We start from the raw sequence: 55,656 nt of genomic DNA, 5'->3' as shown, positions 1-55,656 counted from the left end.
GGTCAGCCGGTCCTTGCCAGCGCCACCTGTGATCCGATCGGCGCCACGCGCGCCGTCGATCGTATCGGCCCCGGCCCACCCCTCCAGCGAGTTTTTTCCTGCATCCCCCCGGATGTGATCGGCCCGGCCAGAACCGATGACATTCTCGATTTCAGCCCACAGATCGGTCGCGGCGGCACCATCGGCTTCAAAACTGTAATCAAGTGCAATCGCAACAGCAGATGTTCCCCGGAATACGAGCGAGTCCGTGCCGTCACCTCCCAGAAACACCTCGTCGGCGGCACCCGGGAAGAAAGAGTCATCCCCGGCCTCGCCGTCGATCTGCCCCAGAACGCGCCCGCCACTCCGGCCATCATACCAATCGTTTCCGCCACCCAGTCTCACAGTGCCGTGGATGGCCCCGCTATTGATGACTTGATCGTCAGCATCGGCATTCTCGTTCAGATAAACTGCAAAGCTGCCTGTCGTGACCGTGATTTCGCCGCTGTTCGTGATCGTCACCCCCCAATCCCGCGCTTCGGCACTTTCAATCGTATTGACAGCTGCCGAAATGGTGCCGGCGTTTACAATCTCTGCGCCACCAGACAGTAACTGAACAGCACGATTGGCACCGTCAATCACGCCGTGGTTGACCAGATCAAGCTGGCCGCCATAGCTGATCAGCGGGGTATTCGCTGCAATGATCCCGCTTTGCGTAATCTGTACCGCCAGGGTGCCCGGAGTTGCCGCAGCACCTGACAGAATGGCTGTGCCACTCGCGGCGATTGTCCCCGCGACGGTGAAGCGGGCAGTGTCGGAGGCCCGGAACAGATCCGCACCATTGGTGTTGTAGACATAGCCCAAGGCTCCCACCACAACGATGGACGAAGGGCCGAGCGCAATGGTCTGAGCGGAATTTACGCTGGAATTATAGGCAATCAATGGCATGGCTGAACCTGCTTGAAATAAACAGGATCAGCCTATCGCAAATCGACCGAGTCGCACCGATAATTTTATCGGCGCGCAGGGGTTCAGCGGGTCAGCCTGCGGATCAGGCTCGACGTATCATGACGCCCGCCGCCCATGTTCTGCACTTCCTTGTAGAATTGATCCACCAGTGCGGTGACAGGCAGCGAGGCGCCGATCTGGTCGGCGGTTTCCAGACAGATTTTCAGGTCCTTGCGCATCCAGTCCACCGCGAAGCCGAAATCGAACTGATCGGCCAGCATGGTCTTGTGGCGGTTCGCCATCTGCCAGCTTCCGGCTGCGCCCTGACTGATCACCTCGACCACCGCCTCGCCATCCAGCCCGGCCTTCTGCCCGAAGGCCAGCGCCTCGGCCAGCCCCTGCACCAGCCCCGCAATGCAGATCTGGTTCATCATCTTGGCAATCTGCCCGGCGCCACTGTCGCCCAGACGGCGGCAGATGCGGGCGTAGGCGGCAATCACCGGCTCGGCACGGTCATATTCGGCCTGTGCGCCGCCGCACATCACCGACAGCACGCCGTTCTGCGCCCCGGCCTGCCCGCCCGACACAGGCGCATCGACAAATCCCTTGCCTTCCCCTGTGGCTGCCGCCGAAAGCTCGCGCGTCACCTGTGCCGAAACCGTGGTGTGATCGACGAAGATCGCACCGCGATCCATCCCGGCAAAGGCGCCATCCGCCCCAAGGCAAACCGCACGCAAGTCGTCGTCATTGCCGACACAGGCCATCACGAATTCCGCCCCCTGCGCCGCCGCGCGCGGCGTGGCGCCCCAGCGGCCGCCAAATTCCGCAACCCAGGTCTTCGCCTTTGCCTCGGTCCGGTTGTAAACTGTCACCTCATGGCCTTTCGCCACCAGATGACCCGCCATCGGATAGCCCATGACCCCAAGGCCGAGAAATGCCACCTTCGCCATCGTGAACCCTCCTGCAATTGCCCCCGGACGCAGGATCGACTAGGAACGCATCTCGGGTTCAAGGTCAAGGACGCGCCCCATGCTTATGGTTTTCCGCTGGATGCTGCGCATTTTCACGGGGCTGGTCGTTCTGGCCAGTCTGGCGCTGGCCGGGGGCTATTATTTCCTGTCGCGCTCCCTGCCCGATTACAGCGAGGATTTCACGCTTCAGGGGCTGCATGCCCCGGTCGAGATCGTGCGCAACAATGACAATGTGCCGCATATCTTCGGCTCGGATGACCGCGATGTCTATTTTGCGCTGGGCTTCACCCATGCGCAGGACCGGCTCTGGCAGATGACCATGCTGCGCCGCACCGCACAGGGCCGGCTGTCGGAAGTGTTTGGCAACCGCACGCTGAAGATTGACGAGTTGATGCGGCGCTATGACCTTTACCGCTACGCGACCGAGGCGGTGGCGGTGCAGGATGAACAGACGCGCGCCGCGCTCGACGCCTATGCGGCAGGCGTGAATGCTTGGATCGCCGAGGTGAACCGGGGCGCGCGCGGACGCGGGGCACCCGAATTCTTCTTCTTTTCGAACGAAATTGCGGCCTGGCAACCGGCGGACAGCCTTGTCATCCTGAAGCTGATGGCACTGCAACTGACCGGCCAGCTGGAAGATGAGGTGATCCGCGCCCGCCTGTCGCTTGCCCTGCCCGAAAACCGCCTGCGGGACATCCTGCCCGATGATCCGGGACAGGCCATCGCCGCCCTGCCCGATTATGCGCAGATCGTGCCCGGCCCCTTCCCGCAGGGGACGCCGCGCCGCTATGCCGAGGATCCGCTGTCCCCCTTCCCGCGCCGGGGCTTTTCCGGTGCCTCGAACGCTTGGGCAGCGGCGCCGGCGCGGGCGGCTGCCGGTGGCACATTGCTGGCCAATGACCCGCATCTGGGCTTCACCGCGCCGACGCTGTGGTATCTGGCGCGGCTGGAATTGCGCGCGGGCGGGGTCATCGGCGCCACCATCCCCGGCGTGCCGGTCGTGATGGCGGGCCGGTCCGAAGCGCTGGGCTGGGGGGTGACGACGGCCTATGTCGATGATCAGGACCTGCATATCGAGGAAGTGAACCCCGACAACCCCGAAGAATACCGCACGCCCGACGGCTGGAAGAGGTTCGAAACCCGCCGCACCATCATTCAGGTCAAGGATGCGGCCCCGGTCACCATCACGCTGCGCTGGACAGACAATGGCCCGGTGCTGCCCGGCTCGCATTACGACCTTGCCACCATCACCCCGCCCGGCCATGTCATGTCTCTGAGCTGGACCGCGCTGACCGCGCAGGACACCTCGATGACTGCCGCGATTCATCTGATGGGTGCCAAAAGCACCGCCGAGGCAATGGAAGCGGGCCGCCTGTTTGTCGCGCCCGCGCAGAATCTGATGCTTGCCGACCGCGAAGGCATCGCCATGCAGATCATCGGCGCAGTGCCGCAACGCGATGCACGCAACCAGACGCGCGGCCGCATGCCCTCGCCCGGCTGGCTGGCCGAAAACCGTTGGCTCGGCAGCTTCCCCTACGCGGAAAATCCGCGCTTCGTGAAACCCGCGACCGGCATTCTGGGCAATACCAACAACAAGACGGTGGATCAGCCCTTCCCCCGGCACCTGTCCTATAACTGGGGCGATACGCAGCGCGTGCAGCGCTGGCTGACGCTGATGAAGACGCGCGAGGTGCATACCCGCGAAAGCTTCATCGAGGCGCAGCTTGATACTGTCAGCCCGACGGCTCGCGCCATCCTGCCCTTGATCGGGGCAGATCTGTGGTTCACCGGCGAGGCAGCCCCCGAGGGCACGCCCGAACGGCTGCGCCAGCGTGCGCTGGAATTGATGGCCAAGTGGAATGGCGAGATGAATGAACATCTGCCTGAACCGCTGATCTATCAAGCATGGATGCGGGCGCTGCAAGACCGGCTGATCCGCGATGAAATCGGCCCGCTTGCGGACGAGTTCACCAAGATCGAGCCGGTATTTCTGGAGCGCGTCTACCGTAACATCGACGGCGCAAGCGCATGGTGCGATGTGATCCAGTCGGCGCAGGTGGAAACCTGCACCGACATGGCCCGTATCGCGCTGGATCAGGCGCTGCTGGATCTGTCCGAGAAATACGGCCGCAATCTGGAAAGCTGGCGCTGGGGCGACGTGCATCAGGCGGCGCATGACCATCCGGTGCTGGGGAACGTTCCGATCCTGCGTTACTTCGTGAACATCCGCCAAAGCACCAGTGGCGACGACAATACGCTGATGCGTGGCAGTCCCAAGGGCACCGGCCCCGATCCCTGGCTGAACGTCCATGGCGCGGGCTATCGCGGGGTCTATGATTTCGCCGACCCCGACAGTTCGGTGTTCATCATCGCCACCGGCCAGTCGGGCCATCCGCTCAGCCGTCACTATGACAATCTGGGCGAGCGTTGGCGGCGCGGGGAATATATTCCGATGTCACTGGACCCTGCACTGGCCCGCGCGGCCTCGGTGGGCGACAGCCACCTGAGGCCGGTCATGCCATAGAACACAGCCGGAACTGCGGCGGAAATGCGGCAGTCCCGTGGCCAAAATCCGTGTGACGAACGGATCATCCTGAATTTAACACATTAATATAAAACAGAATCTTTAACTTTCCCGATTTGGGAAACGGTCATTTTCCACCCGCCACATGGCGTGAATGCCTTGAATTTGCCACAAAGCGACCGGGGGCATTCTAGTGTCACGCCGCCGGATCGTCTCCGGTGCGTGCGATGGGGACAGTCATGGCGGATACAAGGACCTACGAATACAATCTCGACGGCGTGAAATTCACGGCCGAGCTTTACATCGGCCAGTCGGGCGAGGTTGAAGCCAAAGTCACGATGCTGGAAGGGCATGCCGACTTCAACACGATGTATTGGGGGGATGACACCTTCGCTGGCGACAGCGCTACGGTCAACAACCCCAATCACGAGCCGATCGATCTGGAGGCCGCTGGCATCAAATGTCAGGACGTGCAGTTCGACTACGCACAGAAGATGTCGGCACCGGGTTTCGAATGGGAAGGCACCGACAAGCCGACCTATCTGGAAGCGGGCGAGACCGGCTATGTGACGCTTGCCGGCGAAACCAACCTCGACAATGTCGATGTTCTGGGCTTCTGGGGCACCAATGCCTCGACCCCGGATGGCGAGATGAATGCGGTCGCAGGAGACGGGATCGCGGATTGCGGCGAAGAAAGCTGCGGTGGCGGCCGTGACCACGATCACGATCACGATCACGACGACCATGATGATTGCGACCGCGATCACCATGACGATGGCAAGGATTGCGGTGGCAAGGACGGCCATGGCAAGGACAACGATGACGACAAGGATTGCGGCGGCTGGGGCAGCCGGGATCGTGATGACGACCATGGCGGCGGCAAAGGCGGCTGGGGTCATGACGGCGGCTGGGGTAAGGGTAATGACTGGGGCCACAGCGGCGGCTGGGGAAAGGGCAACGACTGGGGCCACAGCGGCGGCTGGGGCAAAGCCTGCGACACCGGCAAGGACTGGGGCAAGGATTGGGGTTGGGGCAAAGGCAACGACGACGGTCACGGCAAGGGCGACACCGCCGATTGTGGTGGCAGCAGCAAGTCGTTTGGCTGGTTCAAACCCCTCGGCAGTGGCTTTGCAGGCAAGTTCATCAACCTTGACCCGGCAAAATTCTACGAATCCTGCATGACGCAGAAAGACCCCGAGGAAGATCAGGCGCAGAACAACGACGATGACGATGACAATGATCATCACGGCGGTCACGGCGACTGGCACTGCTTCATGTAAGAAACGGATCGGGCGGCCACTGGCCGCCCGTTTCACTGCAGATCGCGGTAACGCTTTTCCTGTCGCGCGGTCCAGCGCACGCGGATTGTCCAGCCATCATCTCCGGGCTGTTCGTCCTGCACGACTCCCTCTGCATGCAGCCACGCCCGCTTGCGTCCTTCGGTAAAGCCGAGAGTCAGGCTCCGGTCCGTTTTCTCCTCGTCGAACGCAAGGCTGACCGCCTCCAGCAGCGTCGCAATCCCCTCGCCGGTCAGGGCCGACACCGCAAAGACCCCCTCGCGCGCCGTGCTTTGTGCCAGCAGGGCCTCATGCGTGGTGGGGTCCAGCAGGTCGAGCTTGTTCCAGACCTCGATCATCGGGGTTTCCGCTTTCACGCCAAGGCTTTGCAGGATGTCGGCCACATCCGCCGCCTGTTCGGCGGTTTCGGGATGCGCGATGTCGCGGACATGCAGGATCAGATCGGCCTCCAGCACCTCCTCCAGCGTGGCGCGGAAAGCGGCAACCAGTTGCGTCGGCAGGTCCGAGATGAAGCCCACCGTATCCGACAGGATCACCTTGCGCCCCGAGGGCAAGGTGACGCCGCGCATGGTCGGGTCCAGTGTGGCGAACAGCATGTCCTTGGCCAGCACCTCGGCCCCGGTCATCCGGTTGAACAGCGTCGATTTGCCCGCGTTGGTATAACCCACCAGCGCCACCACCGGGAATGGCACCTTGCGCCGGGCGCTGCGGTGCAACTCGCGCGTTTTCACCACCTTTTCCAGCTGGCGGCGAATGCGGATCACCTGATCGTCGATGGCGCGGCGATCCGCCTCTTTCTGCGTTTCGCCGGGGCCACCGACGAAGCCGAAACCGCCGCGCTGGCGTTCAAGGTGGGTCCAGGCCCGCACCAGCCGCGTGCGCTGATACGACAGTGCCGCAAGTTCCACTTGCAACACCCCTTCGCGTGTCCGGGCGCGGTCGGCGAAGATTTCAAGGATCAGGCTGGTGCGGTCCAGCAGTTTGACCCCCCATTCCTTTTCCAGATTGCGTTGCTGGATCGGCGAGACCGGCCCGTCGATCAGCACCAGCTCTACCTCATCGGCGTGGAACTTCGCCTTCAGCTCGGCCAGCTTGCCGGAACCGAACAACGTGCCGGGATGCACGCGCGGCAGGCGCACGACCTCGGCGCCCAGAACCTCCATCCCCGGCAGAGCGAGCGCAAGCGATTCGGCCTCGGCCAAACGTAATTCCGGCAAGCGGCGACTGGCCTCGGCCCGGATGTCCGGGTGCAGGATCCATGCCCTGGTGGGCTGTGCGGCGGTTTCATGCAGTTCAGCCCCACCGTCACGCGGCGGCAGGGAAAAACTGTCATCGTCCTCTGGAAGGTCAGAAATCAGTCTTCACCCTCGTAAAGATTGATCGGCGCACCGGGCATGATGGTCGAAATCGCATGTTTGTAAACAAGCTGCGATTGTCCATCGCGGCGCAGCAGGACACAGAAGTTGTCAAACCAAGTGATGACGCCCTGAAGCTTCACCCCGTTGATCAGGAAAATGGTGACCGGAACCTTCGCCTTCCGGACATGATTCAGGAAAGCGTCCTGTAAATTTTGTTTATCGGCAGCCATTCTTTTATTGCCTTTTTTTGTCGCGCGGTTCTGTCCGCCGCCCCTTCCCAGTCGTTCCGTCAGGCAGCGGAATCAGTATGTCTGGCAAATCTGTCAGATTCCAGCCCCAAAATCAGGCCGTTATCGCCCACAATGGCATTACTTCCGCCACTGCTCGGGTGCCAGAAGCGCCAGCAGGGCCAGCGCCTCGACCCGGCCCAGCACCATGGCGAAGCCAAGGACCAGCTTGGCCGGTGTGCCAAGGGCCGAAAACAGCACAGGGCTTTCGCCCGCGAAACTGGCGATCGGTCCGGTGGTGGAAAGCGCGGAAATCGCAAGGATCAGAGATTGATCAAAGCCTTGCCCGGTCAGGGTCAGTGCCGCGACGATGACCGCGATGGATACCGCGAACAGCATGAAGAACACCCAGGCCAGCCGCGCCCCCTCGCCCCGCAGGCGTCGCGCCACCGGGCCCTGCCCGCCGATGGAATGCGGATGGATCAACCGCTCCATCTCTCGCTGGCCATGGCGGAACAGCGCATAGACGCGCAACAGCTTTACCCCGCCCGCCGTGGTGGCAACGCCCCCCCCGATCATGGCAAGGCCCAGCAGGATCAGCCCGTGGGTTTCCAGCCCCGACCAAAGCTGCGCTGCCGCCCATTGCGACGAGGGCAGCCCGGTGGTGGTAAGGAAAGACAGCGTGGTGAAGGCCGTTCCCCACAGCACCCGCAGGAACGAAACAAGGTTCTGCCCTTCGGCATTCTCGATGGCGCCGACCCAGTGGCGCAGAAACAGAACGCCTGTCACCGCCATAACGATGGCCGCAGCCATGCGCAGTTCCGGGTCATGCGGAAAGGACCGCGCCCTTTCGGCCAGACCCGGCCCGGCGGGATAGGCGCGGCGCGTGATCGCGGGCAGCAGGAACAATGCGATGAGGATTTCGCCGGGTATGCCTGCCCCCGTCACCGCCGCCGTGCCACCGGGCAGGATACCGCTGGTCGAGATGGTGGCCATGGCAAGGCACAGCCCGCGAAATCCGCTTTCGCCCAGCATCACAAGCCCGATCCATAGTGCGAGTGTGAAAGCGGCATAGACTGGAAACAGTTGCACCGCGAAGCGGGTCACGCGCTGCGACGGATCGGCGATGCGGGTGATCTGCGGTGCGCCGGCCCCCGGTGTGCCCCGCCCGGCCAGAACCTCCATCCCGCCAAGGTTCATCGGCAACAGCACCGCAACCCCCATGAGCAGGATGAAGAACCCGCCCAGCCAGCCCACCAGTGCGCGCCACAGATGCAGCGCATCCGACAGGCGGCCCGGCATTTCATAGACGGTGGCGCCCGTGGTGGTGAAGCTGGAGAGCATTTCAAACCAGGCGTTCACAAATGACGTATCCCGCACCGCCTCGTTCAGCGGCACGGCGAGCATGAGGGGCAAGACCAGATAGGCCCCGACCAGCGCCTTCAGATGGCTGTGACGCGCATCGCGGGGCTGGCGGTTGGCGGTGGCCAGCGCGATCACGCCGGTCAGAATCGAAAAGATCAGCGTGGCATAGGCGAAGGCACGGCCCACCGGGTAGTCCCGATGGGCAAAGGCATAGCCCGCAGGCACCAGCATCGCAGCCGTCGCAATCCCCATCAGGATCACCAGCAGCGGCAGGTTCAGCAGGCGGCGCATCGGCATTGGCCGCGCCCTCAGAAAAAGTCGATGGAGACTTGCAGCAGCCGCTCCACCTCGGGCACGTCCTTGGCCATGGCAAACATGGCGATGGCATCGCCCTCGTCGATGCGCAGATCGCCTGTCGGCTTCATCACCTTGTCGCCCTTCATCACCGCGCCGACCAGCACGCCCTCGGGGAATTCAATGTCGCGGATCAGCCGCCCGGCCAGGGGCGACGTGCCCAGAACCTGCGCCTCGATCACCTCGGCCTCGGCGTCGCCAATGGAATAGATCGCACGCACCCGGCCATGCCGAATATGCCGCAGGATCGACGAAACAGTGGTGGCGCGCGGGTTGATATAGGCGTCGATGTCCAGTTCCGCCATCAGCGGAACCAGTGTCGGATCGTTCACCAGCGCAATCGCCATCGGACAGCCGGCCGATTTCGCCCGGACCGAGACCAGCATGTTGGTCTTGTCGTCATCGGTCACCGCCAGCACCGCGTCGGCGCGGTCGATTGCCGCCTCCATCAGCAGGTCGATGTCCATGCCATCGCCGTTCAGAACGATGGTGCGTTCAAGGTTGTCGGCGGCAAATTCGGCGCGGGCGCGGCTTTTCTCGATCACCTTGGCGCGGATGCGGTCGGTCCGCGCCTCCAGCGCCTTGGCCACCGCCAGCCCGACATTGCCGCCGCCGATGATGACCACCCGTTCCTGTTTCTTCGCGGCCTTCCCGAAAATATCCAGCGTGCGGCCCACATCGTCGATATGGGTGAAAACATAGATCTGATCTTCCGCGAACAACTGGTCGCCCGGTTCGGGCGTGAACAGCCGACCCTGACGGCGCACGCCCACCACGATGGCACGCAGGGTGGAAAACAGTTCGTTCAACTGCCGCAGCGGCGTGTTCAGCACCGGGCAATCCTCGGCCAGCACGATGCCCAGAAGCTGCGCCCGGCCGTCAAAGAAGCTTTCGGTGTCGAAGGTCGTCGGCGCCGCCAGCCGCTGCATCGCGGCCTCGGCAACCTCTTTTTCCGGGCTGATCACCACGTCAATCGGCAGATGATCGCGGCGATAGAGATCGGAATAAAGCGCATCCAGATAGTTCTGTGCCCGAAGCCGCGCGATCTTGCGCGGCACGTCAAACACCGAATGGGCCACCTGACAGGTGACCATGTTCACCTCGTCCGAATGGGTGGCGGCAATGATCATGTCGGCATCGCGGGCGCCTGCGCGGTCCAGCACATCAGGATAGCTGGCAAAGCCGGTAATCCCCTGCACATCCAGCGTTTCTGTGGCGCGGCGCACCAGATCGGCACTCATGTCCACCACGGTCACATCGTTGCGTTCGCCTGAAAGATGGCGGGCGATCTGCCAGCCCACCTGTCCCGCCCCGCAGATGATCACCTTCATCGGAAACTCCCGGCCTTGATCGGGTCAAGGCATGGCATGGGTGGCCGATGGGGTCAAGGATGGGGAATGGGTCAGAAACAGGGGTTTATGACCGGCAGACGTGGGGTTTCCAGCACAGTATCCAATGAACTGGGTATTAGGTCACGCAGGAAATGTGCCTTGATCGACTCCAGATCGAGATCATTCTCTGGGGTGAAGGCCGAGCAGAACCCAGCCGGTCTTGCTGCCAGCTGTTCAGAAAGCAAGGCTCGCAGGTCGTTCTCTGATATTGGTGGATAGGCGTTCTTGGCGGAAAAGCTGATGACTTGTGCCAGGCGTTTCTGCATCTCGGACAATTCGGGCCCCGGATGGGGATCACACAGGCGCAATGCCGCTTCCAACTCGGACAATAACAACAACACGCAGCCGACTGCACCTTTCCCTGACCCATCAATGGCTTGGATATCGCCATCCCGCCGCGTCACCTCAACTCCGCCTGGCATTTGCAGACGCTCGCGGCCATCGGGCAGATGTTCCACCAGAGCAGCATGATCGGCGAAAAGTCGGTCAGGATCGAATGGAAAGGCCGGCTCGGCCAGCGCGGCACCCGAGGTCAGGAGGACGAACCCGATGGCATATGCCTGCATCTCAATCCTCGCCCTCGTCATCCTCGTCCATCTCGCCCGCGCCACGCGCCTTGGCGCCGGTGACCACGCCCAGCGATTTCAGCTTGCGATGCAGGGCTGACCGCTCCATGCCGACGAAATTCGCCGTCCGGCTGATATTGCCGCCGAAACGGTTGATCTGGGTCAGCAGGTATTCCTTCTCGAACAGCTCGCGCGCCTCGCGCAACGGCAGGGTCGCCAGTTGACCGCTGATCACCAGCCGCCCGTCATCGCTGCCGCCGCTTTCCTGACCCGGCAGTTCACGCGCCTCGATGGGGCCGGAGCCGTCGCCGAGGATCAGGATGCGCTCGATCACATTGCGCAACTGCCGGACGTTGCCGGGCCAGAGCATCGTTTGCAGCATCGCCTCGGCATCCTGCGTCAGTTCGCGCAGCGGCAGGCCCTGACTGCGGTGGAACATGTCGATGAAATGCCGGGTGAGTTCTGGAATGTCATCGCGGCGTTCCTCCAGCGAAGGCACGGCGATCGGCACTACGTTCAGCCGGTCATACAGCTCTTGCCGGAAGCGTCCGGCGGCGATTTCGGCCCGCAGGTCGCGGGTGGTGGAGCTGATCACGCGCAGGTCCACGCGCACCTTGTCCTGCCCGCCAGCGCGGGTGAATTGCTGTTCCACCAGCACGCGCAGGATTTTCGATTGCGTGCCCAGCGGCATGTCAGCCACCTCGTCGAAATAGACGATGCCGCCATGCGCCTGCTCCAAAAGCCCCGGTTCAACGCCGCGTTCCGGTGTCTCGCGGCCGAACAGCACCTCCTCCATCCGCTCGGGTTCGATGGTGGCCGAAGTCACGGTGACGAAGGGCGCGCCCGTGCGGTTGGAATGGGTGTGGATATAGCGCGCCGCCAGTTCCTTGCCCGATCCGGCCGGGCCGGTCAGCATGACGCGGCCGTTCGATTTGGTCACCTTGTCGAGCTGGCTTTTCAGCCCCCGGAAGGCCACAGACCCGCCCAGCATTTCCGACGAGGTGACATCGCGGCGCCGCAATTCGCTGTTTTCGCGGCGCAGGCGCGAGGTTTCCATCGCGCGGCTGACCACCACCATCAACTGATCAATGTTGAAGGGCTTTTCGATGAAGTCATAGGCGCCCTGCTTGATCGCCGCCACCGCGATTTCGATATTGCCATGGCCCGAGATGATGACCACCGGCACATCCGGGTTGTCGCGCTTGACGGTTTTCAGGATGTCGATCCCGTCCATCCGGCTGTCCTTCAGCCAGATGTCGAGGATCATCAGCGCCGGCTGCTCGGCGTTGATCTCGGCCATGCAGTCGTCGGCATTGGCCGCCAGCCTGACCTGAAACCCCTCGTCGCGCAGGATGTCCCCGATCAACTCGCGGATGTCGCGCTCGTCATCGACAATGAGAATGCTGCTCATGCGTCCTCCTGGCCTTCCGTGGCCGTTGTTCTGCCCCGCCCGCGTGCCTGTCTTGCCGCCCTTGGCAGGCGGATTTCGGCCATGGCACCGACGTGGGAATTTCCGTCGAACAGCGGGGCGTCGGTCAGCACCAGCGCCCCGCCATGTTCCTCGATGATCTTCTTGACGATGGGCAGGCCAAGGCCGGTGCCCTTGTCGCGGGTTGTCACATAGGGTTCAAACAGCCGCGCGCGGTCGGGCGGCAGGCCGATGCCGTTATCGGCAATGGTGATATGCGCCTCCTGCGCATCCACCACCAGCGCCACGCGGATTTCCGGGCGATAGCCCTCGGGTGCGCCCTTTTCCACCAGCCCCTCGACCGCCTCGCCCGCGTTCTTGATCAGGTTGGTCAGCGCCTGCCCGATCATGGTGGCATCCAGCTCCATCAGAAGCGGCGCGTCAGGCAGATCGGCGGTCAGCTTCACGTCGGGCAGCCCCATGTCCTGCAAGACCACCGCATCGCGCACCAGCTTCACCAAATCGGTCTCGCGGCGATCGGGTTCCGGCATGCGGGCAAATTTGGAAAACTCGTCCACGATACGGCGCAGGTCATTGGTCTGGCGCACGATCACCTCGGCATATTGATCCAGATCCGCCGCCTGATCACCCACCAACGGGCGGAACTTGCGCTTGATGCGTTCCGCCGAAAGCTGGATGGGCGTCAGCGGGTTCTTGATTTCATGCGCGATGCGGCGCGCTACATCGCCCCATGCGGCCATACGTTGCGCACTGACCAGTTCGGTCACATCGTCGAAGGCGACCACAAAGCCCTCGAGCCGGCCGCTGTCGCTGCGCCGCACGGCCATGCGCACCAGCAGGCTTTCCATCCGGCCGTTGCGCGTCAGGCGGATTTCTTCTTGCACCGCGGCGCCCCCCCCCTGACGCAGGCGATCAAACAGTGCCGCGAATTCCGGCACCGCCACCGCCAGCGCCATGTCGGCCTGACCTTCGCGGAAATCCAGCAGCCGTTCCGCAGCACGGTTGACGAAATCCACATCACCCTCGGCATCCAGACCGATCACCCCGGCGGTGACTGACGACAGCACGCTGTCGAACAGCCGACGCCGCCGTTCGGATTGCCGGTGGCTTTCCATCAGCGCGTCGCGCTGGCCCTTCAATTCGCGCGTCATGGTGTTGAACACGCGGCCCAGGGTGGCGATTTCGTCGTCGCCTTCTTCCTCGATCACCTGCACGTTCAGGTCGCCCTCGCCCACCCGCGCGGCAGCCGAGGCCAGGCGCCCCACCGGGCGGCTGAGCCGTTCCGCGAACCAGAGACCCAGCCAGATCGAGGCCAGAATGAGGATCAGCGCGAACCCCAGATACAGCAGCCCGAATTCAAACAGGATACGCCCGCGCGCCTTTTCGACCTGCTGGTAGAAGCGGACGGTTTCCTTGGTTTCGTCCAGCAGGCTCAGCAGGTTTCCATCCACCTCGCGCGAGATGTAAAGGTAGCGGTCCGCGAAGGCATCCAGATGCACCAGCGCGCGGAACTCATTGTTGTCCCAATCCTGAATGATGACGATCTCGCCCTTCTGGGCACGGGCGATCTGGTCCGGCGTCGGCTTTTCGAAATCGAAAAGATAGGATTTGTCGCCCCGCGTGCGCAATTCGCCGCCGCCATCGACCAGAAACGCCTCACGCAGCCCGCGCTGCACCCGTTCCTGCGCATCGGTCAGCACCGGGCGAAGCTGATCATCCTCCAGAAAGAAGGTCGATTGCTTGGTGACGTTGATAAAGGCCGCCAGCGCCTGCGCATCCTGCAACAGCGCCTCGCGGTGTTCCCGTTCATAGGCCTCGGCGGCAGCCAGAGAAGTGCCGACCACCCGTTGCACCCGGTCGGAAAACCAGCCCTCCAGCCCCACATTCACCGTCAGAACGGCAAAGACCGCCACCAGAACCGTCGGCGTCAGCGCCACCAGCGCGAAAACCCCGGTCAGGCGCAGGTGAAGGGCCGACCCCGCCGATTGGCGCCGCCGGTCTGCGATCATCCGCATCACGCGCGCCATGACCAGCGAGGCGACCACCAGCGCATAGACAAAATCGGCAAGCAGGATGACCCGAAGTGACGAGGAACTGGCGCCATCGTTCAGCGGCCCCAAAACCAGCAGCGTCGCGATGACCAGCACCGGCCCCAGCACCACCAGCCCCAGCGTCATCGCGGTCTGCACCCGACGCTGGCGCCGCAGACGGGCCAGCCGGATCATCCAACCGCTGTTCGCCGCAGCGCGCACATTTGCCCCCAAATCATCCGGGGCACCTGTGTCCCCGCAGCCATATCTTGCGGCGTGAATCGGATGGAGCCGAAAAGACACGCCATATGTTGCGGTTTTACATCAACTTGCGGCGCCGTGTCACGCGAATATCCAGCTCGGTGATCTTCTTGCGCAAGGTATTGCGGTTGATCCCCAGAAGATCGGCACATTTTGCCTGATTTCCGCCGGTCGCATCCAGCGCGATCTCGATCAGCGGGGCCTCGACCTCGCGCAGAATGCGGCCATAAACACCGGGCGGCGGCAGTTGCCCGCCATGCAGATCGAAGTAACGCTTCAGGTGGCGCGCGACTGAAGCTGACAGCTTGTCGCTTTCGCCAATGCCCTTCATCGGCTCTGGCAGCGGCAGGCTGCCGATGGCCGATTCGACCTCGGCGCGGCTGATTTCGGGTTCCGAGGATGTCACCATCAGCCGCTTCAGCGTGTTTTCAAGCTGACGGACGTTGCCCGGCCAGCTATAGGCCCGCACCAGCTCGCGCGCCTCTGCCGACAGCCGCCGCACCGCGCCGAAGTCACGCTCGCCCCGCGCGAGGAAATGCTCGGCCAGCAGCGGGATGTCATCCACCCGCTCACGCAGGCTTGGCACATGCAGCGTCACGCCGCCCAGCCGGTAGAACAGATCCTGACGGAAGGCGCCCGCCTCCATCCGTCCGGCCAGATCGGCCTGCGAGGTCGCCATGATGCGCGGCGCATTGTCGCCCAGCATGTCGAGCATGCGCACGATGCGCGCCTGCGCCTCGTCATCCAGATCGGCCACCTCGTCAAACACAAGACTGCCGCCGCGCGCCTTGGACAGCAGCGTCGCGGGCCCTTCCAGCCCTTGCAGATCCGCCGCCTGCGCCACCACGAAAGGCATGGTGCGCCGGTCGGAAAAATCATGGATCGCGCGGGCGATCAGGCTTTTGCCGGTGCCGCTTTCGCCGGTGATCAGCACTGCCAGATCGGTGTTCATCACCCGGGCGACCAGCCGATACAGCGCCTGCATCGCCGGCGTCCGCCCCACCAGCGGCAGGTCGTCGGCGGAATCGCGCGGCGCGCTGGCCTGCTTGGCCGGACGGCGCTTCACATCCAGCGCGCGCGCGGACCGCTTCATCAGATCCGGCAGGTCGAAGGGTTTCGGCAGATAATCGAAGGCCTCGGCCTCGGCGGCCTGAATGGCCGTCATGATGGTGTTCTGCGCCGAGATCACGATGACCGGCAGGCCCGGACGCATCCGGCCGATCCGGGGCAGCGCCTCCAGCCCGTTGCCATCGGGCATGACGACATCCGAGATCACCAGATCGCCCTTGCCTTCTTCGACCCAGCGCATCAGCGTCACCAGCGAGGAGGTGGCATGCACCTTGCACCCCGCCCGGGTCAGCGCCTGGGTCAGCACCGTGCGGATCGTGCGATCGTCGTCGGCAACAAGAACCGTGCCATCCATCAGCCTGCTTCCTTCTTCTGCAAATCACGCGGCGCCACGGGCAGCGACACGCGGAATACGGTGCGGCCGGGAACGGAATCGACCCCGATCCAGCCTTCATGTTCGGTGACGATCTTCGACACCAGCGCGAGGCCCAGCCCCGTGCCGTTTTCCTTGCCGGAAACGAAGGGTTCAAAGATCTCGGCCGCGATGCCGGGTGGCAGGCCGGGGCCGTCGTCGATGATTTCCACCTGAAGCGGCAGCGCGCGGCCGGTGCCATCCCGGCGACGCAGGCGCAGCGACAGGTCATAGCGGGTGCGCAGTGTGATGGTGCCGCCCTCTGGTCCGGCCGCCTCGGCCGCGTTCTTGATGAGGTTGAGGAACACCTGCATCAGTTGATCGGGGTCGGCATGGGTGGGCGGCAGTGAGGGGTCGTATTCCTCGACAAAGCGCATCTTTGCGGCAAAACCCATCATTGCGGATTTGCGCGCCCGGTCCAGCGCATCATGGATGTTCACCACCCGACGCTCGGGCGGGCGCACATTGCCAAACTGTTCCACCTGTTCCAGCAGCTTCACGATGCGGCGGGTTTCCTCGACGATCAGGTCAGTCAGCTCCCGGTCCTCGGTCGAAAGGCCCATCGACAGAAGCTGCGCCGCCCCGGCGATGCCTGCCAGCGGGTTCTTGATTTCATGCGCCAGCATCTCGGCCATGCCGATCGCCGATTTCGCCGCCGTCTTGGCTGCCCCCGCCCGGCCCAGCCGGTCCGCGATCTCGCGCGGGGAAATCAGCAACATCAGCACATCGGGGTTATCGGCCATCGGCGCGATCTGCACCGTGCATTGCACCGGCGGGCGTTCCCCCGTGGTCACATCGACATCGTTGATGAACAGGGCCGATTGATTGGCACGGGCACGCGCGAACGCCTCGTCCATTTCGGCGTCGATATGGATGCGGTCGAAGACGGGCTGCCCCTTCAGGCTGCGGGCAGAGGCATTGAGGAACAGTTCGGCCGCCGGATTGGTTTCCAGAATCCCGCCGCGTTCATCGACCAGCAGTGCAGGAATGGGCAGCGAGGCCCAGATGACGCCGGGCACGGGATAGGGCTGGCGATAGCCTTTCATGCGGCCTCCCTTTCCTGCTGCCGGAAGGTCTCGCGCAGCGCACGGGAAACCTGCGCGGGCACGTCGCCGGTGATGATCGGCCCCCGCGCGGTTTCCAGACCTGCGACCTCCAGATACCAACCCAGATGCTTGCGCGCGATGCGCAGGCCCAGATCGGCGCCGTAGAATTCCAGCATCGCCTCGTAATGCCCGATCACCAGATCGGCCAGCGCATCACCCTGCGGCACCTGCGGCGCGGGCCTGCCGTAAAGCGCCGCAGCCACCTGCGCCAGCAGCCAGGGCCGCCCCTGCGCGCCGCGCCCGATCATCACGCCATCGGCGCCAGACTGCCGCAGGGCCTCGGCCGCCGTTTCGGCATCCATGATGTCGCCATTGGCGATCAGCGGCACGGTCACCGCCTGTTTCACCGCGCGGATCGCGGCCCAGTCGGCCTGCCCCTTGTAGAACTGGCAGCGCGTGCGGCCGTGGATGGTGACCATGCGCACGCCTGCCGCCTCGGCCCGCCGGGCCAGCTCGGGTGCATTCAGCAACGCATCATCCCAGCCCAGCCGGGTCTTGAGCGTCACCGGAACCTGCACCGCGCCCACCACCGCCTCGATCAGCCGCAGCGCATGGTCCAGATCCTTCATCAGCGCCGAGCCGGAATAACCGTTCGTCACCTTCTTCGCAGGGCAGCCCATGTTGATGTCGATGACACGGGCACCCTGCCCCTCGACATAGCGCGCGGCCTCGGCCATCCACCACGGGTCACGCCCGGCCAGTTGCACCGATGTCGCGGCCTCACCAAAGCCCAGTTCCGCCCGCGCACGGGCCAGAGGCCGCGCCTGCACGACTTCCTGGCTTGCGACCATCTCGCTTACCACCAGGCCCGCGCCGAACGACCCGACCAGCCGACGGAACGGCAGATCGGTGATCCCGGCCAGCGGTGCCAGCAGCACCGGAGGGTCAAGCTGGATTTCGGCCAATTGCAAAGGCACCTTGGGCGTTCCTTGTCTGTTAATTCGGCAGCTACCCCTGCCACGGGCAGGTGACAACGGCAAGACGCTGCAAATCTGTGCGGAAAACTGATATCGCACAAATTATAGGCAATAATTGCCCCTGCTGCCACCGCATTGTCAGCACGCGGGCCTTGGCCTATGCAATGCGGCAAAGACGTCAGGCCAAGGGAGACCCGCATGACGACAGCCGCCATCATCGTCGCCGCAGGGCGCGGTCGCCGCGCGGGGGGCGAGATTCCAAAGCAATGGCAAAGCCTTGCCGGGCGTCCTGTGCTGGCCCATACGCTTGATGCCTTTGCCGGGCTGCGCCGGGTGCTGGTGATCCATCCCGAGGATCGGGCGAGGGCCGAGGCTTTGGGTGGCGACGTGCTGCTGGTAGAAGGCGCCGATACCCGCGCAGGATCGGTGCGCAACGCGCTGGAGGCGCTGGCGGGCAGCGATGTGACCCGCGTGCTGATCCATGATGGCGCGCGCCCGCTGGTTTCCCCTGCGCTGATCGCGCGGATCGCCGCGGCGCTGGACCATGGCCCTGCCGCCGCCCCGGCGCTTGCCGTCACCGATGCATTGTGGCGTGGTGACGCCGGTGTGGTCACAGGCACGCAATCGCGCGAGGGGCTGTGGCGCGCGCAGACGCCGCAGGGCTTTCGGCTGGCCGAGATCCTTGCCGCCCATCGCGCCCATCCCGGCGAGGCCGCCGACGATGTGGAGGTCGCGCGCGCGGCAGGACTGCCGGTTGCCATCGTGCCCGGCGAAGAAGACAATATCAAAGTCACCTTCCCCGGCGATTTCGCGCGGGCGGAGGCCATTCTGAAAGGGCGCGGCATGGAGATACGTCTGGGCAACGGTTTTGACGTTCACGCTTTTACCGAAGGCGATCACGTCTGGCTGTGCGGCGTGAAGGTGCCGCATGACAAGGCTCTGCTGGGTCATTCCGACGCTGATGTCGGGATGCACGCCCTGACCGATGCCATTTACGGCGCGCTGGCGCAGGGCGACATCGGGCGGCATTTCCCACCGTCGGACCCGCAATGGAAAGGCGCCGAAAGTCATATCTTCCTGCGACATGCCATTGAAATGGCGCGTGAAATGGGATTTTCGCTGTCCAACTGCGACGTGACCCTGATCTGCGAACGCCCCAAGGTTGGCCCGCATGCCGAACAGATGCGCGGCGCGCTGGCCACCATTATGGGGGTTGAGGTTCACCGCGTCAGCGTCAAGGCCACGACATCCGAGAAGCTGGGCTTCACCGGCCGCGAGGAAGGCATTGCCGCGATTGCCACCGCAACATTGGTGCAGAAATGATCCGCGTTCTGAACACCTTCTTCGGCCTTGGCCTGCTGCGCCCGGCACCGGGCACCTGGGGCTCGGCCGGAGCCATCGTGCTGGGTATTGCCATCGACCGCTATCTTGGCTTCCCGGCACTGGTTCTTGCAACGATTTTGGTGACATGGATCGGATTCCTCACCTGCCGGGCAGCACTTGCCGACCGCCCCGGCGAAGACCCGTCAGAGATCGTCATTGACGAGGTAGCCGGCCAGTGGCTCGCCCTCCTGTTCCCTGCCTTCGCCTTCTGGCAGCGCGGGCTGGAGGACTGGGCCGTGGTCGCCTATCCCGGCTGGGTCGCGGCCTTCCTGTTCTTCCGGCTGTTCGACATCTGGAAGCCTTGGCTCGTCGGCCGGGCCGACCGACGCGGCGACTGGAAAGGCGTGATGCTGGATGACCTCTGGGCGGGGCTGTTCGCCGGCATCGCAGTCATCATCGCAGCGGGAATCGCGCACGGAGTGATCATGCGATGAACGTTTCCGATCTTCTTGATCTCGCGCGGAAATCCGGTGCGATATTTGCCACCGCAGAAAGCTGCACAGGCGGCATGATCGCCGTGGCACTGACCGATATTGCCGGGTCTTCCGATGTGTTCGACCGGGGCTTCGTCACCTATTCCAACGCCGCCAAGCAGGACATGCTTGACGTCCGCGCCGAAACGCTCGCCGCCCATGGCGCGGTGTCAGAGGAGGTCGCGCGCGAGATGGCCGACGGCGCCCGCGCGCACTCCCGCGCGACACTGGCTGTTTCGGTGACCGGCATCGCTGGCCCCGGTGGGTCGGAGTTCAAACCGGAAGGTCGCGTCTGTTTCGGCCTGTCGCAGGAAGGCCGCGCAACCCGTTCCGAAACCGTGGAATTCGGCCCGCGTGGCCGCGCCGCGGTGCGCGAGGCCACGCGGGATCATGCGCTGGCGTTACTTGCTGCGGCCCTCACCGATCCGCCCGTCATTTGACAGCAGGATCGCCGCCGGACGGGTGAAGGGAATCGCACCCAGAACCGCAAGGATGATCACCGTCATCGGCACCGCCAGCACCGCCCCCGGCAGACCCCAGAGCGAATACCAGGACGCGAGGCTGACCAGCACCATCATCGGGCTGAGGTTGATGCGCCGCCCCATCACATGCGGTTCGATCAGTGAACCGATGATGAATTGCAGCGCCGAGAGGATCGCCATGGTCAGGAAGGCGTGCTTCAGATCGCCGGTCTGCGCCAGCGCCATCAGCGAGGGCGCCACCACCCCGGCGGCGGACCCCAGATAAGGCGTGTAATTCAGCACGCCGATATAGATGGCCCAGAAGCCCGCCAGCTCGATCCCCATGATCTTCAACCCGAAATACGACAGCGCGCCGAGGATGATGTTGATGACGGTCTTGACCGCCAGAAAGCCGCCGATCCGGCTGTTTATGTCGGTCGAAAGCGCAATCAGTTGCGACGCCCGATCGCCCTGCGGATAGGCCATGTGCAGCTTCTTCACGAAGCCGGTGTATTCCAGCATCAGGAACGAGGTATATAGGAGGATCAGCACGATCAACCCGCCAAGGCTGCCAAGCGCGCCCAGCGATTGCCGCGCCACGCCCTGAAGATCGACATTGCTGGTGACGATCTTGCTCAGCCCGCCGGGGATATGTTTGTCGATCTCGAACTTCGCATCAAGTTCGGCCACCAAGCCAAGGATATTGCTGGAATAAGCCGGAAGCCGCTGGACAAGAACCTCGCCATTTGACCGCAGGGTGGAAATCAGCAGGAAAATCGCCACCACGAACAGCGCCAGAACCGTGCCATGACGCAGGATCAACGGCAATTGCCGCAGTCCGGGCACCCGGCTCATCCAATCCACCACCGTCCAGAGCACGAAAGCCACCACCGTGGCAAAAGCCAGCGGCACCAGAACGCCCTGCGCGATGTAAAGCATCCAGACGACAAGCGCGAACAGCCCCACCGCCGCGAAAGCCGTGATCACGGCCAGCGGCCGCGTCTCGATGCGTTTGGTCATCATTCCTCCCGTTCAGGCCGTCCGGCCCGGGCCATAAAGTTCCACCGCGCGCCGTTCGAAGGCGCGCACCACCCGCTGCATGGCCTCGTTGAACACAACGCCGATAATGCCCTGCAAGATCGCGTTGCGAAACTCGAAATCCACGAAAAATTCCACCTCGCAGCCACCTTCCACATCCCGGAAGGCCCAGTTGCTGCGCATATGGCGGAACGGACCGTCCAGATATTCGGTGTCGATCCGCATGTCGGCAGGCCAGAGCGTGACCCGGCTGCCGAACCTTTCGCGGAACACCTTGAACGAGATCACCAGATCCGCTTCCATCAACTCGCCCCGGCCAGCGACGGGCTTGCGCGACCGGATGCGCGCCGCCGCCGTCCAGGGCAGGAATTTCGGATAGGAGCCGACATCCGCCACGAGGTCATACATCTGCTGCGCCGTCCATGGCAGCACCCGTTTCTCGTGATGTGTGGGCATGTCACCCCTTTCCGCGATGGCCTTCCCCCGGTATTGGGAAATGGATGCAGGGAAATCAAGGGGGAGCCATGCCGCAGCGTCCTTATGTGATCGACCAGATGATCTCGGCCAAGGCCATTGCGGCGCGGGTCGAGGCGCTGGCACGCGAGATCACCACGCATTTTTCCGGGACGGACAAGCTGGTGGTCGTAGGGCTTCTACGCGGGTCTTTCGTGTTCATCGCCGATCTGGTGCGCGAGATTGATCTGCCGGTCGAAGTGGATTTCCTTGAGGCATCGAGCTATGGAAATGCCATGGAATCCAGCCGGGAAGTTCGTATTCTCAAGGACTTGCGCGGCGAGATTGCCGGGCGCGATGTGCTGGTGGTGGAAGACATCGTCGATACCGGCTTCACGCTGAGCCATGTCGTGCGGCTGCTGCGCTCGCGCGAGCCGAAGCGGATGGAGGTTTGCGCGCTGCTTGACAAACCTTCGCGCCGCGAGGTCGATATTCGCGCCACATGGACCGGATTTGAAATTCCCGATGAATTTGTCGTGGGTTACGGCATCGACTTCGCGCAACGGAACCGCAATCTGCCCTTCATTGGCAAGGTGCGGTTCACCGACCCGGAATGATCCTGCCGGATTACCTGCGCCCCGGTCTGCGGATCGTGTTCTGCGGCACCGCCGCCGGAACCGCCTCGGCCCGGCGCGGGCATTACTATGCCGGGCCCGGAAACCGCTTCTGGCCATTGCTGCATGAAACCGGCCTGACGCCACGCCGGTTGCGTCCTGACGAGGACCACCTTTTGCCAGATTTCGGCCACGGCCTGACCGATCTGGCGAAGACCGCCTTCGGACCTGATGCGAGAATTCCTGCGCAAAGCTATGATCCGGTGTCCTTATTCGAAAAGATCAACAATGTTCGGCCCGCCGTTCTTGCCTTCACCAGCCTGACCGCTGCCCGCTTGGCACTGAACCGGCCCGAGGCCGCTGCGGGCGACCAGGTGGATGATCCGCGCCTGCCAGGTATCCGGCTTTTCGCTTTGCCATCTCCCTCGGCCCTTGCGAAAAGCCATTTCAGTGCGGCACCATGGCACTCCTTGGCAGAGGAAACACGCGGATGAACATGCACTGGCTGCTGCGCATGGCCCGCTGGGCCCGCAACCCGCCGTCAGAGAAGCAGGTGAAACTGGTTCTGGGGGTGATTGCCGCCTGTCTGGTGCTGGCCGGGATTGAATGGGTCTGGGGCTGGCCCGACTGGCTGACGACGCAGAAAATTCCGCGCATGCCCTGATCACGCAGGCGTGACCGGCAGGACAGGGTGCCCACCCCGTGGATTCGCGCTAGCATGGCCGAAGCCCGGATGAAGGAGAGCCCGATGCGTCTGTTGCCCAGCCTTGCCGCCCTCGCAATTGTCGCCGCCGGTGTGGGCTGGTGGCTGACTGCGCCGAAGCCCATGCCCGACAGCGCTTTTTCCGGGCTGACCGGCGATACCGCCCATGGCGAACAGGTGTTCACCGCCGCCGGTTGCGCGTCGTGCCATATGGCACCGGGGGCGGAAGGTGAGGCGCAGCGCGTGCTTGGCGGCGGTCAGCGCTTTGCCTCGCCCTTCGGCACCTTCCTCGCGCCCAATATTTCGCCCGATCCGACCCATGGAATCGGCGGCTGGACGCTGGCGCAGTTCGGCAATGCGGTGATGCGCGGCGTGTCGCCCGAGGGCGAACATTATTACCCCGCCTTCCCCTACAGTGCCTTCAACAAGATGACGATGCAGGATCTGGCCGATCTGAAAGCCTTCATGGATACGTTGCCGCCCGATGCCACGCCCAGCCTGCCGCATGAGGTGGGCTTTCCCTTCAACATCCGGCGCAGCCTTGGCGGCTGGAAGCTTTTGTTCCTGCGCGACGACTGGGTGATCGACGGCACGCTCAGCGAAACCGAAACCCGTGGCCGCTATATCGCCGAGGCGCTGGCGCATTGCGGCGAATGCCACACGCCGCGCAACCTGCTGGGCGGGCTTGAACGTGGCCGCTGGCTGGCGGGGGCGCCCAACCCCTCCGGGCAAGGCACGATTCCCAATATCACACCCGCAAAACTGGGGTGGAGTGAGGGTGAGATCGTCGAATACCTGACTTCGGGCTTCACGCCGGAATTCGACAGCGTGGGTGGCCATATGGCGCATGTGGTGGAAAACATGAGCCAGTTGCCGGACAGCGACCGTCAGGCGGTCGCGGCCTATCTGAAGAAAGTGCCCGCCTCGGAATGAGGCGCGCGGCCGGAGGAGGGCGCCAAAATTCTTGAGCAAGAATTTTGGCCCCGGCCCCGCTGTCGCATGCCGATCAGGCCTGACCGAGCTTCGCCAGCCGCGCCGCGCGCAGTCGGGCGAAATCGTCACCGGCGTGATAGCTCGACCGGGTGAGCGGCGTGGCCGACACCATCAAAAACCCTTTGCCGAAGGCCGCCTTTTCGTAAGCCGCGAATTCCTCGGGTGTGACGAAACGGTCCACCCGGTGATGTTTCGGCGTCGGTTGCAGATATTGCCCGATGGTCAGGAAATCGACATCAGCCGAACGCATGTCATCCATCACCTGCCGCACACCCTGTGCATCTTCCCCAAGGCCCACCATGATGCCGGATTTGGTGAAAATGGTCGGGTCCATCTCCTTTACCCGCTGCAACAGCCGCAGCGAATGGAAATAGCGCGCGCCCGGCCGCACCGTCGGGTAAAGGCCCGGCACGGTTTCAAGGTTGTGGTTGAAGACATCGGGCTTGGCCGCGACCACGACCTCCAGCGCGCTTGCGTCGCATTTCAGGAAGTCCGGGGTGAGGATTTCGATCGTGGTATCCGGCGCGCGATGGCGGATGGCGCGGATGGTCTGGGCGAAATGCTCCGCCCCGCCATCGGCCAGATCGTCACGGTCCACGCTTGTGATGACCACATGTTTCAGGCCCAGCGTCTGCACCGCATGGGCCACGCGACCGGGTTCGAACACATCCAGCGCATCGGGGCGGCCGGTCGCCACATTGCAGAAGCTGCATCCGCGGGTGCAGATGTCACCCATGATCATCATGGTGGCGTGACCCGCGCTCCAGCATTCGCCGACATTGGGGCAGCCTGCTTCCTCGCAGACCGTGACCAGCTTGTTCGACTTCAGGATGTCGCGGGTATCCTTGTAGCCCTGCGAGGTGGGTGCCTTGACCCGGATCCACGAAGGTTTCTTCGGCTGCTCCTGATCGGGGCGGTGCGCCTTTTCCGGGTGGCGCTGATCGGGAAGCTTGAGGTCGCGCATCGGATTTTTCCCCCTGACGGCCGCGTGTCACCGGACATAAGCCTTTTGGCACGGGCTGACAACATGCCGTCAGCCCCTGAGGGATTGTAAACAGTGGAGGCAGTCATGCCCAAGAAAATCGTTGCCGAGGCGTTCGGCACCATGGTCCTTGTCCTGTTCGGCTGCGGTTCGGCCGTTCTGATGGGCGATCATATCGGAATGATGGGAATCGCGCTGGCCTTCGGGCTGTCCATCGTGGCGGCGGCCTACGGGATCGGGGCGATTTCCGGCGCGCATCTCAACCCGGCGGTGTCGCTGGGGATGGTGATGGCGGGGCGCATGCAGGTCGGCGCCTTCGTCGGCCATGTCGCAGCGCAGATCCTTGGCGCGATCATCGGCGCCGCCATCCTTTACATCATCGCCAGCGGCCGGGCCGAATATTCCGTTGCGGTCGATGGTCTGGGCCAGAACGGATACGGCACAGGCTATCTTGGCGAATACAGCCTTGGCGCCGCGCTGGTCTTTGAATTCGTGATGACCTTCATCTTCGTCACCGTCATCCTTGGCGTCACTGGCCCCGGCTCGGTCGCCGGCTTTGCGGGTCTGGCCATCGGGCTCACCCTGACGGGCATCCATCTGGTCGGCATCAATGTGACCGGCGTGTCGGTCAACCCGGCCCGCAGCCTTGCCCCCGCCCTGTTTGTCGGAGGCAAGGCGCTGGCGGATCTGTGGGTGTTCATCGTGGCGCCGCTGGCGGGCGGTGCACTGGCGGGCATCGTCAACGCGCTTGGCTTTACCCGCGCCTGAGAGTTACAGGGGCGGCCCTTCGCGGGGCCGCCGTCACCCGATCAGCGGGCCGGCGCGCCCATATGTTTCGTCATAGTGGCGCCGCAACCGTTGCAAGGCGATCCTGAGCACGATCTTGCCCGAACGCGCAGCCCAGCCCATGCGCCTTTCGGCAACCTCAAGACCTTCCAGATAACAGCAGACCCGCAGCGCCACATCGCCCAACCCCGGCCCCAGATCGCGCAGGGCCAGCGCCACCCGATCCCGGGCGTCAGAGGGGGCGCCCTTCATGTCAATAGCGGCGGCCACCCCGGTCACAAACCCGTCCCAGTTCTGCGTCACCCGCGGCCCGATCTGCGCCAGTTCGAAATCCTCGCGCAGCCGTTCCGCCGCCTGCACCAGTTCAGGTTCCAGAAAAGCACGGCCGTCCTTGTCGCGCCGACGCGCCAGAACCGCCACCGGGCTTTCGGTCAGCGTATAGCGCAGCCGCCGCGCCGATGCCGCGGGATCCGTCTCTGCCGGATCGGCCGCCCCTGCCTCGGTTGTGCCGAAAGCACCATGATGGGCTTGCCGGCGGCGGTCTTCCTCCTCCACCAACCGTTTCAGGGCCGCCCGTCCCGGCGCCGTGATCTCGTAGCTGGTCAGCCGTCCCTGCTTGCGCACCGCAATCCAGTCCTTCAGCGCGAAGGCCTGCGCCACTGCCCGGTCCAGAACGGCGGTCTGCACCATACGCCCGTCGCTGCCGGTGCGCAGCACGGCGGCCTTCTGCATCTCGGGGGCGATGGCCATGACGGCGCCGGGCTCCGCCATGCGGCGCAAAACGCGCCGCGCCTCGCGGTCGATCCCGGCTTCATCCAGTGTCACGGGGGTCAGGCGGATCGGGGCTGTCATTCCGGGGGCGTCCTTTCTGTCGGGGGGCTGTGCCGCGGAACCTGCCCCCTGCGCCCTTGCCAGCGCGGCCAGCGCCTCGTCCACCAGCGGATCGTCGCGCCGCGCCTCGTAGCGGCGCACCTGCCGCATGACGGTCGAGGCCGCCAGCCCCTCGCGCCGCGCCAGTTCGCGCAGCGACAACCCGTCCTCGGTATGATCCAGATAAAGCCGCACGGCATCCGGCAGCCAGGCGGGAAGGGTGAAATCGGCGCTCAGGTTCGGTTCCATGCTCTTCGTCCTGTGGCCTGCCCCCGGCCACCTGCCCCGTTCTTGGACAAATGCAACCGTGGGTGGCTTTGGTTACCCGTTCGTTAACAAAAGCGCCAACGCCGGGATGTGAGCCATAATTGTTTACAATACATGAACAAAAACTGCCGGTTCCGTGCGGTGAAATCGACGGCAGCGCAACGCTGGGTTGCGTCATGCAATTGTTTCCAAATCGAACACGGGAGACTGCCATGACCGATTTCCGCGCCCTGCTTGCCGACCTGCGCCGCCCGCGCCTTCTGATCCGCGCCGCCCGCTACGGCATGGCCGATTACCGCCGCGACCGTGATCTGAAGCGGTTGTTGCGGCAAGACCGGCCGCTTGGACCCGAAAAAACCCTGCCGCGGCTGATCGACGAGGAAGAACGGCTGGAAGCCATCCGCCGCGCAGGGGATGCGAGCTATTCGTTGAACCAGCATATCGAGGTGTTGATTGCGCTGATGTCGGAACTGCACCTGTTGCCGCGTCCGCAACAATCGCTCTGACCGGCCGCAGGATAGCAAAAGGGCCGCCCGGTGCAGGGCGGCCCTTTATCGTTTCACGTTTCGTAACGATCAGATGAAAGCGTCCGGCTCTGCCGCCTTCTTCTGCGCGACATAGGCATCCAGCGCCTCGCGGATGCCCTCGTCCAGCGCCGGGGCCTGATAATCGCCCAGAAGTTTCTTCACCCGTTCCGAGGCCAGTTGCTCGGTATCGCGCGCACCTTCCTCGTCCCAGGTCTCGAACGGCTTGTAGTCCAGCAGGTCCGAGCGCCAGAACGCGCTCTTGAAATTCGCCTGGGTATGGGCACAGCCAAGGTAATGGCCGCCGGGGCCAACCTCGCGGATGGCATCCATCCCCTGCCCGTTCTCGTCCACCGAGACGCCCTTCGCCAGATGGTGCAGCGTGCCAAGCTGGTCGGCATCCATCACGAATTTCTCGTAGCTGGACACCAGACCGCCCTCCAGCCAGCCGCAGGCGTGCAGCATGAAGTTCACACCTGCCAGCAGCGCCATGTTCAGGCTGTTCGAGGTCTCGTAAGCCGCCTGCGCATCCGGCAGTTTCGAGCCACAGAACGACCCGCCCGAACGGTAGGGCAGCCCCAGACGCCGCGCCAGTTGCCCGGCGCCATAGGTGATATGCGCCGCTTCCGGCGTGCCAAAGGTCGGTGCGCCCGAGTTCATGTCGATCGAGGTCACGAAGGCCCCGAAAATCACCGGCGCGCCGGGACGGATGAGCTGGCTATAGGCCACACCGGCCAGAACCTCGGCCAGAACCTGTGTCAGCGTGCCCGCCACCGTCACCGGCGCCATGGCCCCGCCCACGATGAAGGGCGAGATGATCGCGGCCTGCCCGGCCTTGGCATAGACTTCCAGCGCCCCCATCATCACGCTGTCAAAGGTCAGCGGGCTGTTGATGTTGATGAGGCTGGTCATCACCGTGTTCTGGTCAACGAAATCCGACCCGAACAGGATCTTCGCCATCTCGACCGAATCCGCCGCGCGCACCGGCTCGGTGACCGATCCCATGAAGGGCTTGTCGGACAGCGTCATATGGGCGTGCAGCATGTCGAGGTGGCGCTTGTTCACCGCCACATCGGTCGGTTCGCAAACCGTGCCACCGCTGTGATGCAGCCACTTGGACATGTAGCCCAGCTTCACGAAGTTGCGGAAATCCTCGATGGTCGCATAGCGGCGGCCACCTTCGCGGTCCCGCACGAAGGGCGGGCCGTAGACCGGCGCCAGCACCAGCGACTTGCCACCGATTTCCACATTGCGCGCCGGGTTGCGGGCATGCTGGGTAAAGCTGCGCGGTGCGGTGGCACAGAGTTTGCGGGCTAGGCCACGCGGGATATGCACGCGCTCGCCACGCACATCTGCCCCCGCCGCTTTCCACAGCGCAAGCGCACCGGGGTTTTCAAGGAAATTGACGCCGATCTCTTCCAGAACCGTCTCGGCGTTCCATTCGATGATCTGAAGCGCCTCCTCGTTCAGGATCTCGAAATTCGGGATATTGCGCTCGATGAAGCGGGCGGTGTCAAAGCTGATCCCCGTCCGCTCGGCGCGCCGCGCCGCCCCGCCGCCACCGCCGCGTGCCCGACGCCCTGCCGTTGCCACATCGCTCATGTCCAAACCTCCGAAATGCGCGACCCCGCGCGCCGATCTTGCCCCTATATGCCGCCAAGCCGCGACCGGCCGCCCCCCGTTTGCGTCGCATCCGTCCCAAAAACGACATCCGGCCCTGTCGTCCCGCCGACAACCGCCCTTTATCTTGGCACAAATATCCCACGGGGGTGCGGGGGTGTGAAACCCCCGCGTTCCGCCACCCGTCACAGGCGATTCCGCCTTGCGATTCTGGCCCTGCGAAGCTAATTCCCGGCCATGACACATCCGCATCAACGCCTCCTGATCATCGACTTCGGCAGCCAGGTCACGCAGCTCATCGCGCGGCGCCTGCGCGAGTTGAAAGTCTATTGCGAAATCCACCCGTTCAACCGCGTGAACGAGGCCTTCCTGAAAGACTTCGCGCCCAAAGCGGTGATCTTCTCGGGCGGCCCGGCCTCGGTCTATGCCGAAGGCGCACCGATGCCTCCGGCGGGCGTGTTCGACCTTGGCGTTCCGATCCTCGGTATCTGCTATGGCCAGCAGGTGATGATGCACTGCCTTGGCGGTCATGTCGAAGGTGGCCATGGCACCGCCGAATTCGGCCGCGCCAGGGTTACCCCGACGGACGACCGGCTGCCGCTGCTGGAGGGCTGGTTCGCGGAAGGCCCCGAACAGGTGTGGATGTCGCACGGCGATCATGTGTCGAAGATCGCGCCGGGCTTTCAGGTCTATGGCACCTCGCCCAACGCGCCCTTCGCCATCACCGCCGATGTGTCGCGCAACTTCTATGCCGTGCAGTTCCACCCCGAGGTGCATCACACCCCGAAGGGTGCGAAACTCTACGAGAATTTCGTGCGCCTTGCAGGCTTCACCGGCGACTGGACCATGGCTTCCTACCGCGAAGACGCGATCCAGAAGATCCGCGATCAGGTCGGCGACCGCAAGGTGATCTGCGCGCTTTCGGGTGGAGTTGACAGCTCTGTCGCGGCGATTCTGATCCACGAGGCCATTGGCGAGCAGTTGACCTGCGTTTTCGTCGATCACGGGCTGATGCGGCTGAACGAGGCCGAGGAAGTCGTGACGATGTTCCGCGAGGCCTATAACCTGCCGCTGATCCATGCCGACGAATCCGACCTTTTCCTCGGTGCGCTGGACGGCGTGTCCGACCCCGAGGTGAAGCGGAAGACCATCGGGCGGCTGTTCATCGAAGTGTTCGAGAAACATGCCAAGGCCATCGGCGGCGCCGATTTCCTTGCGCAAGGCACGCTTTACCCCGATGTCATCGAATCGGTGTCGTTCAGTGGCGGCCCTTCGGTCACCATCAAATCTCACCACAATGTCGGCGGCCTGCCCGAGAAAATGGGCATGAAGCTGGTGGAGCCGCTGCGCGAACTGTTCAAGGACGAAGTGCGCGCGTTGGGTCGTGAACTCGGCCTGCCCGCCAAATTCATCGGCCGCCACCCCTTCCCCGGCCCCGGCCTCGCCATCCGCTGCCCCGGCGAGATCACCCGCGAGAAGCTGGAAATCCTGCGCCGCGCCGATGCGGTCTATATCGACCAGATCCGCAAGCACGGGCTTTACGATGAAATCTGGCAGGCCTTTGCCGCCATCCTGCCGATGCGCACCGTCGGCGTGATGGGCGACGGGCGCACCTATGATTACGCCGTGGGCCTGCGCGCAGTGACCAGCGTCGACGGCATGACCGCCGATTACTACCCCTTCACCCACGATTTCCTTGGCGAGACTGCGACGCGGATCATCAATGAGGTCAAGGGCGTGAACCGGGTGTTCTACGACTGCACCTCGAAACCGCCAGGGACGATCGAACTGGAATGATCCGTCTTCGGGGCCAACTCGTCTGTGTCAGCGATACCGAACGCGCAGCCGTGCAGGCGCATGTCGCGGATCATGTCGCGTTGACACGGGCCGAGCCCGGCTGTCTGAGCTTCGAGATCGCGGAAACCGACGATCCCTTCGTTTTCGAGGTGATGGAAAGCTTCCGCGACCGTGCGGCCTTTGACGCCCATCAGGCCCGCACCCGCGAAAGTGCGTGGTTTGCAGCCACACGCGGCATCCTGCGCGATTTCCGCATCGAGGAAATCGGCGACTGATCCGGTTCGCAGGGCTGGACATTCCCCCCGCCGCACGCCACCACTTTGCGGCGCGACGGGGAGGAACGGGCGATGCAGCAGCAACAGCCGCTGAAGGCGGCGATCTGGATGATCGGCTCGATCCTGTCGTTTACGGCCATGGCCATCGCGGGCCGGGCCGTTGCCGGGGTGCATGACACGTTCGAGATCATGCTCTGGCGCTCGGTCACCGGCATTGTGCTCGTGGTCGGGGGGGCAGCTTTGTTCGGTCGGCTGGGTGAGGTGCAGACCAAGCGCCTGCCGCTGCATCTGGCGCGCAACATCTCGCATTTCACCGGGCAGAACCTGTGGTTCTGGGCGCTGACCAGCATTCCGCTGGCGCAGGTCTTCGCGCTGGAGTTTACCTCGCCGCTTTGGGTCGTGCTGCTGTCACCGCTGTTTCTGGGGGAAAAGCTGACACGGGTGCGCGCGTTGGCCGCGAGCCTTGGTTTTGCGGGTGCGCTGATCGTAGCGCGGCCGGATTTCGGGGCGCTCAATCCCGGCGTGGTGGCCGCCGCCGCTTCGGCCATCGGCTTTGCCGGATCGGTCATCATGACGAAACAGCTGACGCGCAATGAAAGCCTTGTGTCGATCCTGTTCTGGCTCACACTGATGCAGACCGGGCTGGGCCTCGCGGCCGCCGGGATGGACGGGCATATCGGCTTGCCCACAGCCGCAACCCTGCCGTGGCTGATGCTGATCGGGGCTTGCGGTGTGGTGGCACATCTGTGCCTTACCAAGGCGCTGTCGCTGGCCTCGGCTTCGGTCGTCGTGCCGGTGGATTTCGCCCGCCTGCCGATCATCGCACTTGTCGGAATGATCCTGTACCATGAACCCTTGGACATCTGGGTTCTGGTCGGTGGTCTCATCATCCTTGGCGCCAACCTTCTGAACATCCGCGCCGCTACCCGCGCCATCATTTTGCCACAGCGCAACGTCACAAACCCCTGACGTCGCGTCATTGATTGACCGAAAAGCCCGGCGCCCCCTACGGTTTTCCCAACCGGCGGAGGAATGAGGGCCGGGTTTCACGAATGTGGGGAGGACGTCATGAAGAAGGTCATGGCATCTGTTGCGGCGCTGGCAGCTTGTGCCGGCGCGGCGCAGGCCGGGGGGATCGACCGTTCGGGACAACCGATCGGGGTGATCTTCGAAAAGGGTAACTATGTCGAGCTCAGCTACGGGCAAATCAACCCGAGCGTGACCGGCAACGATCTGGCGATCTATGGCGGGCGGCCGACTGGCAGCGTGGCCGACAATCACAGCCTGCCCGGTCTGGCGCTGAAATATGATTTCAACGACAAGCTGTCGGGTGCGCTGATCTACGATCAGGCTTATGGCGCCGACATCCTTTACGATCCGACGCAATCGGTGATGCTGGGCGGCACCGAGGCCAAGGTGAACAGCCAGGGGCTGACTGCGCTGCTGCGCTACAAGTTCAACGAGAATTTCTCGGTCCATGGCGGTGTGCGGGCCTCCAAGGCTTCGGGCCATGTCACGCTGAAGGGGCTGGCCTATGGCCCAGCCTTCAATCCGACGGACCCGACGACCTATCGCTCGCTCAACGGCTATGCCGTCGATCTGGCGGATGACTGGGCGGCAGGCTATGTCATCGGCGCGGCTTATGAAAAGCCGGAAATCGCGCTGCGTGTCGCGCTGACCTACTTCTCGAAGATCAGCCACAAGTTCGATTCGATCGAAACCCTGCCGGGCGGTGCCGCTGCGGCGGCGGGCGCGGCCACCGTGGCCGCCATCACCGAAACCGATACGCCGCAGGCGGTGAACCTCGACTTCCAGACCGGCGTTGCCAAGGATACGCTTGTCTTCGGTTCGGTGCGCTGGGTGGACTGGAGCGCTTTTCAGGTTGCGCCAAGCACTTTCTTCGGCCCCACCGCCGGCAGCCTGACCGATCTGGAAGACACCACCACCTATACGCTGGGCATCGGCCGCCGGTTCAATGACAACTGGTCGGGGTCGATCTTTGCGACGTGGGAGCCGGGCGGCAGCAAACTCGTCTCGCCGCTGGCACCGACCAACGGTTACAAGGGCATCGGCATCGCCGCGGTCTATACGCGTGACAACATGAAGGTGACCATGGGCGCCCGTTACCTGCGCCTTGGCGATGCGGACCCGGAAACCGGCACGCCGGATGTGGCCCGCGCCAATATGCGCGACAACACGGCCGTCGCGGTTGGTGTGAAGGTCGGCTTCACCTTCTGATCACCCGATCATCTGATCTGGAAGGCCCCGCACCGCTTGCGGGGCCTGCTTTTTCGCGTGTATCCGGCACCGCCCCGCGCTAGGAAGGCGCCAAGGATCAAGCGAAGGCGGTTGGAATGATCTACGGCTCGGCACAGGACTGGCGGATGGCAGAGCGGCGGCGCGTGCTGATGTTCGGCATGTCGGGCCTTGGCAAGACGCATCTGTCTTCGATGCTGCGGAGTGCGGGCGGCTGGTTCCATTACTCCATCGACTACCGGATCGGCACCCGCTACATGGGCGAATACATCGCTGACAACTTTAAACGTGAAGCGATGAAGGTGCCGTTCCTGCGGGAACTGCTGCTGACGGACTCCGTCTATATCGCCTCCAACATCACCTTTGATAACCTCGCCCCGCTGTCCACCTATCTGGGCAAGCCCGGCGATCCGGCGAAGGGCGGCCTGCCCTTTGCCGAATACATGCGCCGTCAGGACCAGCACCGCGAGGCCGAGGTGGCGGCGCTTCTGGATACCATGCGCTTCATCGACCGCGCCGACGACATCTATGGCTACGGCAATTTCGTCTGCGATTCCGGCGGCTCGATCTGTGAGGTGGTGGACCCGTGGAACCCTGCCGATCCGGTAATGACGGCGCTGTCGCAGAACCTGCTGATGGTCTGGATCAAGGGATCTGACGCCCATACCGCCGAACTGGTCCGCCGCTTCGACCGCGCGCCCAAGCCCATGTATTACCAGCCGCATTTCCTTGAACGAATGTGGGGCGAATACCGCGACATGACGGGCGAGACCGACGAACAGGTTGACCCGGACACCTTTGTCCGCTGGACCTATGCCAAGGCTCTTGCCCATCGCCAGCCCCGTTATGCCGCCATGGCCGACTGGGGTGTGACGGTCACCGCCGAAGAGGTTGCCGAGGTGCGCGACGAGGCGGGTTTCATCGACCTGATCGCCGAGGCCATTGAAGCGCGCGACCCGCGCACATAACTGCTCCGCCGAACGGAGAAAGACATGCCGATTACCCTGCCTGAGACCCTGCCCGCCTTCGACGTGCTGCGCCGCGAGGGCGTCAGCGTGATGTCCCCCGAGCGCGCCGCGCGTCAGGACATTCGCCCCCTGCGCATCGGTCTGCTGAACCTGATGCCCAAGAAGATCCAGACCGAGAACCAGTTCGCCCGGCTGATCGGCGCGACGCCCTTGCAGATCGACTTTCAGCTGATCCGCATGAGCGAGCATCAGACGAAGAACACTGCCGCCGAACATATGGAAACCTTCTATCGCCCGTTTTCCGAGGTGGAGGCCACCGGCGAAAAGTTTGACGGCCTGATCATCACCGGCGCCCCGATCGAACATCTGCCCTTTGACGAGGTGACCTATTGGGAAGAGTTGCGCCGGGTCTTTGCCTGGACGCAGACGCATGTGCAATCCACCTTCGGTGTCTGCTGGGGCGGGATGGCAATGATCTACCACTTCCATGGCGTGCAGAAACATATTCTGGATCACAAGGCCTTCGGCTGCTTCCGGCATCGCAACCTTGCCCCCGCCTCGCCCTATCTGCGCGGGTTTTCGGATGATTTCGTCATCCCGGTCAGCCGCTGGACCGAGATCCGCCAAGCCGAAGTGGCGGCGCGCCCGGCCTTGCGGACCCTGCTCGGCTCGGACGAGGTCGGCCCCTGTCTGGTCGAAGATCCGGCGCATCGCGCGCTCTACATCTTCAACCATTTCGAATATGACAGCGACACGCTGAAACAGGAATATGACCGCGACGTGGCGCAGGGCACGCCGATCAACGTGCCGATGAACTACTATCCCGACGACGATCCCTCCCGCCCGCCGCTGAACCGCTGGCGTAGCCATGCCCATCTGCTTTACGGCAACTGGATTAACGAGATCTATCAGTCCACACCGTTCCGGCTGGAGGATATTGGTGCTTGAAAGCCTGATCGCCGGAAGCGCGCTGGTGGCTTTGGGCGCCTTTGGCACCCGCCGCCGCGCCGCCCGGCGCGAGGCGCGGCGCAAGGCGGCCTTTCCCCCCTTGGGTCGGCTGGTGACGGTCGAAGGCCGCAGGCTGCATCTTGTGCAGATCGGCAGCGGCCCCGATCTGGTGATGATCCACGGTGCCAGCGCCAATCTGCGCGAATTTGCCATGGACCTGGCGCCGCGCCTGTCCTCGCAGTTCCGCGTCACGCTGATCGACCGGCCGGGGCTGGGCTGGTCCGATGCGGTGCCGGAAGACACGCCGGGGGAACAGGCACGCCTGATGCGGCTGGCGGCGGAAAGCATTGGCGTTACCCGGCCTCTGGTGCTGGGCCATTCCTATGGCGGGGCGGTGGCGCTGGCATGGGCCATGCAGGCGCCGGTGGCAGGGCTGCTGATGCTGTCCGGCGTGGCGATGCCGTGGGAGGGCGGGCTTGGCCTCTGGTATCAGGTGACCGCTTCGGCCATGGGTCGCGCTGTGGTGGTGCCGCTGGTCACCGCCTTTGCCCCTACCCGGCAGATCGACCGCAGTATTGCGGCGACCTTCCTGCCGCAACAGCCGCCGCCCGGCTATTCCAGGGCCGCCGGCGTCGGGCTTCTGTTGCGCCGTGACGCGCTGGCCCATAATGCACGGCAGGTGAACACCCTGCTGCCGCATGTGCAGGCCATGCAGCCGCATTACGATACAATCCGCGTGCCGGTTGAAATCCTGCATGGCGACGCCGATACAATCGTGCCTGCCCATATCCATGCCGTGCCGCTGGCAGCCACCCTGCCCGATGCCGCGCTGACCCTGTTGCCGGGCCTTGGTCACATGCCGCACCAGACCCAGCCAGAGGCGGTGAAGGCCGCAGCGTTGCGCCTTGCGGCCCGTGCGGGCCTGCGCCTAGACTAGCCGCAACTGCGTTCAGGATCAGTGGAGAATGTGATGGACCTGCCTTTCGACGGCGCGATCAGCCGCTATTTCAAGGAAGACGCGCCGAAAGCCGTGCGCAAGGCGATCGAACAGGGCGGCAAGGATGACATCCTGTCGAAAGGTTATGCCTACCGCGAGGAAATCTCGAAGAAAGATTACGAAGCACGGATGGATGCGCTCCAACCGCAGCTTGTGCGCCTGCAATCCGACATCAAGGCCACGGGCAAGCGGGTGATCCTTGTATTCGAGGGCCGGGATGCTGCGGGCAAGGGCGGCACCATCAAGGCCCTAACCGAGAACCTCAACCCGCGCGGCGCGCAGGTGGTGGCGCTGTCGAAACCCTCGGACCGCGAAAGCTCGCAATGGTATTTCCAGCGTTATATCGACTGGTTTCCGGCGGCGGGCGAAATGGTGATCTTCGACCGCAGTTGGTACAATCGCGCGATTGTCGAGCCGGTCTTCGGCTTCTGCACCCAGAACCAGAAGGAAAGCTTCTTCCGTCAACTGCCGGAGTTTGAACAGATGATCGTGCAGGAGGGCATTACCTTCCTGAAATTCTGGCTGGATGTCAGCCAGCCGGAACAGTTGCGCCGTATGCTCGCCCGTGAAAGCGACCCGCTGAAACAATGGAAGCTCTCGCCCATCGACGTCGAGGGACTGACCAAATGGCAGCCCTATTGCGAGGCCATCGCCGAAACCTTCGAGCGCAGCCATACCGGCTTTGCGCCCTGGACGGTGATCCGCTCGGATGACAAGAAACGCGCGCGCATTGCCACGATCCAGACGGTGCTGAACGCGCTGGAGTTCAAGGGCAAGGATCGCGGCGCCATCGGCCAGCCCGATCCGGCGATCTGCGGCGGGCCGGAAATGTGGTCTGACGGGGCGGATGACTAAGCGCGGCTATCACCACGGCAATCTGCGGCAGGCGCTGGTCGAGGCGTCGCTGGCGCTGATTGCCGAAAAAAGCCCACAGGGCTTTACCTTGTCGGAAGCGGCTAAGGCGGCGGATGTGACACCCGCTGCCGTCTATCGCCATTTCGCGGGACGGGATGACCTGCTGGCCGAAGTGGCGCGGCAGGGATACGAGATTTTCGCCGCGCTGATGGAATATGCCTATGACGATGGCAAGCCCACGGCGCTGGCGGCGTTCGAGGCGACGGGTCGGGCCTATCTGGCCTTTGCCCGCAAATATCCCGGTCATTACATGGCGATGTTCGAAAGCGGGCTGTCACCGCAGGCCTACCCCGACCTTGCGCTGGCCTCGGCCAAGGCGCGGGCGGTGCTGGAACGCGCCGCCGCGCATCTGTCAGAACATATGCCGCCCGACCGCCGCCCCCCGGCCTCGATGTTCTCGGCCCATATCTGGGCGATGAGTCACGGCGTGGTGGAACTGTTCATGCGCGGCAATGGCGCGAAAAGCCCCTTCCCGCCCGAGGATCTGCTGGAAGCCGGGATCGGGATCTATCTGCGCGGCCTTGGCCTGCTGCGACCGGATCAATAGAAACCGGCATCCGGGCCGATGCGAAAGCCCTTGGCACGGATGCGTTCCAATACAATCGGCAAGGCGCGGGGGTGATCCTCGATACAATTCTGCCTGAGGAACCAGGTCAGGAATTTCTCATGTGGCCAGTCGCGTGACATCGCCGCAGTGATAGCCTCGGCCAGCCGCGACGGATCGGTCAGTGTCACTGCGTTCTGGCCAAAATCGGTTTGCCCGGCCAAAACCACCGGCTTGCGATGCAGAAACGCCTCGAACCCCACCGCAGAGGTGACGGTCAGCACGCAGGCACAGGCGGTCAGTAGATCGTGGATCGAGGCGTCGGTGACATAAACACCCGCCGCCGGGTTATGGCGGGCGCGCAGCCATTCCAGTTCTTCGGGCGTATTGTTCGGATGCGGCTTGATACAAAGCGCGCGGGCACCCTTTGTGGCAATCGCCGTCTCCACCAGTTCCGGCACGGTCAGATAATGGCGGTGAAAGCGCGGCGGTTTGAAATCCTGCGCGAACAGCGCAAGGCAGCCCGCAGGCAGATCAGCCCCGCGCTCCGCCTGCGGGAATTTCGAGAAATTGGCGCCGATGAACTGCTCGGCAAGCCGGGCATGGAACTTCTGCGCGAAACGATCCGCCACCAGCCGTTCATCAAAGACCCGCAGACGGTGGCTGGAATTGTTGCGGCTGCCGATTTCGTCGAAATACCAGTAGCCCCGCAGATAGCCGGGGACCGAATGAAAGGCGTTGGGCGCGTATCTGGGTCGGTCCTCCATGAAGACATGCAAATGCGCGCCCTGCGCCACCGCCAGCGCGGCGCCCTCGGCACTATAGGGCACGACCTCGACGCCCCAGCCCGAAGCGGCAGCATGATCCGCCAGCGCCCCCAAAAGGCGAAAGCCGCCACGACACAGCGTGGCGGTCAGCTTGTCGCGGGCATGGAAGATCAGCGTCGGCGGCAAGGTGTCCAGACGCGCGCGGGTCAGCCAGTCGCCCCCGCGCGCCTGCAAGTGCATCAGCGGAACATCACCAGCGCGCCGGGGCTCCATGCCACGCGGGCACGGGTGCCGATTTCCAGCACCGGGCGGCCAAAGACGTTACGCATCGAAATCCGCAACGCCTCGGTCGTGCCATCGAGCTTCACATCGTAATAGGTCATGTCGCCAAAATAGACGACTTCCTCGATGGTGCCCATCACCTCGCGGTCGGTGGCGGTCTGGCTGTCATAAAGGATGGTCAGCGTCTCGGGGCGGAAGCCCACTACAGCGCCCTGCCCGGCCTCGCCCGACATCACCTGATCGGAGCTCAGCGTCATGCGGCCGAACCCCTGCGCCTCCACCTCGATGCCGCCAGCACCCTCCGACAGCACCTCGGCCGGCAGGAAGTTCATCGTGCCGATGAAATTCGCCACTTTCCGGCTGTTCGGACGACGATACAGCGTTTCGGGGTCGGCAAGCTGGGCGATCTGCCCCTCGAACATCACGGCAATGCGGTCTGACATGACCAGCGCCTCTTCCTGGTCATGGGTGACCAGAACGAAGGTGATGCCGACCTCGCGTTGCAGCTTGATCAGTTCGACCTGCATCTGCTCGCGGATCTTCTTGTCCAGCGCCGAAAGCGGCTCGTCCAGCAGCAGCACCTTGGGTTTCAGGATCAGCGCGCGGGCCAGCGCCACGCGCTGCCGCTGCCCGCCCGAAAGCGCATGGGCGGCGCGTTTGCCATAGCCTTTCAGGCCCACCATCTCCAGCGCCTCGGCGACGGCCTTGGCCTTTTCCTCCTTGGATCGCGGATCGCGGCGCAGGCCGAAGCCCACGTTTTCCTCGACCGTCAGATGCGGGAAAATGGCGTAGCTTTGGAACACCATGTTCGTCGGCCGCTTATTGGCCGGAACATCATCCATCTTGCGGTCGTCGATCAGCACCGCGCCCGAGGAAATATCCTCGAACCCAGCGATGGTGCGCAGCAGCGTGGTTTTGCCACACCCCGAGGGCCCCAGCAGCGAGAAGAACTCCCCCGCCTTGATCGTGGCATTGATCCCGCGCAGCGCGTGGTAATCGCCATAATATTTATGGACGTCCCGGAACTCGATCATGTTCGGCTTTTCGGTCGTGGTCACAGGAAGCCTCCGGTATCCTTGCCGCCCGATTTTGCGATGCCGCGGCGGCGGAAATATTCAGCGATGGTCAGAAGAATGATGGAGATGCAGACGAGGATGGTGCCAAGCGCCATCACCGCCGGAACCTTGGCCGGGAAGCGGAACTGCCCGAAGATATAGACCGACAGCACGGTCTGATTGCCGCCAAGGAAATAGGCGATGATGAATTCATCCAGACTGATGGTGAAGCTGATCAAGAGCGACGAGATGATGCCGGGCATCACCAGCGGCAGGATAATCAGCCGAAAGGTCGAGGCCGGGGTTTCACCCAGGTCATAGGCCGCTTCCTCCAGCGAACGATCAAGCGACTGGAAGGCCGAGGTCAGGATCGCCACCGCGAAGGGCGTGCAGATCAGCACATGGCCCAGAATGATGGTGAACAGCGACAGTGGCACGCCCACCGCGATCAGCACCACCAGAAGCGCCATCGACACGATCATCTCGGGCAGCACCATGGGCAGCATTATCAGGCCAAGGATGCCGGGTTTGCCCGGAAACTTGTAGCGGGTCGAGGCGCGGGCGGCGAAAATCCCGAGGATCGTGGAAAACACCGCCGCCGAAACCGCAATGGTCAGCGAGTTGCGAAAGGCGATGAACAGCGTCTGATCCGCCCACATCTCGGCGAACCAGTTGGTCGTGAAGCCTTGCAGCGGGAAGGCGATGACGCGGCTGTCGTTGAAGGCAAAGATCGGCAGCAGCACGATGGGGGCATAAAGAAAGGCCAGATAGGCCAGCGCGTAAATGCGCAGCGACGGGTTCTTCCTCATTTGCTCTGCCCCTTCAGGAAGCGGCGGTTCAGCAGAAGGAACACCACCGACACCACGGTCACGATCAGCATGGCGGTCACCGCGATGGCCGATCCCAGCGCCTTGTCGTTCTGCTTCAGCATGATCGCTTCGATCCGGTTGGCAATCATCGGAAGCTTGCCGCCGCCGATCAGTTCAGGCGTCACATAGTCGCCGATTGTCGGGATGAAGACGATCAGCACCGCCGCAATGACGCCCGGCATCGACAGCGGCAGCGTAACGCGGATGAAGGTCATCAGCTTCGATTCCCCCAGATCCTGCCCGGCTTCCAGAAGCGAGCGGTCGATCTTCTCAAGGCTCACGAAGATCGGCAGGATGGCGAAGGCCGCATAGGCATGGGCCAGCGTCATGATCATCGAGCCGAGCGAATAGTTGATGATGGTCAGCGGCTCGTCGATGATGCCAAGGCTCATCAGACCCGAATTGACCACGCCGTTATAGCCAAGGATCACTTTCCACAGAAAAACGCGGATCAGGTAAGACGTCCAGAACGGAATTGTGATGAGGAAGATCCACATCGATTTGCGTTCGGGCTTCACATGGAAGCTGACGAAATAGGCCACCGGATAGGCCAGCAGCACCGTCACCAGCGTCACCACGCTGGACACCGTCAGCGACCGCAGCATCAGCGCCTGGTCAATACGGCCGGTCCAGACCTTCAGGTAATTGTCGAAGGTCAGGCCCGAGGACAGGCCGACCTTGCTGTCTACCATCAGCGAATATAGCACCACCGCCGCCAGAGGGGCGGCAAGCAGCAGGATCGCATAGATCGCCGTGGGCGATACGAGCGCAAGCCCGTTGGCCGCCTCGGAATTTCTGAAGCGGCCGCGTGCAGCCCCCTGTTCCATCATGCCCCCTGTCCAGAACGGCCCGGCACCTTGAGGCGCCTGTTGCCAATTGCTTGTTCCTTATACCCGATTTTCTGGCATAGGGCCGCTCACAAGAAAAGGGGAGAAATCGGATATCCGGCTTGCAAGGCCGGAACAGACCGGGGACATATCTTTACAAGACCATGAAATTGCGCAGAAAATAATTTGATCATTTTTTCATGTGCCGCCGGGCCTGCCGCTGCGGAATTGCCGCAAAATCCGACAGGTCAGCCGGGCTTCGCACAAAGCCCGGCAGGCTTGAAAACAACGCGGCAACCGGCACGGGCCGGAATCAGACCGCCATATCCGATGGCGGATGACCCAGAAGCCGCGCCAGAGTCGCCACCGCGCTGGCATAGCGATCCGCCGGAATGGCCCCGGCCAGCGCGATACGCAGCGCATGTGGCGCCCGGCCATGGATCAGCGCATATTCATCGGCCTGCCGGATCAGCACGCCCTCTGCCTCGGCCTGACGCGCGAAGGTCGAGGCCCGCCAGCCCGAAGGCAGCGGCACCCAGAGGAAGGGCAACCCCGCCTGCCAGCGGATGTCGAACCGCCCCAACGCATTCACCGCCGTCATCAACCGGCTGGCAAACACCTCCTGCACCTTGCGGCGGATCTCCTGTGCGGCACCGCTTTCCAGCAGCTCCAGCGCCAGATCCGACACCGGCCGCGCCAGCGCGAAGAACCCATGCTGCGCCGTCAGACGCCCGGCCTCGCCCATGCCGGAAGGGCAGACGACATAGCCGAACCGAAGAGCCGCCGAGACCGACTTGGACATCGACCCAACATACCAGGTGCGTTCGGGCGCGATGGCTCGCATCGCGGGCAGGTTGCTTTCCGTGATCGAATAGCAATCATCCTCGATCACCTGAAGATCATAGCGCCGCGCGATGGCGGCGATCTCGGCCCGGCGGGTCGCGCCCATCCGGCTGGCGGTCGGGTTCTGCGCCTCTGGTGTCAGGACGAGGATCTGCGCGCCATGGCGGCGGCAGGCAGCCTCCAGCGCATCGGGCAACATGCCTTCGTCGTCGATCTCCACCCCCACCACATCAGCCCGCACCAGACGCGCGGCGTGGCGGATGCCGGGATAGGCCAGATCCTCGGTCAGGATGACCGGCCGGTCCCCGCGCAAGCAACACAGGAACACCAGCAGCAACGCATTCTGCCCGCCATGGGTCAACGCGATATCCTCCGGCCCGAACGTGCCCAGCAGCCGGTCCGACAACCAGCCACAGATAGCGGCACGCAACGGCGCCTCGCCACGCTGCGAGGGGTAGTCCTGCCAGGCCGCATCCAGCCCCTGCCCGATCTTCTGCATCGCCGCTGAGAAAGCCGCGCCCTGCCCGACATCGGGCAGTTGCGGCGAGCGCAGATCGACCAGCCAGGGCTCGTCGCTCAGGTCACGTTCCTGAAACAGGGCCTGTGTCGGACCCAGACGCGGTGCGCGGGCGGCAACGAAAGTGCCACGCCCGACGGTCGCGGCCAGCAACCCCTCCTGTGTGGCAAGCTGATAGGCCCGGCTGACGGTGCCCGGCGTCACATGCAGCCGCCATGCCAGATCACGCACTGTCGGCAGTTGCGCCCCCGGCGCAAGCTCGCCCAGCCGGATCGCCTCGCGCAGCGCACGGGTCAGGGCCAGATATTTCGGCCCCGGATGGCTGTCGAGGTCCGGCTGCCAACTTGTATCAGTCACAATATAGCCCTCGCATCCGACGCGCCGTCATTGTATCAATTGCGCATAGCCGAAACAGAGGTTTGTATCAACACAAAAGGTGCCATGATGACCCGGACCGATCTGACTGCCTCCACGCTCTCGCTGCCGCCCATGTCGCGGCTGGTCTTTGCCGTGGCGCATAAGGTGATGACCTGGGAACTGCGCCGCCAGGCGCGCCGTGGCATTGCGAAGCTTGATACCCATCTGCTGCGCGACATCGGCCTCGACCCGATGACCGCCGCACAAGAGGCGCAAAAGCCGTTCTGGCGCGGCTGACCCCATTCCCTTCCTGTCGTACCCCTGACTGGGCCGGTTTTCCGGCCCTTTTTTTTCATGACCCCGACGACCGACACAAAGCAAAAGGCCCGCGGAACACCGCGGGCCTTTCGTAAAACCGGAAACCGGATCAGCGCTTGGAGAACTGGAACGAACGACGGGCCTTGGCCTTGCCGTATTTCTTCCGTTCCACCACGCGCGAGTCGCGGGTCAGGAAGCCCGCAGCCTTCAGCGCACCGCGCAGCGAGGGTTCGTAAAGTTGCAGCGCCTTCGAGATACCGTGCTTCACGGCACCGGCCTGACCAGACAGACCACCACCGGCCACGGTGGCGTAAACGTCGAACTGGCCTTCGACATTGGCAACCTGGAACGGCTGACGCAGGATCATTTGCAGCACCGGGCGGGCGAAGTAAGCCGCCATTTCCTTGCCGTTCACCATGACCTTGCCCGAGCCGGGCTTGATCCAGACGCGGGCAACCGCGTCCTTCCGCTTGCCGGTCGCGTAGGAACGGCCCAGCGAATCGCGCTTCGGCTCACGCACGGGCGCTTCGGCAACCGCGGCAGCCTCGCCCGAGACGGCCGCTTTCAGATCGTCGAGGGATTTGATGTCAGCCATGATCAGGCGCTCCGGGTGTTCTTGGGATTCAGAGCCTTCACGTCCAGGACGGTCGGCTGCTGCGCTTCATGCGGATGCTCGGCCCCGGCGTAGACGCGCAGGTTGGTCATCTGCTGCTTGCCCAGACGGTTGCGGGTAATCATGCGCTCGACGGCCTTGGTCACCACGCGCTCGGGATGCGCGCCTTCCAGCACTTCGCGCGCGGTGCGCGATTTGATGCCGCCCGGGTGGCCGGTGTGCCAGTAGTAACGCTTGTCATTGCGTTTGTTGCCGGTCATCTGCACCTTGTCGGCGTTGATGACGATGACATTGTCACCCATGTCCATGTGGGGGGTGAAGGTCGGCTTGTTCTTGCCGCGCAGGATATTGGCGACAATCGTGGCGAGGCGGCCCAGAACGACGCCTTCGGCGTCGATCAGGATCCACTTCTTCTCGATATCCGCCGGAGTAGCGGTGAAGGTTTTCATATCAGACCCATGGAATTGTCGGGACGCGGACGCCCCTCTATCTCGGATGCGGGCTTTTCCTGCATTTCCACGCGCCGGTCAAGCGCCACTCACGCAATAATATAAAGCAAAATCAATATGATATGAAATAGGTATTAAAATACCCCAAATACCACCTTCATCTTGGCCCAAATATCCCCGCCGGAGGCCACCGGATACGGGCGGCGCAGCCCGCCCGGAGACAGAAAGCCGTGCCACCGCAGGCGGCGCCATCTGAAAAGCTACCGAAGCACCGGGGGCTTCGCAGGGTCCATGCCGGGTGCCTGCGGCGCGGACGGCTCTGCCGCCACCGGCACCGGCAGGTCGAAGCGCAGCGCGACGCGGGCCATGGCTGCTACCGCCGCCGTATCCCCGTCCAGGAAGGCCACATCCATCTCGCCCGCCTCGACACCCGAGAAGGTCAGCGCCTCGGCCGCAGCACGGGCCAGCGCGGTCTGTGCGCCTTCCATCGCATCGACGAAAGCCAGCATATGCCCCTGCCGACCGCCCTCATAGATCACCGCCGCCAGCAGCGCATGCGCCGCCAGACCGCCCGCACGGGCGAGTTTCGCATCCAGCCCCTCGATCAGGCCTTGCGGCAGCCCGCGCGGCGGCTCGAACCGTTCGGGCCGCGCCTCGGCCTCTTCGGGGCCATGGGCCAGAGTTTCGGCCAGCCAGTCCACCGCGAAGGGCGGCAGAAGCATCGAGGACGGTGCCACCCCGAGGTTCACCCCCAGCCCGATGCCCTGCCCGGCCAAGAGCGCGGCGATCACCCGCCCCGGCAACGCCGCATAGGGCGCGGGCATGCCGGTGAAGGCGCCCAGCCGCTCCTCGGTATCGAACACCAGAACCACTGGCCCGTCCTCAAGGTCAAAGACGCGCGGCGCCAGCGTCTCGCCTTCGGCTTCCTTTTCCAGCAGCAGGATCATCTCGCCATCGGCGAGCCGTTCATAGAACCGCAGGCGCGGCGCGTCATCGCCGTCGGGCGCGGCGGCCATGGCGTCGTAAGCAAGATCAAGCGGGGTCATCGGGGCCCTCCATCGCGGCGCGGATGCGGGCGCGCAGCTCGGGCAGCAGCTCGGCGGCGAACCACGGATTGCGTTTCAGCCACCCGCTATTGCGCCACGAGGGATGAGGCAAGGGGATAATCCCGCGCGCCGCCGGGCTGCGCCAATCCGCCACCACCTGCGCAACGGCGCGGCGGTCGGCCAGATGCCAGCGGATCGCCGCGCCGCCCACCGCCAGCACCAGCCGCGCTGCACGATGTTCGGCCAGCACCCGCGCCCGCCAGGTCTGCGCGCAAACCGGCGGCGGTGGCAGGTCGCTGCCTTTGGCATCATAACCCGGAAAGCAGAAGGCCATGGGCAGGATGGCGATACGGCTGCGGTCATAGAAGGTCGCCTCGTCCAGCCCCATCCAGTCGCGCAGCCGGTCGCCGGAGGGATCGGTGAAGGGCTTTCCAGACTGATGCACCCGCAGCCCCGGCGCCTGCCCCGCGACGACCACCCGCGCCCGTGTTCCATGCCACAGCACCGGGCGCGGCGCATGCGCGGTCGCTGTCGCGGCAAAACGCGCGGCACACTGCTGGCAGGCAGCGATTTCCTCGGCCAGTTCCCTCATTCCCTCCGGTGCCTCGCTGCAACACCGGCGCGGCCCCGCCCCTGCGTCCCGTTGCCGCGCCCTCCCCCCGAGGATAGGACAACGAAAAGCCCTCCGCCATGGAGAACCCATGTATCGCGTCTCCAGCTACATCCTGCATTTCGCCCGCGCCCTGCTGGCAGGCAGCCTCGTGGCGACCCTCTGGGTCAATTTCGATCCCGCAAGCTACTATGACGTGATGGAACGGGGGCTATTCCCGCTGCCCTTGCCCGGTTGGATCGTGGCCGATCATGTGCGCGTCACATTGATCACGCTGACCTCAGATCTGCTGATGGCGCTTTTTTTCTTCCTGCTGGGCAAGGAGTTGTGGGAGGCCAACATGCTGGAACGCGGTGCCCTGCATGGCCGCCGCGCTGCCCTGCCCTTCATGGCGACCATGGGCGCGGTCACCGGCGCGATTCTGGTCTGGCTGGTGACCTCGGCCCTGATTGAAACGGCGGAAGAGGCGGTATTCGGAGCGGGCTGGGCGGTGCCGATCGGCTGCGACGTGGTGATCGGCTACGCGATCGGGCGGCGTCTGTTCGGGCCGGGCCACCCGGCGCTGCACATGTTGTTGTTGATTACCAGCGGGGCCGAGCTTGCGGGGCTGCTGGCGCTGGCCCTGATGCGCCCGGACGAGGCGCTGCGCCTGTTGTGGCTGCTGCTGCCCGTGGTCGCCGTGGGTGCAGTCTGGCTGCTTTACGGCCGCCATGCCCGCGCAGACCGCGAAACCGAACGCCAGCGCGCCCTGCTTTTGTGGCCCTATATCCTTGCCGGGGTGTGCAGCTGGATCGGGGTCACGGCGGCGGGCCTGCCCGGTGCGCTCGGTCTGCTGCCCGTCATCCCGGTGATCCCGCATGCCCGCCGTGCCTTCGGCCTGTTCGCCGAAGCCGAGGAATTCCTGCACGATCCGCTGAACCGCTTTGCCCATCTGCTGATGCGACCGCTGGTGGCGGTTCTGTTCCTGTTTGGCCTCACCCGCGGTGGCATTGACCTCGGCGCCTTCGCCCCCACCACCCTGGTCACACTGGCCGCCTTCTGGATCGGCAAGCCGCTGGGTCTGGTGGCAGGTACGCTGCTGGCCCTGCGACTGTTCCGTCTGCCGCTGCCGCAGGGGCTTGGCCTGCCCGACATGGCGTGGATCGGCGCCATCGCCGGGATCGGCTTTACCGTTCCGGTCCTGTCGCTGGACACGGCCATTCCCGGCGGCGCCATGGCCGAGGCCGCCCGGCTTGGACTTGCACTGACACTGCTGGCGGGACCGGCATTGATCGTGCTTTCCCGCGCCCGTCCGTCCCGCTGACGATTGCCAAGCCCGGCCACCGCCTGACATAATAAAGCCCGATTGCTTTTGCATATCGGTTCGGTAAAGCGTGACGAGGTATTAAGAAAGATGCCCTATCCGGGGAAACAACCGGAACGGATCGAGCGCATCAGGCGGATGCGGTGAGGCCCCGATGATCGAGTTCGAAAACGTCAGCAAGTCCTTCTGGACCGGCAAGCAGCGCAAGGTCATCCTTGATCAGGCGTCGTTCCGGGTCGAGATCGGCAAGTCGCTGGGCATTTTGGCAAAGAACGGCACCGGCAAGACCACGATCATCAACATGATGGCGGGGCTGGAAAAGCCCGACGAGGGCCGGGTTATCCGCACCTCGCGCATTTCCTTTCCGCTGGGCTTTATGGGCGGCGTGGTGAACAAGCACACCGCGACTGAAAATTCACGCTACATCGCCCGGCTTTACGGCCTTGATCCCGATTATGTTGAAAGTTTCTGCCGCTGGCTCTGCGGGCTGGACGAATATTTCGACATGCCGGTCGGCACCTATTCGGCAGGCATGCGCTCGCGCTTCTGTTTCGCGCTGATGCTGGCGCTGGATTTCGACATCTATCTGATCGACGAGGGCATGCCCGCGACCACGGATGTCGAGTTCAACCGCAAGGCGGGCGCCATCCTGAAGCAGCGGTTACAAAATACCACTGTGGTCGTGGTGTCGCACCAGGCCTCGACACTTGAAAAATTCTGCCATCAGGCCGGCGTGCTGGTCGGTGGGCAACTCTACATGTTCGACTCTCTGGAAGAAGCGAAACGTCTTTATGACTACAAAGCTAACAGCTAAGCGGTTCCGCATCCGTCGCCCCGATCCGGTGCAGCCGCTCCCCTCGCGCGCGGCTGAAACCCCTGCCGCCCAGGACGGCATGCTGTTCGAGCAGCCGGACGACGGTTTCGGCAACATGAGCTTCGTGACCCCGCGCGCGAAAGACACGGAAACGGCCGCCAGTATCGGCCCGACCGAGATCGAGGATATTCGCCGCGAGGGGCTGACAGGTCGTCAACTGCGGCTGGCCCGGCGGTTGGCACAGAAGCACGAAATGCCCGCGACATCGGATTTCGATGCCGTCCGCCTGCTGCGTCAAGCCGGGATCGACCCTTTCCAGCGCTCCAGCCTGATGGAGCTGGTGGGGGGAACCGCGACAGCAACCGGGGGCGATGGCGGCGCCCTGCCCCCGCCGCCCAACCGCGCGCTGGTGCCCGATGGCGACGGTGTGAAACTGCCACAGACCATCAAGCCGGTGCAGGTGCCCTCGACCGAAGTGCGGGCCGAGGTGAACCATGCAGCCGAGATCATGCGCATCCAGCGCGATCTGGCCCGTCGCCGCCGCCGCCGTGCGGCGCTTCTGTCACTGCGACTGTTCTTCTTCATCGGCCTGCCGACGCTGCTGACCGGATTTTACTTCTTCTTCGTCGCCACACCGATGTATGCGACGAAAACCGAATTCGTGATCCAGCAATCCGGCGGCAGCATGGGGGGTGGCGGTGCGGGGGGCGGGCTCAGCGGGCTGCTCAGCGGCACGGGTTTCGCAACCTCTCAGGATTCGATCACCGTGCAGGGCTATCTGCAATCGCGGGACGCCATGCTGCGGCTGGATGCCGACCACGGCTTCCGTGACCATTTCGAGGGAGAGAACATCGACCCGATCCAGCGCCTTTCGCCGGATGCCACTTTCGAGGCCGCCTACAAGGCTTATACCCGCAACATCCACATCTCCTATGACCCCAGCGAGGGCATCATCAAGATGGAGGTGGTGGCGGCAGAGCCGGAAAAATCGGCCGAATTTGCCCGGGCCCTGGTCGGCTATGCCGAGGAACAGGTGGACCAGTTGACCCATCGCCTGCGCGAAGACCAGATGAAGGGCGCGCGCGAGACCTATGACAATGCCGAACGCGAAATGCTGGCAGCTCAGCAGAAAGTGGTGGACCTTCAGGAACGCTACAAGGTGCTGAGTTCCGAAGTCGAGGTCAGCCTGATCACCAGCCAGATCGGCAATCTGGAAACCCAGCTCACCGCCGACCGGCTGTCACTGCAACAGATGGAAAGCAACGCTAGCCCCAACAAGGCCCGGATGGAACCGCTGAAGCGCCGCATCGCCACGCTGGAAAGCGAAATCGCCAATCTGCGCGCCAAGCTGACCGAGGCGGGCGACGGCCAGCAAAGCCTTGCCGTGGTTCAGGGGGAATTGCTGGTGGCACAATCCGATGTGGAAACGCGCCGCCTGCTGCTGGCTCAGGCGCTTCAGGCGCTGGAAGGCGCACGGATCGAAGTAAACCGTCAGGTGCGCTACCTGTCCCTGTCCGTCAGCCCGATTCCGCCGGACGAGCCCACCTACCCGCGCGCTTTTGAATATACCATGGTTGCACTGTTCATCTTTGCCGGTATCTACCTGATGATCTCGATGACCGTCGCCATCCTGCGCGAACAGGTCTCGGCATAAGGAGAGACGGATGAAACAGGTGCAGATCGGCGGCTTGACCGTCGGCAACGACCAGCCGCTGCTGGTCATCGCGGGGCCGTGCCAGCTGGAAAGTCTGGACCACGCCCAGATGATCGCGGGCCGCATGGCCGAGGCCTGCGCGGCCGCCGGGGCGCAATATGTGTTCAAGGCGAGCTACGACAAGGCCAACCGCACCAGCCTGAAAGGCAAGCGCGGCATGGGGATGGACGCCGGGTTGAAGGTGCTGGAGGCTGTGCGCGCCATGGGCATGCCGGTCCTGACCGACATCCATGACGCCGAACAGGCCCGCGCCGCCGCTCAGGTTGTGGATGTGATCCAGATCCCGGCCTTCCTTTGCCGCCAGACCGACCTGCTGCTGGCCGCCGGGGAAACCGGCGCCGTGGTGAACATCAAGAAGGGCCAGTTCCTCGCGCCTTGGGATATGGCCAATGTCGCCGAGAAGGTGGAAAGCACCGGCAACAACCGCATCCTGCTGACAGAGCGCGGCGTCAGCTTCGGCTATAACACCCTTGTCGCCGACATGCGCAGCCTGCCCACCATGGCACGCAGCGGCTGGCCGGTCATCATGGACGCCACCCATTCGGTGCAACAACCCGGTGGCCAGGGCGGTAGTTCGGGCGGGCAGCGCGAATTCGCCCCGGTCATGGCCCGCTGCGCCGTGTCCATTGGCATCGCGGGCGTGTTCATCGAAACCCATGAGGCACCGGATACCGCCCCCTCCGACGGGCCCAACATGATCCCGCTGGACCAGATGCCCGCGCTGATCGACAGCCTCATGGCTTTCGATCGCCTTGCCAAAACCAACCCGCTGCGAGTCTAGCCTCTGACCAGAAAACAGAAAAGCCGTCCCTCGGGACGGCTTTTTTCTGGCGCACCCAGCACGATTCGAACGTGCGACCTTTGCCTTCGGAGGGCAACGCTCTATCCAGCTGAGCTATGGGTGCGTTGCGGTCTGAATAGACCAGCCCGCAGGGGGGCGCAATACGGAATCAGGCGAAAAGTTCGTGGCAAAGCTCCAGCGCCTCGACCAGCCGGTCAACCTCTGCCTCGGTATTGTAAAGTGCAAACGAGGCGCGGCAGGTGGCGCTGACTCCCATATGCTCCATCAGTGGCATGGCGCAATGGGTGCCAGCGCGCACGGCGACGCCCTTCTTGTCGAGCACGGTCGAGATGTCATGCGCATGGGCCGGGCCTTGCAGCGTAAACGAAAAAATCGCGCCCTTACCGGCCGAATTCCCCTGCACATTCAGCCAGTTGAGGCCTGCAAGCCGCGAGCGCGCATAATCGCGCAACTGCCGTTCATGCGCGGCGACATTCTCCATCCCCAACGACATGAGGTAATCCAGTGCCACGCCCAGCCCGATTTGCTGCACGATGCCGGGGGTGCCAGCCTCAAACTTCATCGGTGGGTCGGCATAGGTCACCGCGTCGCGCGTCACTTCGCGGATCATGTCGCCACCGCCAAGGAAGGGGCGCATCTCGGCCATCCGCTCACGCCGAATGTAGATCGCGCCAGACCCTGAGGGACCATAGAGCTTGTGCCCGGTAATGGCGTAGAAATCGCAGCCTATCGCCTGCACATCGACCGGCATATGCACCGCACCCTGACTGCCATCGACAAGAACCGGCACACCTTTTTCGTGCGCGCCCCGGCAGATCGCAGCGACATCGACCACAGTGCCCAACACATTGGACATCTGCGTCACCGCCACCAGACGGGTGCGCGGGCCGATGGCGTCAAGAATCGCCTGCGGATCCAGATCGCCGTTGGCGTCACATTCCACCCATTTCAGCACCACACCCTGCCGTTCGCGCAGGAAATGCCAGGGCACGATATTGGCGTGGTGCTCCATGATGGACAGCACGATCTCGTCCCCCGGCTGCAACCGCGGCGCGGCCCAGGCATAGGAGACGAGGTTGATCGCCTCTGTCGTGCCGGAGGCGAAGACAATTTCTTCCTCATCCCCCGCGTTCAGAAAGCGGGCGATAGTGCCGCGCACGGCCTCATACTTTTCCGTCGCAAGGTTTGAAAGATAATGCAAGCCCCTGTGAACATTGGCATATTCCATAGAATAGGCCCGCGTCACCGCGTCGATCACGCATTGCGGCTTTTGCGCCGAGGCGCCGTTGTCAAGGTAAACCAGCGGCTTGCCGTTCACCTCGCGCCCGAGGATCGGGAAATCGGCCCGCACCTTCGCCAGATCGAACATGCTTAGTCCCCCTGTTCCACGACGCTCAGCCCCATGATCCACTGGAACAGGAAACCGGCGAAAGCCACCAGCCCGGTGGCGGTCAGTTGCGGGCCCGGCCCGATCATCCCGGCGACCAGCCCTACCAGAAGCACCAGCGGCGTCACCGCGACCAGCGCCCAGAACAGCGCTAGGCGCGCGCCATACCAGCTGCCCCGCCCACCAGACAGGCGGCCAACCAGACGGCTGGCCGCAGCCAGCAGGTAAAAGACCGGGATCGTCGCCAGCAACCCGAGCGCCACAGCCAGCAATTGCGCCGACAGCGGTTTTTCGGGGTGCAGCACGGTTTCCCGTGCCGCGACAGGATATTGCGCGACGAAGGCGATCAACAGAAAGACGAACAGCAGGCTGAAGGCGAAGGGCTCGGACACGCCACGCGCCAGATGGCGGCGCAGCACCGCGCGCGGGCGGCGCCAGCTTTCGACGATGTCCGAGGTGACCGCCATCTTACTGCCCGTGCCGTGCCAGCCAGCTTTCAAGACGACTGCGGATGTCTTCGGCCAGCGCCTCGTCCTCGATCTCCTGAATGGCTTCGGCAAGGAAGGCCAGCACCAGAAGCGATTGGGCCTGACGCAGTGGCACCCCACGCGAGCGCAGGTAGTAAAGCGCCGTCTCGTCGATCGCGCCCGAGGTGGACCCGTGCGAGCATTTCACGTCATCGGCGTAGATTTCCAGCTCGGGCTTGGCAAGGAACTGCGAATGGTCGTCCAGCAGCAGACTTTGGGAAATCTGATATCCGTCGGTCTTTTGCGCGCCGGGCTTCACAAGGATCTTGCCCTGAAACACGCCCACTGCGCCGTTCTTCAGCACCTTTTTGAACACCTGACGGCTTTCGCAGCGTTCGGCCGCATGGGTCACGAACACCGTGTCGTCGTGGTGGAAATCACCGTCACCGACCGCAGCTCCCGCCACATGCGCCACCGCATCATCGCCGGTCAGTTCGATCACGGCCTCATTGCGCGTCAGCACGCCATTGGCGGTGAGCGTGAAACTCTTGAACAGCGATTCCCGGCCCAGACGGGCAAAGATATGCGTCACGGCGCGACGCTCGTGATCGCGGCCCTGAGTGCGGATGTGATGGAAGCGCGCGCCATCGGCGACCTCAACCTCCAGCACCTTGTTGAAACGCGCGGCGGCCGGGCCATTTTCCAGCAGCGTCAACTCGGCGCCTTCCTCCAGCTTCACGCAGTGATGAAGGATTGCATCGGAAGTTTCTGATTTATGCAGATAAATCAGGGAAACCGGCTTGGCCGCCTTGCCAGTGACGCGGATCAATACGCCTTCCGTTGCCGCAGCGGTGTTCAGCGCCGCCAACGGGCGTTGCACCGGGGTCTGGCCCCGCGTCTCAAGCACGCCATAAAGCGACTGTGCCCAATGGATGTCAGCGGTCTGCCGGCTGAGCAGTTCAACACCCGCCGCCTCCAGATCATCCGATTGTGCCGGGTCGAAAACGCCATCGACGAAGACCACCTTCACCCGGTCAAAGCTGGTGAAGACCATCGGTTCGTCTTGCGGATCAAACAGCGCGGCATGGGCTGCCTCGGCCTGCACCAGCGTCGCCGGGTCAGTGTAGCGCCAATACTCATCACGACGCCCCGGCAACCCCATGGCACGCAGACGCGCCAGCGCCTCGGCCCGTGCGACCCCGGTCCAGCCGCCTTGTGGCAGCGCCAGCGCGGACAAGCGCGCCTCCGCAGCGTTGCGTTTCGCTTCTGCGACCGCCATCACAGCACCTCGGCCAGAATGCCAGCGTAACCGTTGTTCTCGACTTCCAGCGCCAGTTCCGGACCGCCGGTCTTGACGATGCGACCATCCGCCATGATATGCACGACATCAGGTTTGATATGGTCCAGAAGCCGTTGATAATGCGTGATAACCAGGAAGGCCCGGCCTTCGTCGCGCAGCGCGTTCACGCCCTCGGCCACCAGTTTCATCGCATCGACGTCCAGACCCGAGTCCGTCTCGTCCAGAATGCACATCTTGGGCTCCAGCATGGCCATCTGGAGGATCTCGTTCCGCTTCTTCTCGCCACCCGAGAAGCCCACGTTGACCGGGCGCTTCATCATCTCGGCGTCGATCTTCAGCGCCTTGGCCTTTTCGCGCACGACCTTCAGAAACTCACCCGCGCTCATTTCCTCTTGCCCGCGTGCCTTGCGCTGCGCGTTCACGGCGGTGCGCAGGAAGGTCATGTTGCCAACGCCCGGAATTTCCACCGGATACTGGAAGGCAAGGAACAGGCCGGCGGCGGCGCGCTCTTCGGGTTCCATCTCCAGCAGTTCCACCCCGTCCAGCGTGGCGGAACCATCGGTGACCTCATAGCCGTCGCGGCCCGAGAGCACATAGCTCAGCGTCGATTTGCCCGAGCCGTTCGGCCCCATGATCGCGTGGACCTTGCCCGCCTCGACCTTGAGGTTCACGCCCTTGAGGATAACCTTGTCATCCTCTTCAAGTTTGACGTGCAGATTGTTGATTTCCAGCATGATTTTCCTCAGTCGATAGTCACGGCGGTGCCGGAGATCGACACCATGAGCATGGAATTCCCGACCACTTCATAGTCCAGATCCACGCCGACAACGGCATTGGCGCCCAGTGCGCGGGCGCGGTCTTTCAATTCTTTCGTGGCCTCTTCACGCGCATCGGCAAGCTTGCTTTCATAAGCGCCCGAGCGCCCGCCAATCACATCGGTGATCGAGGCAAAGAGATCGCGCACGATATTGGCACCCATGATCACCTCGCCGACCACCAGCCCGTGATAGGCGGTGATGCGATGGCCTTCGATGGTGGGGGTCGTGGTAACGATCATCCGACCGAGCCTTCCAGTGAGATCGCCACAAGGCTTTGCGCCTCCATGGCGAATTCCATCGGCAGCGCTTGCAGCACTTCCTTGCAGAAGCCGTTCACCACCAGCGCCACGGCCTCTTCCTCGTCCATCCCGCGCGAGCGGCAGTAGAACAGCTGATCGTCATCGACCTTCGAAGTGGTCGCCTCATG

57 protein-coding genes and 1 tRNA gene (2 of these 58 running past the window's edge) are annotated in these 55,656 nt (G+C 63.7%); 25 read left to right on the top strand and 33 right to left on the bottom strand.

The window, feature by feature from the left end; translation table 11 throughout:
- Both D2N39_RS22925 and D2N39_RS13980 read right to left on the bottom strand, forming a co-directional pair.
- A protein-coding gene (locus D2N39_RS22925; protein ID WP_158589836.1) for a calcium-binding protein crosses the window boundary here: on the bottom strand, positions 1–927 show its 5' portion. 336 nt of this gene lie to the left of the window's left edge; only the first 927 of its 1,263 coding nucleotides appear in the window; its start codon is at positions 925–927; the stop codon falls past the left edge of the window.
- An 83-nt stretch (positions 928–1,010) separates the two neighbouring features.
- Positions 1,011–1,877, bottom strand: a complete 867-nt coding sequence (locus tag D2N39_RS13980) for an NAD(P)-dependent oxidoreductase (RefSeq protein ID WP_119135383.1) — start codon at positions 1,875–1,877, stop codon at positions 1,011–1,013.
- A 79-nt stretch (positions 1,878–1,956) separates the two neighbouring features.
- On the opposite strand from D2N39_RS13980, the gene D2N39_RS13975 reads away from it, so the two are divergent.
- Positions 1,957–4,422, top strand: coding sequence for a penicillin acylase family protein (locus tag D2N39_RS13975; RefSeq protein ID WP_119135382.1), 2,466 nt, complete (start codon positions 1,957–1,959; stop codon positions 4,420–4,422).
- Positions 4,423–4,661: 239 nt separating this feature from the next.
- Positions 4,662–5,702 carry a hypothetical protein gene (locus tag D2N39_RS13970; protein WP_119135381.1) on the top strand — a complete coding sequence of 347 codons (1,041 nt, stop codon included), beginning with the start codon at positions 4,662–4,664 and terminating at the stop codon, positions 5,700–5,702.
- Positions 5,703–5,734: 32 nt separating this feature from the next.
- On the opposite strand, the gene hflX is transcribed toward D2N39_RS13970, so the two are convergent.
- From hflX to dusB, 10 genes are all read right to left on the bottom strand, one after another.
- The gene (gene hflX / locus D2N39_RS13965) at positions 5,735–7,039 is read right to left on the bottom strand and encodes a GTPase HflX (RefSeq protein WP_233557169.1); all 1,305 of its coding nucleotides are present in this window, start codon (positions 7,037–7,039) and stop codon (positions 5,735–5,737) included.
- A 35-nt stretch (positions 7,040–7,074) separates the two neighbouring features.
- A complete protein-coding gene (gene hfq / locus D2N39_RS13960) occupies positions 7,075–7,308 on the bottom strand; it encodes an RNA chaperone Hfq (RefSeq protein WP_054303569.1) in 234 nt (77 codons plus the stop codon).
- Between the two features lie 138 nt (positions 7,309–7,446).
- On the bottom strand, positions 7,447–8,961 hold the full coding sequence (locus D2N39_RS13955) for a potassium transporter TrkG (protein ID WP_119135424.1): 1,515 nt from the start codon (positions 8,959–8,961) through the stop codon (positions 7,447–7,449).
- 17 nt (positions 8,962–8,978) lie between these two features.
- Positions 8,979–10,355, bottom strand: coding sequence for a Trk system potassium transporter TrkA (gene trkA / locus D2N39_RS13950; RefSeq protein WP_119135379.1), 1,377 nt, complete (start codon positions 10,353–10,355; stop codon positions 8,979–8,981).
- A gap of 71 nt (positions 10,356–10,426) precedes the next feature.
- On the bottom strand, positions 10,427–10,981 hold the full coding sequence (locus D2N39_RS13945) for a hypothetical protein (protein WP_119135378.1): 555 nt from the start codon (positions 10,979–10,981) through the stop codon (positions 10,427–10,429).
- A 1-nt stretch (position 10,982) separates the two neighbouring features.
- Positions 10,983–12,392 (bottom strand): nitrogen assimilation response regulator NtrX, encoded by a 1,410-nt coding sequence (gene ntrX, locus D2N39_RS13940; protein ID WP_119135377.1) that lies wholly within the window; start codon positions 12,390–12,392, stop codon positions 10,983–10,985.
- Positions 12,389–14,635, bottom strand: a complete 2,247-nt coding sequence (locus tag D2N39_RS13935; RefSeq protein WP_119135423.1) for a sensor histidine kinase NtrY-like — start codon at positions 14,633–14,635, stop codon at positions 12,389–12,391. The genes ntrX and D2N39_RS13935 overlap by 4 nt, the downstream gene beginning before the upstream one ends.
- A 124-nt stretch (positions 14,636–14,759) precedes the next feature.
- On the bottom strand, positions 14,760–16,124 hold the full coding sequence (locus D2N39_RS13930; protein ID WP_119135376.1) for a response regulator: 1,365 nt from the start codon (positions 16,122–16,124) through the stop codon (positions 14,760–14,762).
- Positions 16,124–17,227, bottom strand: a complete 1,104-nt coding sequence (locus D2N39_RS13925; protein WP_119135375.1) for a two-component system sensor histidine kinase NtrB — start codon at positions 17,225–17,227, stop codon at positions 16,124–16,126. The genes D2N39_RS13930 and D2N39_RS13925 overlap by 1 nt, the downstream gene beginning before the upstream one ends.
- Positions 17,224–18,204, bottom strand: coding sequence for a tRNA dihydrouridine synthase DusB (gene dusB / locus D2N39_RS13920; protein WP_119135374.1), 981 nt, complete (start codon positions 18,202–18,204; stop codon positions 17,224–17,226). The genes D2N39_RS13925 and dusB overlap by 4 nt, the downstream gene beginning before the upstream one ends.
- A 198-nt stretch (positions 18,205–18,402) precedes the next feature.
- Here dusB and D2N39_RS13915 point away from each other — a divergent pair, with 198 nt between their 5' ends.
- The 3 genes from D2N39_RS13915 to D2N39_RS13905 are packed head-to-tail and all read left to right on the top strand — an operon-like array spanning position 18,403 to position 20,500.
- Positions 18,403–19,527, top strand: coding sequence for a bifunctional 2-C-methyl-D-erythritol 4-phosphate cytidylyltransferase/2-C-methyl-D-erythritol 2,4-cyclodiphosphate synthase (locus D2N39_RS13915; protein WP_119135373.1), 1,125 nt, complete (start codon positions 18,403–18,405; stop codon positions 19,525–19,527).
- Positions 19,524–20,021 (top strand): phosphatidylglycerophosphatase A family protein, encoded by a 498-nt coding sequence (locus tag D2N39_RS13910; RefSeq protein ID WP_199725252.1) that lies wholly within the window; start codon positions 19,524–19,526, stop codon positions 20,019–20,021. Before D2N39_RS13915 ends, D2N39_RS13910 begins: the two co-directional genes overlap by 4 nt.
- Positions 20,018–20,500 carry a CinA family protein gene (locus D2N39_RS13905; protein WP_119135372.1) on the top strand — a complete coding sequence of 161 codons (483 nt, stop codon included), beginning with the start codon at positions 20,018–20,020 and terminating at the stop codon, positions 20,498–20,500. Before D2N39_RS13910 ends, D2N39_RS13905 begins: the two co-directional genes overlap by 4 nt.
- On the opposite strand, the gene D2N39_RS13900 is transcribed toward D2N39_RS13905, so the two are convergent.
- Positions 20,462–21,541: an AI-2E family transporter gene (locus tag D2N39_RS13900; RefSeq protein WP_158589835.1), complete on the bottom strand. Its 1,080-nt coding sequence runs from the start codon at positions 21,539–21,541 to the stop codon at positions 20,462–20,464. The two genes, D2N39_RS13905 and D2N39_RS13900, sit on opposite strands and share 39 nt — an antisense overlap.
- Before the next feature lie 12 nt (positions 21,542–21,553).
- The gene (locus D2N39_RS13895; protein WP_119135370.1) at positions 21,554–22,015 is read right to left on the bottom strand and encodes a type II toxin-antitoxin system RatA family toxin; all 462 of its coding nucleotides are present in this window, start codon (positions 22,013–22,015) and stop codon (positions 21,554–21,556) included.
- A 68-nt stretch (positions 22,016–22,083) separates the two neighbouring features.
- On the opposite strand from D2N39_RS13895, the gene hpt reads away from it, so the two are divergent.
- The 4 genes from hpt to D2N39_RS13880 all read left to right on the top strand — a co-directional run bounded on the left by hpt (position 22,084) and on the right by D2N39_RS13880 (position 24,262).
- Positions 22,084–22,629 (top strand): hypoxanthine phosphoribosyltransferase, encoded by a 546-nt coding sequence (gene hpt, locus D2N39_RS13890; protein ID WP_054303556.1) that lies wholly within the window; start codon positions 22,084–22,086, stop codon positions 22,627–22,629.
- Positions 22,626–23,120 (top strand): mismatch-specific DNA-glycosylase, encoded by a 495-nt coding sequence (locus tag D2N39_RS13885; RefSeq protein ID WP_119135369.1) that lies wholly within the window; start codon positions 22,626–22,628, stop codon positions 23,118–23,120. The genes hpt and D2N39_RS13885 overlap by 4 nt, the downstream gene beginning before the upstream one ends.
- Positions 23,117–23,290, top strand: a complete 174-nt coding sequence (locus D2N39_RS23125; RefSeq protein ID WP_199725251.1) for a hypothetical protein — start codon at positions 23,117–23,119, stop codon at positions 23,288–23,290. Before D2N39_RS13885 ends, D2N39_RS23125 begins: the two co-directional genes overlap by 4 nt.
- Before the next feature lie 84 nt (positions 23,291–23,374).
- A complete protein-coding gene (locus D2N39_RS13880; RefSeq protein ID WP_119135421.1) occupies positions 23,375–24,262 on the top strand; it encodes a cytochrome c in 888 nt (295 codons plus the stop codon).
- 73 nt (positions 24,263–24,335) lie between these two features.
- Here the strand turns inward: D2N39_RS13880 and lipA are convergent, their stop codons facing one another.
- The gene (gene lipA / locus D2N39_RS13875) at positions 24,336–25,286 is read right to left on the bottom strand and encodes a lipoyl synthase (RefSeq protein ID WP_119135368.1); all 951 of its coding nucleotides are present in this window, start codon (positions 25,284–25,286) and stop codon (positions 24,336–24,338) included.
- Between the two features lie 105 nt (positions 25,287–25,391).
- On the opposite strand from lipA, the gene D2N39_RS13870 reads away from it, so the two are divergent.
- Positions 25,392–26,072 (top strand): aquaporin, encoded by a 681-nt coding sequence (locus tag D2N39_RS13870; RefSeq protein WP_119135367.1) that lies wholly within the window; start codon positions 25,392–25,394, stop codon positions 26,070–26,072.
- Positions 26,073–26,105: 33 nt separating this feature from the next.
- Here the strand turns inward: D2N39_RS13870 and D2N39_RS13865 are convergent, their stop codons facing one another.
- Entirely contained in the window at positions 26,106–27,209 is a 1,104-nt protein-coding gene (locus D2N39_RS13865) for a DUF6456 domain-containing protein (protein ID WP_119135366.1), read from the bottom strand.
- Between the two features lie 230 nt (positions 27,210–27,439).
- Here D2N39_RS13865 and D2N39_RS13860 point away from each other — a divergent pair, with 230 nt between their 5' ends.
- A complete protein-coding gene (locus D2N39_RS13860; RefSeq protein WP_119135365.1) occupies positions 27,440–27,733 on the top strand; it encodes a DUF6477 family protein in 294 nt (97 codons plus the stop codon).
- A gap of 69 nt (positions 27,734–27,802) precedes the next feature.
- On the opposite strand, the gene D2N39_RS13855 is transcribed toward D2N39_RS13860, so the two are convergent.
- Positions 27,803–29,353, bottom strand: a complete 1,551-nt coding sequence (locus D2N39_RS13855) for a trimethylamine methyltransferase family protein (protein ID WP_119135364.1) — start codon at positions 29,351–29,353, stop codon at positions 27,803–27,805.
- A gap of 255 nt (positions 29,354–29,608) precedes the next feature.
- On the opposite strand from D2N39_RS13855, the gene guaA reads away from it, so the two are divergent.
- The 9 genes from guaA to D2N39_RS13810 all read left to right on the top strand — a co-directional run bounded on the left by guaA (position 29,609) and on the right by D2N39_RS13810 (position 38,074).
- Positions 29,609–31,168: a glutamine-hydrolyzing GMP synthase gene (guaA, locus tag D2N39_RS13850; RefSeq protein WP_119135363.1), complete on the top strand. Its 1,560-nt coding sequence runs from the start codon at positions 29,609–29,611 to the stop codon at positions 31,166–31,168.
- A complete protein-coding gene (locus D2N39_RS13845; RefSeq protein ID WP_119135362.1) occupies positions 31,165–31,443 on the top strand; it encodes a putative quinol monooxygenase in 279 nt (92 codons plus the stop codon). The genes guaA and D2N39_RS13845 overlap by 4 nt, the downstream gene beginning before the upstream one ends.
- A 72-nt stretch (positions 31,444–31,515) precedes the next feature.
- Positions 31,516–32,412, top strand: coding sequence for a DMT family transporter (locus D2N39_RS13840; protein WP_119135361.1), 897 nt, complete (start codon positions 31,516–31,518; stop codon positions 32,410–32,412).
- A 99-nt stretch (positions 32,413–32,511) separates the two neighbouring features.
- Positions 32,512–33,681 carry an OmpP1/FadL family transporter gene (locus D2N39_RS13835; RefSeq protein ID WP_119135360.1) on the top strand — a complete coding sequence of 390 codons (1,170 nt, stop codon included), beginning with the start codon at positions 32,512–32,514 and terminating at the stop codon, positions 33,679–33,681.
- Positions 33,682–33,797: 116 nt separating this feature from the next.
- Entirely contained in the window at positions 33,798–34,667 is an 870-nt protein-coding gene (locus tag D2N39_RS13830) for an ATPase (protein ID WP_119135359.1), read from the top strand.
- A gap of 24 nt (positions 34,668–34,691) precedes the next feature.
- On the top strand, positions 34,692–35,615 hold the full coding sequence (gene metA / locus D2N39_RS13825) for a homoserine O-acetyltransferase MetA (protein ID WP_119135358.1): 924 nt from the start codon (positions 34,692–34,694) through the stop codon (positions 35,613–35,615).
- The gene (locus tag D2N39_RS13820) at positions 35,608–36,552 is read left to right on the top strand and encodes an alpha/beta fold hydrolase (RefSeq protein WP_233557163.1); all 945 of its coding nucleotides are present in this window, start codon (positions 35,608–35,610) and stop codon (positions 36,550–36,552) included. The genes metA and D2N39_RS13820 overlap by 8 nt, the downstream gene beginning before the upstream one ends.
- A gap of 33 nt (positions 36,553–36,585) precedes the next feature.
- Positions 36,586–37,467, top strand: coding sequence for a polyphosphate kinase 2 (gene ppk2 / locus D2N39_RS13815; protein ID WP_119135356.1), 882 nt, complete (start codon positions 36,586–36,588; stop codon positions 37,465–37,467).
- Positions 37,460–38,074, top strand: a complete 615-nt coding sequence (locus tag D2N39_RS13810; protein ID WP_119135355.1) for a TetR/AcrR family transcriptional regulator — start codon at positions 37,460–37,462, stop codon at positions 38,072–38,074. The genes ppk2 and D2N39_RS13810 overlap by 8 nt, the downstream gene beginning before the upstream one ends.
- Here D2N39_RS13810 and D2N39_RS13805 read toward each other — a convergent pair.
- The 5 genes from D2N39_RS13805 to D2N39_RS13785 all read right to left on the bottom strand — a co-directional run bounded on the left by D2N39_RS13805 (position 38,068) and on the right by D2N39_RS13785 (position 43,588).
- Positions 38,068–39,078: a capsular polysaccharide export protein, LipB/KpsS family gene (locus D2N39_RS13805; RefSeq protein WP_158589834.1), complete on the bottom strand. Its 1,011-nt coding sequence runs from the start codon at positions 39,076–39,078 to the stop codon at positions 38,068–38,070. The two genes, D2N39_RS13810 and D2N39_RS13805, sit on opposite strands and share 7 nt — an antisense overlap.
- The gene (locus D2N39_RS13800) at positions 39,078–40,178 is read right to left on the bottom strand and encodes an ABC transporter ATP-binding protein (RefSeq protein WP_119135354.1); all 1,101 of its coding nucleotides are present in this window, start codon (positions 40,176–40,178) and stop codon (positions 39,078–39,080) included. The genes D2N39_RS13805 and D2N39_RS13800 overlap by 1 nt, the downstream gene beginning before the upstream one ends.
- On the bottom strand, positions 40,175–40,984 hold the full coding sequence (locus D2N39_RS13795; protein ID WP_119135353.1) for an ABC transporter permease: 810 nt from the start codon (positions 40,982–40,984) through the stop codon (positions 40,175–40,177). The genes D2N39_RS13800 and D2N39_RS13795 overlap by 4 nt, the downstream gene beginning before the upstream one ends.
- Entirely contained in the window at positions 40,981–41,871 is an 891-nt protein-coding gene (locus D2N39_RS13790; RefSeq protein ID WP_119135419.1) for an ABC transporter permease, read from the bottom strand. Before D2N39_RS13790 ends, D2N39_RS13795 begins: the two co-directional genes overlap by 4 nt.
- Positions 41,872–42,184: 313 nt before the next feature.
- On the bottom strand, positions 42,185–43,588 hold the full coding sequence (locus tag D2N39_RS13785) for an aminotransferase-like domain-containing protein (protein ID WP_119135352.1): 1,404 nt from the start codon (positions 43,586–43,588) through the stop codon (positions 42,185–42,187).
- 87 nt (positions 43,589–43,675) lie between these two features.
- Between D2N39_RS13785 and D2N39_RS13780 the strand changes: the two genes are divergently transcribed.
- A complete protein-coding gene (locus tag D2N39_RS13780) occupies positions 43,676–43,885 on the top strand; it encodes a DUF1127 domain-containing protein (RefSeq protein WP_233557161.1) in 210 nt (69 codons plus the stop codon).
- Positions 43,886–44,015: 130 nt separating this feature from the next.
- On the opposite strand, the gene rpsI is transcribed toward D2N39_RS13780, so the two are convergent.
- The 4 genes from rpsI to D2N39_RS13760 all read right to left on the bottom strand — a co-directional run bounded on the left by rpsI (position 44,016) and on the right by D2N39_RS13760 (position 46,606).
- Positions 44,016–44,501: a 30S ribosomal protein S9 gene (gene rpsI, locus D2N39_RS13775; protein ID WP_119135350.1), complete on the bottom strand. Its 486-nt coding sequence runs from the start codon at positions 44,499–44,501 to the stop codon at positions 44,016–44,018.
- Between the two features lie 2 nt (positions 44,502–44,503).
- Positions 44,504–44,968: a 50S ribosomal protein L13 gene (gene rplM, locus D2N39_RS13770; protein WP_054303535.1), complete on the bottom strand. Its 465-nt coding sequence runs from the start codon at positions 44,966–44,968 to the stop codon at positions 44,504–44,506.
- Positions 44,969–45,228: 260 nt separating this feature from the next.
- Positions 45,229–46,014, bottom strand: coding sequence for an SseB family protein (locus D2N39_RS13765; RefSeq protein WP_119135349.1), 786 nt, complete (start codon positions 46,012–46,014; stop codon positions 45,229–45,231).
- Positions 46,001–46,606, bottom strand: coding sequence for a uracil-DNA glycosylase family protein (locus D2N39_RS13760; protein ID WP_119135348.1), 606 nt, complete (start codon positions 46,604–46,606; stop codon positions 46,001–46,003). The genes D2N39_RS13765 and D2N39_RS13760 overlap by 14 nt, the downstream gene beginning before the upstream one ends.
- A gap of 109 nt (positions 46,607–46,715) precedes the next feature.
- Between D2N39_RS13760 and D2N39_RS13755 the strand changes: the two genes are divergently transcribed.
- The 4 genes from D2N39_RS13755 to kdsA all read left to right on the top strand — a co-directional run bounded on the left by D2N39_RS13755 (position 46,716) and on the right by kdsA (position 51,236).
- Positions 46,716–47,927: a Na+/H+ antiporter NhaA gene (locus tag D2N39_RS13755; protein WP_119135347.1), complete on the top strand. Its 1,212-nt coding sequence runs from the start codon at positions 46,716–46,718 to the stop codon at positions 47,925–47,927.
- A 154-nt stretch (positions 47,928–48,081) separates the two neighbouring features.
- The gene (locus D2N39_RS13750) at positions 48,082–48,741 is read left to right on the top strand and encodes an ABC transporter ATP-binding protein (protein WP_119135346.1); all 660 of its coding nucleotides are present in this window, start codon (positions 48,082–48,084) and stop codon (positions 48,739–48,741) included.
- Entirely contained in the window at positions 48,719–50,395 is a 1,677-nt protein-coding gene (locus D2N39_RS13745) for a capsule biosynthesis protein (protein ID WP_119135345.1), read from the top strand. Before D2N39_RS13750 ends, D2N39_RS13745 begins: the two co-directional genes overlap by 23 nt.
- Positions 50,396–50,405: 10 nt before the next feature.
- Positions 50,406–51,236 (top strand): 3-deoxy-8-phosphooctulonate synthase, encoded by an 831-nt coding sequence (gene kdsA / locus D2N39_RS13740; protein WP_119135344.1) that lies wholly within the window; start codon positions 50,406–50,408, stop codon positions 51,234–51,236.
- Positions 51,237–51,283: 47 nt separating this feature from the next.
- On the opposite strand, the gene D2N39_RS13735 is transcribed toward kdsA, so the two are convergent.
- The 7 genes from D2N39_RS13735 to sufB form a co-directional block, all read right to left on the bottom strand.
- Positions 51,284–51,360, bottom strand: a tRNA-Arg gene (locus tag D2N39_RS13735).
- A 45-nt stretch (positions 51,361–51,405) separates the two neighbouring features.
- A complete protein-coding gene (locus D2N39_RS13730; protein ID WP_119135343.1) occupies positions 51,406–52,626 on the bottom strand; it encodes a cysteine desulfurase in 1,221 nt (406 codons plus the stop codon).
- 2 nt (positions 52,627–52,628) lie between these two features.
- Positions 52,629–53,111 (bottom strand): YIP1 family protein, encoded by a 483-nt coding sequence (locus D2N39_RS13725; protein WP_119135342.1) that lies wholly within the window; start codon positions 53,109–53,111, stop codon positions 52,629–52,631.
- A gap of 1 nt (position 53,112) precedes the next feature.
- Positions 53,113–54,390, bottom strand: coding sequence for a Fe-S cluster assembly protein SufD (gene sufD / locus D2N39_RS13720; RefSeq protein WP_119135341.1), 1,278 nt, complete (start codon positions 54,388–54,390; stop codon positions 53,113–53,115).
- Positions 54,390–55,145, bottom strand: a complete 756-nt coding sequence (sufC, locus tag D2N39_RS13715) for a Fe-S cluster assembly ATPase SufC (RefSeq protein ID WP_119135340.1) — start codon at positions 55,143–55,145, stop codon at positions 54,390–54,392. The genes sufD and sufC overlap by 1 nt, the downstream gene beginning before the upstream one ends.
- Positions 55,146–55,153: 8 nt before the next feature.
- The gene (locus tag D2N39_RS13710; RefSeq protein ID WP_119135339.1) at positions 55,154–55,468 is read right to left on the bottom strand and encodes a heavy metal-binding domain-containing protein; all 315 of its coding nucleotides are present in this window, start codon (positions 55,466–55,468) and stop codon (positions 55,154–55,156) included.
- A protein-coding gene (gene sufB / locus D2N39_RS13705; protein ID WP_119135338.1) for a Fe-S cluster assembly protein SufB crosses the window boundary here: on the bottom strand, positions 55,465–55,656 show its 3' end. The gene runs 1,329 nt beyond the window's last position; 192 of the gene's 1,521 nt are visible here — the last part of the coding sequence; its start codon lies off the right edge, out of view — the gene reads right to left on this strand; it ends in the stop codon at positions 55,465–55,467. The genes D2N39_RS13710 and sufB overlap by 4 nt, the downstream gene beginning before the upstream one ends.

It is taken from the genome of Gemmobacter lutimaris (assembly GCF_003570715.1).
In the GTDB taxonomy this organism is placed as follows: Bacteria; Pseudomonadota; Alphaproteobacteria; order Rhodobacterales; family Rhodobacteraceae; genus Gemmobacter; species Gemmobacter lutimaris.
This window is presented reverse-complemented; position numbering and strand designations above follow the sequence as displayed.

Bases quoted from the DNA above. Each gene is read 5' to 3' on its own strand.
- D2N39_RS13980 (WP_119135383.1), bottom strand. From the start codon at position 1,877: ATGGCGAAGGTGGCATTTCTCGGCCTTGGGGTCATGGGCTATCCGATG.
- D2N39_RS13975 (WP_119135382.1), top strand. From the start codon at position 1,957: ATGCTTATGGTTTTCCGCTGGATGCTGCGCATTTTCACGGGGCTGGTC.
- D2N39_RS13970 (WP_119135381.1), top strand. From the start codon at position 4,662: ATGGCGGATACAAGGACCTACGAATACAATCTCGACGGCGTGAAATTC.
- hfq (WP_054303569.1), bottom strand. From the start codon at position 7,308: ATGGCTGCCGATAAACAAAATTTACAGGACGCTTTCCTGAATCATGTC.
- D2N39_RS13955 (WP_119135424.1), bottom strand. From the start codon at position 8,961: ATGCGCCGCCTGCTGAACCTGCCGCTGCTGGTGATCCTGATGGGGATT.
- trkA (WP_119135379.1), bottom strand. From the start codon at position 10,355: ATGAAGGTGATCATCTGCGGGGCGGGACAGGTGGGCTGGCAGATCGCC.
- D2N39_RS13945 (WP_119135378.1), bottom strand. From the start codon at position 10,981: ATGCAGGCATATGCCATCGGGTTCGTCCTCCTGACCTCGGGTGCCGCG.
- ntrX (WP_119135377.1), bottom strand. From the start codon at position 12,392: ATGAGCAGCATTCTCATTGTCGATGACGAGCGCGACATCCGCGAGTTG.
- D2N39_RS13935 (WP_119135423.1), bottom strand. From the start codon at position 14,635: ATGATCCGGCTGGCCCGTCTGCGGCGCCAGCGTCGGGTGCAGACCGCG.
- D2N39_RS13930 (WP_119135376.1), bottom strand. From the start codon at position 16,124: ATGGATGGCACGGTTCTTGTTGCCGACGACGATCGCACGATCCGCACG.
- D2N39_RS13925 (WP_119135375.1), bottom strand. From the start codon at position 17,227: ATGAAAGGCTATCGCCAGCCCTATCCCGTGCCCGGCGTCATCTGGGCC.
- D2N39_RS13915 (WP_119135373.1), top strand. From the start codon at position 18,403: ATGACGACAGCCGCCATCATCGTCGCCGCAGGGCGCGGTCGCCGCGCG.
- D2N39_RS13910 (WP_199725252.1), top strand. From the start codon at position 19,524: ATGATCCGCGTTCTGAACACCTTCTTCGGCCTTGGCCTGCTGCGCCCG.
- D2N39_RS13905 (WP_119135372.1), top strand. From the start codon at position 20,018: ATGAACGTTTCCGATCTTCTTGATCTCGCGCGGAAATCCGGTGCGATA.
- D2N39_RS13900 (WP_158589835.1), bottom strand. From the start codon at position 21,541: ATGACCAAACGCATCGAGACGCGGCCGCTGGCCGTGATCACGGCTTTC.
- D2N39_RS13895 (WP_119135370.1), bottom strand. From the start codon at position 22,015: ATGCCCACACATCACGAGAAACGGGTGCTGCCATGGACGGCGCAGCAG.
- hpt (WP_054303556.1), top strand. From the start codon at position 22,084: ATGCCGCAGCGTCCTTATGTGATCGACCAGATGATCTCGGCCAAGGCC.
- D2N39_RS13885 (WP_119135369.1), top strand. From the start codon at position 22,626: ATGATCCTGCCGGATTACCTGCGCCCCGGTCTGCGGATCGTGTTCTGC.
- D2N39_RS23125 (WP_199725251.1), top strand. From the start codon at position 23,117: ATGAACATGCACTGGCTGCTGCGCATGGCCCGCTGGGCCCGCAACCCG.
- D2N39_RS13880 (WP_119135421.1), top strand. From the start codon at position 23,375: ATGCGTCTGTTGCCCAGCCTTGCCGCCCTCGCAATTGTCGCCGCCGGT.
- lipA (WP_119135368.1), bottom strand. From the start codon at position 25,286: ATGCGCGACCTCAAGCTTCCCGATCAGCGCCACCCGGAAAAGGCGCAC.
- D2N39_RS13870 (WP_119135367.1), top strand. From the start codon at position 25,392: ATGCCCAAGAAAATCGTTGCCGAGGCGTTCGGCACCATGGTCCTTGTC.
- D2N39_RS13865 (WP_119135366.1), bottom strand. From the start codon at position 27,209: ATGGAACCGAACCTGAGCGCCGATTTCACCCTTCCCGCCTGGCTGCCG.
- D2N39_RS13860 (WP_119135365.1), top strand. From the start codon at position 27,440: ATGACCGATTTCCGCGCCCTGCTTGCCGACCTGCGCCGCCCGCGCCTT.
- D2N39_RS13855 (WP_119135364.1), bottom strand. From the start codon at position 29,353: ATGAGCGATGTGGCAACGGCAGGGCGTCGGGCACGCGGCGGTGGCGGC.
- guaA (WP_119135363.1), top strand. From the start codon at position 29,609: ATGACACATCCGCATCAACGCCTCCTGATCATCGACTTCGGCAGCCAG.
- D2N39_RS13845 (WP_119135362.1), top strand. From the start codon at position 31,165: ATGATCCGTCTTCGGGGCCAACTCGTCTGTGTCAGCGATACCGAACGC.
- D2N39_RS13840 (WP_119135361.1), top strand. From the start codon at position 31,516: ATGCAGCAGCAACAGCCGCTGAAGGCGGCGATCTGGATGATCGGCTCG.
- D2N39_RS13835 (WP_119135360.1), top strand. From the start codon at position 32,512: ATGAAGAAGGTCATGGCATCTGTTGCGGCGCTGGCAGCTTGTGCCGGC.
- D2N39_RS13830 (WP_119135359.1), top strand. From the start codon at position 33,798: ATGATCTACGGCTCGGCACAGGACTGGCGGATGGCAGAGCGGCGGCGC.
- metA (WP_119135358.1), top strand. From the start codon at position 34,692: ATGCCGATTACCCTGCCTGAGACCCTGCCCGCCTTCGACGTGCTGCGC.
- ppk2 (WP_119135356.1), top strand. From the start codon at position 36,586: ATGGACCTGCCTTTCGACGGCGCGATCAGCCGCTATTTCAAGGAAGAC.
- D2N39_RS13810 (WP_119135355.1), top strand. From the start codon at position 37,460: ATGACTAAGCGCGGCTATCACCACGGCAATCTGCGGCAGGCGCTGGTC.
- D2N39_RS13805 (WP_158589834.1), bottom strand. From the start codon at position 39,078: ATGCACTTGCAGGCGCGCGGGGGCGACTGGCTGACCCGCGCGCGTCTG.
- D2N39_RS13795 (WP_119135353.1), bottom strand. From the start codon at position 40,984: ATGAGGAAGAACCCGTCGCTGCGCATTTACGCGCTGGCCTATCTGGCC.
- D2N39_RS13790 (WP_119135419.1), bottom strand. From the start codon at position 41,871: ATGGAACAGGGGGCTGCACGCGGCCGCTTCAGAAATTCCGAGGCGGCC.
- D2N39_RS13780 (WP_233557161.1), top strand. From the start codon at position 43,676: ATGACCCGGACCGATCTGACTGCCTCCACGCTCTCGCTGCCGCCCATG.
- rpsI (WP_119135350.1), bottom strand. From the start codon at position 44,501: ATGGCTGACATCAAATCCCTCGACGATCTGAAAGCGGCCGTCTCGGGC.
- rplM (WP_054303535.1), bottom strand. From the start codon at position 44,968: ATGAAAACCTTCACCGCTACTCCGGCGGATATCGAGAAGAAGTGGATC.
- D2N39_RS13765 (WP_119135349.1), bottom strand. From the start codon at position 46,014: ATGACCCCGCTTGATCTTGCTTACGACGCCATGGCCGCCGCGCCCGAC.
- D2N39_RS13760 (WP_119135348.1), bottom strand. From the start codon at position 46,606: ATGAGGGAACTGGCCGAGGAAATCGCTGCCTGCCAGCAGTGTGCCGCG.
- D2N39_RS13755 (WP_119135347.1), top strand. From the start codon at position 46,716: ATGTATCGCGTCTCCAGCTACATCCTGCATTTCGCCCGCGCCCTGCTG.
- D2N39_RS13750 (WP_119135346.1), top strand. From the start codon at position 48,082: ATGATCGAGTTCGAAAACGTCAGCAAGTCCTTCTGGACCGGCAAGCAG.
- D2N39_RS13745 (WP_119135345.1), top strand. From the start codon at position 48,719: ATGACTACAAAGCTAACAGCTAAGCGGTTCCGCATCCGTCGCCCCGAT.
- kdsA (WP_119135344.1), top strand. From the start codon at position 50,406: ATGAAACAGGTGCAGATCGGCGGCTTGACCGTCGGCAACGACCAGCCG.
- D2N39_RS13730 (WP_119135343.1), bottom strand. From the start codon at position 52,626: ATGTTCGATCTGGCGAAGGTGCGGGCCGATTTCCCGATCCTCGGGCGC.
- D2N39_RS13725 (WP_119135342.1), bottom strand. From the start codon at position 53,111: ATGGCGGTCACCTCGGACATCGTCGAAAGCTGGCGCCGCCCGCGCGCG.
- sufD (WP_119135341.1), bottom strand. From the start codon at position 54,390: ATGGCGGTCGCAGAAGCGAAACGCAACGCTGCGGAGGCGCGCTTGTCC.
- sufC (WP_119135340.1), bottom strand. From the start codon at position 55,145: ATGCTGGAAATCAACAATCTGCACGTCAAACTTGAAGAGGATGACAAG.
- D2N39_RS13710 (WP_119135339.1), bottom strand. From the start codon at position 55,468: ATGATCGTTACCACGACCCCCACCATCGAAGGCCATCGCATCACCGCC.